The organism is Pseudonocardia sp., from assembly GCF_050250275.1.
Classification (GTDB): domain Bacteria; phylum Actinomycetota; class Actinomycetes; order Mycobacteriales; family Pseudonocardiaceae; genus Pseudonocardia.
This window is the reverse complement of record NZ_JBFWOY010000001.1, coordinates 341012-398356: the sequence shown is the minus strand read 5'-3', so window position 1 is coordinate 398356 and position 57345 is coordinate 341012. Positions and strand designations below refer to the sequence as shown.

The 57345-nt window shown below is 73.5% G+C and carries 53 protein-coding genes (2 of these 53 only partly in view); 22 read left to right on the top strand and 31 right to left on the bottom strand.

The features are described from left to right. The 4 genes from sigM to AB7F12_RS01890 form a co-directional block, all read right to left on the bottom strand. On the bottom strand, window positions 1–208 hold the 5' portion of the coding sequence (gene sigM / locus AB7F12_RS01905) for an RNA polymerase sigma factor SigM (protein WP_428501334.1). It extends 344 nt beyond the left edge of the window; only the first 208 of its 552 coding nucleotides appear in the window; the start codon lies at window positions 206–208; its stop codon lies off the left edge, out of view. A 71-nt stretch (window positions 209–279) separates the two neighbouring features. Beyond that, window positions 280–1986, bottom strand: a complete 1707-nt coding sequence (locus AB7F12_RS01900; protein ID WP_428517017.1) for a protein kinase family protein — start codon at window positions 1984–1986, stop codon at window positions 280–282. Between the two features lie 153 nt (window positions 1987–2139). Beyond that, window positions 2140–4461 (bottom strand): DUF6049 family protein, encoded by a 2322-nt coding sequence (locus tag AB7F12_RS01895; protein ID WP_428501895.1) that lies wholly within the window; start codon window positions 4459–4461, stop codon window positions 2140–2142. Further along, the gene (locus AB7F12_RS01890; RefSeq protein ID WP_428501896.1) at window positions 4458–4952 is read right to left on the bottom strand and encodes an NUDIX hydrolase; all 495 of its coding nucleotides are present in this window, start codon (window positions 4950–4952) and stop codon (window positions 4458–4460) included. The genes AB7F12_RS01895 and AB7F12_RS01890 overlap by 4 nt, the downstream gene beginning before the upstream one ends. Before the next feature lie 251 nt (window positions 4953–5203). On the opposite strand from AB7F12_RS01890, the gene AB7F12_RS01885 reads away from it, so the two are divergent. After that, the gene (locus tag AB7F12_RS01885; protein ID WP_428501907.1) at window positions 5204–6604 is read left to right on the top strand and encodes a CCA tRNA nucleotidyltransferase; all 1401 of its coding nucleotides are present in this window, start codon (window positions 5204–5206) and stop codon (window positions 6602–6604) included. 1 nt (window position 6605) lies between these two features. On the opposite strand, the gene AB7F12_RS01880 is transcribed toward AB7F12_RS01885, so the two are convergent. Beyond that, window positions 6606–7967 carry an MFS transporter gene (locus AB7F12_RS01880; RefSeq protein WP_428501897.1) on the bottom strand — a complete coding sequence of 454 codons (1362 nt, stop codon included), beginning with the start codon at window positions 7965–7967 and terminating at the stop codon, window positions 6606–6608. A gap of 79 nt (window positions 7968–8046) precedes the next feature. On the opposite strand from AB7F12_RS01880, the gene AB7F12_RS01875 reads away from it, so the two are divergent. Beyond that, entirely contained in the window at window positions 8047–8607 is a 561-nt protein-coding gene (locus AB7F12_RS01875) for a YqgE/AlgH family protein (RefSeq protein ID WP_428501898.1), read from the top strand. Here the strand turns inward: AB7F12_RS01875 and AB7F12_RS01870 are convergent. Then, a complete protein-coding gene (locus tag AB7F12_RS01870; protein WP_428501899.1) occupies window positions 8604–9035 on the bottom strand; it encodes an SdpI family protein in 432 nt (143 codons plus the stop codon). The two genes, AB7F12_RS01875 and AB7F12_RS01870, sit on opposite strands and share 4 nt — an antisense overlap. A gap of 219 nt (window positions 9036–9254) precedes the next feature. Here AB7F12_RS01870 and leuS point away from each other — a divergent pair, with 219 nt between their 5' ends. Next, a complete protein-coding gene (gene leuS / locus AB7F12_RS01865) occupies window positions 9255–12116 on the top strand; it encodes a leucine--tRNA ligase (RefSeq protein ID WP_428501900.1) in 2862 nt (953 codons plus the stop codon). 33 nt (window positions 12117–12149) lie between these two features. Here the strand turns inward: leuS and AB7F12_RS01860 are convergent, their stop codons facing one another. The 5 genes from AB7F12_RS01860 to AB7F12_RS01840 form a co-directional block, all read right to left on the bottom strand. After that, window positions 12150–12572, bottom strand: coding sequence for a HEPN domain-containing protein (locus AB7F12_RS01860; protein ID WP_428501901.1), 423 nt, complete (start codon window positions 12570–12572; stop codon window positions 12150–12152). A 34-nt stretch (window positions 12573–12606) separates the two neighbouring features. Then, window positions 12607–13353, bottom strand: coding sequence for a UPF0158 family protein (locus AB7F12_RS01855; protein ID WP_428501902.1), 747 nt, complete (start codon window positions 13351–13353; stop codon window positions 12607–12609). A 106-nt stretch (window positions 13354–13459) separates the two neighbouring features. Beyond that, on the bottom strand, window positions 13460–14023 hold the full coding sequence (locus tag AB7F12_RS01850; RefSeq protein WP_428501903.1) for a C40 family peptidase: 564 nt from the start codon (window positions 14021–14023) through the stop codon (window positions 13460–13462). A 516-nt stretch (window positions 14024–14539) separates the two neighbouring features. Beyond that, a complete protein-coding gene (locus AB7F12_RS01845; RefSeq protein WP_428501904.1) occupies window positions 14540–15619 on the bottom strand; it encodes an inositol-3-phosphate synthase in 1080 nt (359 codons plus the stop codon). A 23-nt stretch (window positions 15620–15642) separates the two neighbouring features. Beyond that, complete coding sequence (locus AB7F12_RS01840) at window positions 15643–16227, bottom strand: PadR family transcriptional regulator (protein ID WP_428501905.1); 585 nt, start codon at window positions 16225–16227, stop codon at window positions 15643–15645. A 176-nt stretch (window positions 16228–16403) separates the two neighbouring features. Between AB7F12_RS01840 and AB7F12_RS01835 the strand changes: the two genes are divergently transcribed. From AB7F12_RS01835 to AB7F12_RS01825, 3 genes are all read left to right on the top strand, one after another. Further along, a complete protein-coding gene (locus tag AB7F12_RS01835; RefSeq protein WP_428501906.1) occupies window positions 16404–16808 on the top strand; it encodes a DUF5318 domain-containing protein in 405 nt (134 codons plus the stop codon). A gap of 537 nt (window positions 16809–17345) precedes the next feature. Continuing rightward, a complete protein-coding gene (locus AB7F12_RS01830) occupies window positions 17346–19673 on the top strand; it encodes a transglycosylase domain-containing protein (protein ID WP_428500511.1) in 2328 nt (775 codons plus the stop codon). Window positions 19674–19793: 120 nt separating this feature from the next. Next, window positions 19794–21293 (top strand): glycosyltransferase family 87 protein, encoded by a 1500-nt coding sequence (locus tag AB7F12_RS01825; protein ID WP_428500535.1) that lies wholly within the window; start codon window positions 19794–19796, stop codon window positions 21291–21293. Here AB7F12_RS01825 and AB7F12_RS01820 read toward each other — a convergent pair. Next, a complete protein-coding gene (locus AB7F12_RS01820; RefSeq protein ID WP_428500512.1) occupies window positions 21229–21627 on the bottom strand; it encodes a DUF3052 domain-containing protein in 399 nt (132 codons plus the stop codon). The two genes, AB7F12_RS01825 and AB7F12_RS01820, sit on opposite strands and share 65 nt — an antisense overlap. Window positions 21628–21694: 67 nt before the next feature. On the opposite strand from AB7F12_RS01820, the gene AB7F12_RS01815 reads away from it, so the two are divergent. After that, a complete protein-coding gene (locus AB7F12_RS01815) occupies window positions 21695–22339 on the top strand; it encodes an NUDIX hydrolase (RefSeq protein ID WP_428500513.1) in 645 nt (214 codons plus the stop codon). Between the two features lie 144 nt (window positions 22340–22483). Here the strand turns inward: AB7F12_RS01815 and AB7F12_RS01810 are convergent, their stop codons facing one another. Together AB7F12_RS01810 and AB7F12_RS01805 are read right to left on the bottom strand one after the other, a co-directional pair. Beyond that, window positions 22484–24046 (bottom strand): glycosyltransferase family 87 protein, encoded by a 1563-nt coding sequence (locus AB7F12_RS01810; protein WP_428500514.1) that lies wholly within the window; start codon window positions 24044–24046, stop codon window positions 22484–22486. Next, window positions 24043–24813 (bottom strand): deoxyribonuclease IV, encoded by a 771-nt coding sequence (locus tag AB7F12_RS01805; protein ID WP_428500515.1) that lies wholly within the window; start codon window positions 24811–24813, stop codon window positions 24043–24045. Before AB7F12_RS01805 ends, AB7F12_RS01810 begins: the two co-directional genes overlap by 4 nt. A 274-nt stretch (window positions 24814–25087) precedes the next feature. Between AB7F12_RS01805 and rpsF the strand changes: the two genes are divergently transcribed. The 5 genes from rpsF (at window position 25088) to dnaB (ending at window position 29691) form a co-directional block, all read left to right on the top strand. Then, on the top strand, window positions 25088–25411 hold the full coding sequence (rpsF, locus tag AB7F12_RS01800) for a 30S ribosomal protein S6 (RefSeq protein WP_428500516.1): 324 nt from the start codon (window positions 25088–25090) through the stop codon (window positions 25409–25411). A 10-nt stretch (window positions 25412–25421) separates the two neighbouring features. After that, complete coding sequence (locus tag AB7F12_RS01795; RefSeq protein WP_428500517.1) at window positions 25422–25952, top strand: single-stranded DNA-binding protein; 531 nt, start codon at window positions 25422–25424, stop codon at window positions 25950–25952. A gap of 65 nt (window positions 25953–26017) precedes the next feature. Next, a complete protein-coding gene (gene rpsR / locus AB7F12_RS01790; RefSeq protein WP_013678623.1) occupies window positions 26018–26254 on the top strand; it encodes a 30S ribosomal protein S18 in 237 nt (78 codons plus the stop codon). A 14-nt stretch (window positions 26255–26268) separates the two neighbouring features. Next, window positions 26269–26715, top strand: coding sequence for a 50S ribosomal protein L9 (rplI, locus tag AB7F12_RS01785; RefSeq protein WP_428500518.1), 447 nt, complete (start codon window positions 26269–26271; stop codon window positions 26713–26715). Window positions 26716–27288: 573 nt separating this feature from the next. Next, window positions 27289–29691 (top strand): replicative DNA helicase, encoded by a 2403-nt coding sequence (dnaB, locus tag AB7F12_RS01780; protein WP_428500536.1) that lies wholly within the window; start codon window positions 27289–27291, stop codon window positions 29689–29691. Between the two features lie 90 nt (window positions 29692–29781). Here the strand turns inward: dnaB and AB7F12_RS01775 are convergent, their stop codons facing one another. The 5 genes from AB7F12_RS01775 to AB7F12_RS01755 all read right to left on the bottom strand — a co-directional run bounded on the left by AB7F12_RS01775 (window position 29782) and on the right by AB7F12_RS01755 (window position 34147). Continuing rightward, window positions 29782–30117, bottom strand: a complete 336-nt coding sequence (locus tag AB7F12_RS01775) for a DUF3040 domain-containing protein (protein WP_428500520.1) — start codon at window positions 30115–30117, stop codon at window positions 29782–29784. A gap of 184 nt (window positions 30118–30301) precedes the next feature. Further along, a complete protein-coding gene (pcaD, locus tag AB7F12_RS01770) occupies window positions 30302–31081 on the bottom strand; it encodes a 3-oxoadipate enol-lactonase (RefSeq protein ID WP_428500521.1) in 780 nt (259 codons plus the stop codon). Then, the gene (locus tag AB7F12_RS01765; RefSeq protein WP_428500522.1) at window positions 31078–31842 is read right to left on the bottom strand and encodes a CoA-transferase subunit beta; all 765 of its coding nucleotides are present in this window, start codon (window positions 31840–31842) and stop codon (window positions 31078–31080) included. Before AB7F12_RS01765 ends, pcaD begins: the two co-directional genes overlap by 4 nt. Continuing rightward, a complete protein-coding gene (locus AB7F12_RS01760) occupies window positions 31839–32642 on the bottom strand; it encodes a CoA-transferase (RefSeq protein WP_428500523.1) in 804 nt (267 codons plus the stop codon). Before AB7F12_RS01760 ends, AB7F12_RS01765 begins: the two co-directional genes overlap by 4 nt. Before the next feature lie 104 nt (window positions 32643–32746). Beyond that, window positions 32747–34147, bottom strand: a complete 1401-nt coding sequence (locus AB7F12_RS01755) for an AI-2E family transporter (RefSeq protein WP_428500524.1) — start codon at window positions 34145–34147, stop codon at window positions 32747–32749. An 869-nt stretch (window positions 34148–35016) separates the two neighbouring features. Here AB7F12_RS01755 and AB7F12_RS01750 point away from each other — a divergent pair. Then, complete coding sequence (locus AB7F12_RS01750) at window positions 35017–35457, top strand: hypothetical protein (protein ID WP_428517841.1); 441 nt, start codon at window positions 35017–35019, stop codon at window positions 35455–35457. 170 nt (window positions 35458–35627) lie between these two features. Here the strand turns inward: AB7F12_RS01750 and AB7F12_RS01745 are convergent, their stop codons facing one another. The 5 genes from AB7F12_RS01745 to AB7F12_RS01725 are packed head-to-tail and all read right to left on the bottom strand — an operon-like array spanning window position 35628 to window position 41203. Next, window positions 35628–36947: an amidohydrolase family protein gene (locus AB7F12_RS01745; protein ID WP_428500526.1), complete on the bottom strand. Its 1320-nt coding sequence runs from the start codon at window positions 36945–36947 to the stop codon at window positions 35628–35630. Then, window positions 36944–37567, bottom strand: coding sequence for an NYN domain-containing protein (locus tag AB7F12_RS01740; RefSeq protein ID WP_428500527.1), 624 nt, complete (start codon window positions 37565–37567; stop codon window positions 36944–36946). Before AB7F12_RS01740 ends, AB7F12_RS01745 begins: the two co-directional genes overlap by 4 nt. Beyond that, window positions 37564–38634 (bottom strand): ABC transporter ATP-binding protein, encoded by a 1071-nt coding sequence (locus AB7F12_RS01735; RefSeq protein WP_428500528.1) that lies wholly within the window; start codon window positions 38632–38634, stop codon window positions 37564–37566. The genes AB7F12_RS01740 and AB7F12_RS01735 overlap by 4 nt, the downstream gene beginning before the upstream one ends. Further along, a complete protein-coding gene (locus AB7F12_RS01730) occupies window positions 38631–40118 on the bottom strand; it encodes an ABC transporter permease (RefSeq protein ID WP_428500530.1) in 1488 nt (495 codons plus the stop codon). Before AB7F12_RS01730 ends, AB7F12_RS01735 begins: the two co-directional genes overlap by 4 nt. A gap of 38 nt (window positions 40119–40156) precedes the next feature. Then, window positions 40157–41203 carry an iron ABC transporter substrate-binding protein gene (locus AB7F12_RS01725; protein ID WP_428500537.1) on the bottom strand — a complete coding sequence of 349 codons (1047 nt, stop codon included), beginning with the start codon at window positions 41201–41203 and terminating at the stop codon, window positions 40157–40159. Between the two features lie 67 nt (window positions 41204–41270). Here AB7F12_RS01725 and AB7F12_RS01720 point away from each other — a divergent pair, with 67 nt between their 5' ends. The 3 genes from AB7F12_RS01720 to paaI are packed head-to-tail and all read left to right on the top strand — an operon-like array spanning window position 41271 to window position 43702. Further along, window positions 41271–41885 carry a response regulator transcription factor gene (locus AB7F12_RS01720; protein WP_428500531.1) on the top strand — a complete coding sequence of 205 codons (615 nt, stop codon included), beginning with the start codon at window positions 41271–41273 and terminating at the stop codon, window positions 41883–41885. A 1-nt stretch (window position 41886) separates the two neighbouring features. Beyond that, window positions 41887–43263 carry a sensor histidine kinase gene (locus tag AB7F12_RS01715; RefSeq protein ID WP_428500532.1) on the top strand — a complete coding sequence of 459 codons (1377 nt, stop codon included), beginning with the start codon at window positions 41887–41889 and terminating at the stop codon, window positions 43261–43263. A 43-nt stretch (window positions 43264–43306) separates the two neighbouring features. Further along, window positions 43307–43702: a hydroxyphenylacetyl-CoA thioesterase PaaI gene (gene paaI, locus AB7F12_RS01710; protein WP_428500538.1), complete on the top strand. Its 396-nt coding sequence runs from the start codon at window positions 43307–43309 to the stop codon at window positions 43700–43702. Window positions 43703–43705: 3 nt separating this feature from the next. Here paaI and AB7F12_RS01705 read toward each other — a convergent pair whose 3' ends face one another. Both AB7F12_RS01705 and trmB read right to left on the bottom strand, forming a co-directional pair. After that, complete coding sequence (locus AB7F12_RS01705; protein WP_428500534.1) at window positions 43706–44920, bottom strand: nitric oxide synthase oxygenase; 1215 nt, start codon at window positions 44918–44920, stop codon at window positions 43706–43708. A gap of 17 nt (window positions 44921–44937) precedes the next feature. Beyond that, window positions 44938–45759 carry a tRNA (guanosine(46)-N7)-methyltransferase TrmB gene (trmB, locus tag AB7F12_RS01700; RefSeq protein ID WP_428516737.1) on the bottom strand — a complete coding sequence of 274 codons (822 nt, stop codon included), beginning with the start codon at window positions 45757–45759 and terminating at the stop codon, window positions 44938–44940. 471 nt (window positions 45760–46230) lie between these two features. Here trmB and AB7F12_RS01695 point away from each other — a divergent pair, with 471 nt between their 5' ends. Continuing rightward, a complete protein-coding gene (locus AB7F12_RS01695; protein ID WP_428497159.1) occupies window positions 46231–48174 on the top strand; it encodes a DUF2339 domain-containing protein in 1944 nt (647 codons plus the stop codon). 82 nt (window positions 48175–48256) lie between these two features. Here the strand turns inward: AB7F12_RS01695 and AB7F12_RS01690 are convergent, their stop codons facing one another. Next, complete coding sequence (locus AB7F12_RS01690) at window positions 48257–48505, bottom strand: hypothetical protein (protein WP_428497158.1); 249 nt, start codon at window positions 48503–48505, stop codon at window positions 48257–48259. Beyond that, a complete protein-coding gene (locus tag AB7F12_RS01685) occupies window positions 48492–49244 on the bottom strand; it encodes a hypothetical protein (RefSeq protein ID WP_428497157.1) in 753 nt (250 codons plus the stop codon). Before AB7F12_RS01685 ends, AB7F12_RS01690 begins: the two co-directional genes overlap by 14 nt. A 125-nt stretch (window positions 49245–49369) precedes the next feature. Between AB7F12_RS01685 and AB7F12_RS01680 the strand changes: the two genes are divergently transcribed. The 3 genes from AB7F12_RS01680 (at window position 49370) to AB7F12_RS01670 (ending at window position 53011) form a co-directional block, all read left to right on the top strand. After that, entirely contained in the window at window positions 49370–50881 is a 1512-nt protein-coding gene (locus AB7F12_RS01680; RefSeq protein ID WP_428497156.1) for a TldD/PmbA family protein, read from the top strand. After that, a complete protein-coding gene (locus AB7F12_RS01675; RefSeq protein ID WP_428497155.1) occupies window positions 50878–52284 on the top strand; it encodes a metallopeptidase TldD-related protein in 1407 nt (468 codons plus the stop codon). Before AB7F12_RS01680 ends, AB7F12_RS01675 begins: the two co-directional genes overlap by 4 nt. Before the next feature lie 418 nt (window positions 52285–52702). Further along, window positions 52703–53011: a hypothetical protein gene (locus AB7F12_RS01670; protein WP_428497154.1), complete on the top strand. Its 309-nt coding sequence runs from the start codon at window positions 52703–52705 to the stop codon at window positions 53009–53011. Between the two features lie 7 nt (window positions 53012–53018). On the opposite strand, the gene AB7F12_RS01665 is transcribed toward AB7F12_RS01670, so the two are convergent. Both AB7F12_RS01665 and AB7F12_RS01660 read right to left on the bottom strand, forming a co-directional pair. Beyond that, entirely contained in the window at window positions 53019–53435 is a 417-nt protein-coding gene (locus tag AB7F12_RS01665) for a hypothetical protein (RefSeq protein ID WP_428497153.1), read from the bottom strand. 357 nt (window positions 53436–53792) lie between these two features. Next, window positions 53793–54329, bottom strand: coding sequence for a TetR/AcrR family transcriptional regulator (locus tag AB7F12_RS01660; RefSeq protein ID WP_428497152.1), 537 nt, complete (start codon window positions 54327–54329; stop codon window positions 53793–53795). A 128-nt stretch (window positions 54330–54457) separates the two neighbouring features. On the opposite strand from AB7F12_RS01660, the gene AB7F12_RS01655 reads away from it, so the two are divergent. After that, window positions 54458–56032: an MFS transporter gene (locus tag AB7F12_RS01655; protein ID WP_428497151.1), complete on the top strand. Its 1575-nt coding sequence runs from the start codon at window positions 54458–54460 to the stop codon at window positions 56030–56032. A 32-nt stretch (window positions 56033–56064) separates the two neighbouring features. Here AB7F12_RS01655 and AB7F12_RS01650 read toward each other — a convergent pair whose 3' ends face one another. Further along, window positions 56065–56703: a LysE/ArgO family amino acid transporter gene (locus tag AB7F12_RS01650; RefSeq protein ID WP_428497150.1), complete on the bottom strand. Its 639-nt coding sequence runs from the start codon at window positions 56701–56703 to the stop codon at window positions 56065–56067. A 71-nt stretch (window positions 56704–56774) separates the two neighbouring features. Here AB7F12_RS01650 and AB7F12_RS01645 point away from each other — a divergent pair, with 71 nt between their 5' ends. Beyond that, window positions 56775–57345, top strand: partial view of a LysR family transcriptional regulator ArgP gene (locus AB7F12_RS01645; RefSeq protein WP_428497149.1) — the 5' portion only. Its footprint extends 347 nt past the window's final position; only the first 571 of its 918 coding nucleotides appear in the window; it begins with the start codon at window positions 56775–56777; its stop codon lies off the right edge, out of view.

The following is a 57345-nucleotide window of genomic DNA, read 5'->3' as shown; positions in this document are numbered from 1 at the left end:
CGTCGCCACGATATCCGTCAAGTCGACGAAAAGCGGTGAGCAGGGCTTCCTGGACCGCGTCGCGGGCATCGTCAGCGTTGCGCAACACCTGGAGGGCCACGGCCCACAGCCGGTCGCCGTGGCGTCGGACGAGCTCCTCGAACGCCTGCGGGTCGCCCACGCGGTGAGCCGCGACGAGCGCCGCGTCGTCGAGGGCCGGTGCGGACACGCCGCCACGCTACGAAGGCGGCGGGCTCCCCCGCGGCGGTTCACGGGGAACCGTCGACACCTGTGAACGGATCAGACGCCGGCGCGCTGGAACGTGACCTCGTTGATCTCGGTCATGTTCTGCCCGTCGGCCCTGCCGAGCTTGGTGATCCAGATCAGGACGTGCTGCACGGGCTGGCTCTGGGACAGCGAGACCGGCGTGATCCCCGAGGTGAGGGTGGCGTCGGCGATCGGGACCGTGTCGGCGAAGTCGGAGTCGGCCGACGGTGCCGACCGGATCTGGACGACGGTGCCGTCGCTGGGTGAGTCGACCGTCAGGCTGGACAGCTGAACGGCCGAGGCGAACGACACCATGATCCCGACGCCGGGCTTGAGCGCCGGGAACTGCTGGCGGTAGGCGTAGGTGCGCCAGCTGGTCTGGGGGTTGCCGTCGATGACGCGGGAGATGCGGCCGGAGTTGTCGGGGTCGTCGGTGGTGTCGTAGACCTCGACGCCGGCCGCGGCGACGGCGCTGGTCGCGGCCTGCGGCTGCGGCGGCCCGCCGCCCGCGACGGCGCCACCGGTGGCGGCGGGCGCGTTGACGACGATCTTCGGTGCCCCGCCGGAGTCGCCGAACACGGAGCCGAGGACGAGACCGAGGTAGCCGAGCACGACGACCACGCCGACGGCGAGTACGCCGAGGCCGATCATCAGCTTGCGACGGCGGTCGTGGTCGGCGGGGGGCCTGCGCCGCGACGAGTCCTGCCAGACGTCGCCGGGATCGGGGGGCAGGCCGTCGTGCACGGGTGGGAACAGAGCGTTCTTGTCGTCCTCCGAGACGATCTCGGCGAGCATCCGGTGGACGGCGGCGGCGGTGCGGACCCGCTGGGTGGAGCCGCCGTCGCCGTCGCGGGCGAGGGCGCCGAGGACGACGGCGTCGAGCGCGACGGGGACGCCGGGGCGAACCTCCGACGGCGGGACGACACGACCCTCGGGGCCGCCGCTGACCCTGCGGTCGGCGGCGGGCATGCCGGCGCGTGCGGCGTCGGCGTGCGAGAGCGGCCACCGGCCGGTGAGCAGCGCGTAGAGCACGGCGCCGAGGCCGCGGACGTCGTCGTCGGGTGTGACGTCGGGGCGGGCGAGGACGAAGGTGAGCTGGGCGCGCCCGTCGGTGCTGATCCGGACCCGCTGGGGGTGGTCGCAGCCGAGGACCAGGCCGTGCCGGTGCGCGGCGGCGGCGGCCTCGGCGAGGGGCTCGACCATCCGGGCGGCGGCGAGGGGCCGGATCATGCCGTCGGCGAGGACGTCGGCGAGTCCGCGGCCGCCGCACCATTCGCTGACGGCGGCGCCGAGCACGTCGGGCGGCAGCAGGGCCCCTCCGGGGGCGAGGACGTCGAGCAGCCGGGCGGCACCGGGGTGTTCGAAGCTGCCGGTCCGCAGGGCGCGGACGATCATCTCACCGGCGCGGGCGGTGCCTTCGGGGTCGTCGGAGTCGGGGTCGGCGGCGAGCCGGCGCAGGAGGGTGACGGCGACGTCGCGGCGCAGGACGGTGTCCTCGGCGGTCCAGAACTCGGCGCCGGCCGCGGGCTCGGAGCCGAGTTTGGCGCGCAGCCGGTAGCGGCCTGCGAGGGTGCTGCCTGCGTCGGTGACCGAGTCGTCGGCAACGGGATCGGCTGCGCCATGTCCGGTCGCGTCGACCGGGGCCGATGCGACCTCGTCGGAAGGGCTGCTCGGTTGTGCGGGGACGGTCGCGGTCACGGTGCGCGTGGACGCGGGCTGCCCCTGTCTCTGCCCGCTCACCAGCGACGCCTCCCCCCACCGGCCGCGGCTTCACGCCCGGTCACATTCCCCCGGCGGCCAGCCTACGACAGGGTGGCCGCCTGCGGGGAGCAGCAGGACCGGGCGCGTCGGGTGCGATTTGCCACCGCGGCCGCGGGCTCCGGGTGGATCTCCTCATTCCGTCCTCATGGGGACGGTGGGTCCGGTTCCCGCAGGTTCGGGCGACGACGGCCACCGCTCGCCCGGCGCCGGCGGCCCGCCCGGCCCGGGGTGGGGTCCGTCGCCGGGTCCGCCGGCGGGGTCGTCCGGACGTCCCGGGTGGTCCCGGGCGCGGCGCACGATCCGGCGGATCACGAGCAGCACGAGCAGGGCTCCGGCGATCACCGTCAGCCACACCGTGACGGTGCCGTAGGCGGTGGAGCGGACCTGCAGCCGTGTCGGCGGCCCGAGGTCGTCGCCGCGCGGGGTCTGGACGATCGCGTCGACGGCGAACTGCCCGGCCCGCACGACCTGCGCGCTGACCCGGACCTGGATGCGCCCCAGCGGCGGGATCCGCTGGTCCGGGATGGGTGCGACCTGCAGGCCCGCGGTGCTGGCGATGACGATGCGCACGTCGAGGGCCACCGGCAGGCCGTTGGACACCGTCATGAGCAGCGGGGCGTCCGAGGTGCCGAGGGAGTAGGGGCCGGGCGGCTCGAGGACGCGGACCGTGCCGCGCAGCTCGTCGAGGCGGGCGGCCGCGAGGTCGGCGGACCGGGCGGCGAGTGCGGGCCGGCCGCGCCACGCGGCGGAGACGGGCCGCAGCGTCGCGCGGCGCAGCGGGACGAACACGTCGTCGGGGGTGACGTCGGCATCGGGGTCGGCGACGGCGGCGGTGGCGATGGCGTCGATCTCGCCGACGAGTGCCCGGGTCCGGGCGACGAGGGCGGTGGGGATCTCGGCGGCGCCCGCGCCGATCGGGTACAGAAGCGAGGCCGGGCGGGTCGTCGCGCCGCTGGTGGTGAGGGTGCGGGGGGTGAGCAGGCCGCGGTCGGCCATCAGCGAGACGGCCGACAGCAGCGCATCGGCGCCGGTTCCCTCGGCACCCCAGAGGTGCGGTGGGGCGAGCAGGATCGGTGTCGGCGTGCCCTGTCCCGACGACGAGGTGGCCCGGAACGCCAGGGCGCCGATGAGGTCCTGTGTCGAGAGCGGGGTGGCGACGGCCGCCGGTGAGCTGGTGACGGGGGCGCCCGGCGCGGCGGGTGCGTCGGCGGGGGCGGCGGCGGAGGTGAGCAGGTCGTCGGCGAGGACGGCGCCGGGGCCGGCCTCGAGGGTGACGACGCCGGTGCGGCCGGCCTGGGTGACGGCAGCGGAGGACAGGATCAGTCCGCCGACGTGTTCTCCTCCGGCGAGGACGGAGAGTGTCTCGTCGTCGATGACGCCGTCGGCGGGCCAGAGCGGGGAGTTCTGCAGCGGGGTGTCGAGGATGTCGCCCGCGACCTCGCGACCTGCCTCGACGGACCGGATCGCGGCGTCCTCGGCGCCCCCTCTCGTCAGTGCGACGAGATCGGCGTCGGCGAACGGCAGGGCGATGACGCACCCGCCGCGCAGCGCCGCGGTGACGCCGGCGAGCCAGGTGCGGGCGTCCTCGGCGCCCGCACCGGGGGTGACGGTGCCGTCGGCGGCGCGGACCTGGTAGCCCTCGGCCATCGCCTGCGCGGTCTGCAGCAGGTCGGGATCGACGGCGACGCACATCCCCGCGCGCAGCGTCGAGCCGACGGGGGCCCGCTGGGCCAGCGCCCCGACGAGCCCGTTGAGCCGCCCGCCCGCGGCGAACGAGCGGGCGAGGTCGTCGTCGGTCAGCGTCGTGGTCTCGCCCGGGACCCCCGGCAGCCGGTGCGGGACGTCGACGAGCGGGTAGAGCATCGTGAACGGCCGCGCGATGCCGGTGGACGTGCCGCCGACGTCCTCGGAGAGCGTGCCGTCGACCACCGCGGCGGGCAGCGACAGGACGGGCAGCAGCAGGCGGGTGGCCGCGAGCCGGGCCCGGGGCTGGCCGTCGGGCTCGCCGTTGACGTTGACGAGCAGCGGGTAGGTACCGGGGGTGTCGATGCCCAGTCCGGTGCCGCTGGTCGCCCGCAGCGGTGCGTCGAAGCGGACGGACATGCTCGCGCCCGGCTCCAGCGTGCCGGGCACGTCGACGAACGACGGCGCGACGGCGTCGGTGCCGGCACGGCCCCCGAGTGCGGCCTCGACGTCGGAGTCGGTGCGCAGCGGGTCACCGCGCTGCAGCCGGACGGCGAGCCCGGACACGGGCAGGGAACCGGTGTTGGTGACGGTTCCCGTCACTGTGACGACAGCTGGTCCGTCGGACGTCACGACCCGGGGTGTGAGCTGGTCGAGCGTGAGCCGCAACGTGGCGGCCGGGGCGTCACCGGGGGCCGCGGTCGCCGACCCGGCGAAGGGGCCGGCCAGCAGGAGCAACGCGATCGCGACCAGGGCCGCGACCGGCCTCACGCCGACTCCTCCAGCAACTGCGTGGCCCGGCGGATCAGCCGCCGCTCGTCGGCGTAGGCCAGACGCGACTCGAGCTCGTCGAGCGGCACCCACGCCACCTCGGACACCTCGACGTCCAGATCCGACAGCTCACCACCGAGTGCGCGCATGAGGAAGTGGTGCACGGTCTTGTGCACACGCCGGTCCTCGGCGACGAACCAGAAGTCGATGGTGCCCAGGGGTGCGACCACCCGCCCGATGATGCCGGTCTCCTCCTCGACCTCGCGCACCGCCGCCTGCTCGGCCGTCTCACCAGCCTCGATGTGCCCTTTCGGCAGCGACCACAGCAACCGGCCCCGGCGGTCGAGCCGCCCGATGATGGCCGCGACGTTCAGCGCGTGGTCGACGACCAGACCACCCGCGGAAGTCTCGTCGACCGTGCGCAACCGGCGCCTGCGCTCCGGGGGACGGCCCGCGCGGCGCCCTCCTGAGCGACCGCGCGAGGTGGACATGGCCCGATGGTAACGAGCGGGGGCAGGTCCGGCCCGCTTCTCGACGTCGCGCGGCGGGCCGGAACTCGAACGCGAGGCCGGAGAGGCATTGCCTAGACTGGCCCGCCGTGTCTTCCCCGTTGTTGATCCCCGGCTCGTCGACGTCCACCTCCACGGTGAGTGCCGACGCGATCTCCGGCGCCCACGCCCGGCCGGGTGACGCCTCGGACGACGTGGCCCTGCGTCGAGCCCAGGAGAATGCCCTCGTGGAAATGCTCGCCATCCCCCCGGTCGCCGACGAGCTCGGTGAGCGGTTCCGAGCGGCGGGCCACCGGCTCTACCTGGTGGGTGGCAGCGTCCGGGACGCGCTGCTCGGCCGAGGCGGCGCCGCCGACGGCGACCTCGACTTCACGACGGACGCGCGCCCCGAACAGATCCAGGCGTTGCTGGCCGGCTGGGCCGACACCGTCTGGGACACCGGGATCGAGTTCGGCACCCTCGGCGCCCGTCGGGGCGACCACGTCCTGGAGATCACGACGTTCCGCGCCGACGCCTACGACCGCGTCGGCCGCAACCCCGTCGTCCGGTTCGGGGACTCGATCGACGCCGACCTGGTCCGTCGCGACTTCACGGTCAACGCGATGGCCGTCGAGGTGCACGCCCCCACCGGGGAGCGCCGCTTCGTCGACCCGCACGGCGGCCTCGCCGCGCTGGCGGCCGGGACCCTCGACACACCCGCGACCCCGCAGGAGTCGTTCGCCGACGACCCGCTGCGGATGCTGCGCTGCGCCCGGTTCGTATCGCAGCTGGGGTTCGCCCCGGCGCCGCGCGTCGTCGAGGCGATGACGGCGATGGCGGGCGAGCTCACCCGCATCACCAAGGAGCGCGTGCAGGCCGAGTTCTCCAAGCTGGTGCTGGGCGCGCACCCGCGGCGGGCGATCGAGCTGATGGTCGACACCGGGCTGGCCGAGCACGTCGTCCCCGAGGTCCCGGCCATGCGGCTCGCGATCGACGAGCACATGCAGCACAAGGACGTCTACACGCACTCGCTCGTCGTGCTGGAGCAGGCGATCGAGCGCGAGCAGGGCGGGCCCGACCTGGTCCTGCGGCTCGCCGCGCTGCTGCACGACGTCGGCAAGCCCGACACCCGCCGCAAGGAGTCCGACGGCCGGGTCAGCTTCCACCACCACGAGGTCGTCGGCGCCAAGATGGTGCGCAAGCGGCTGCGCGAACTGCGCTACCCGAAGGTCGTCGTCGACGAGGTGGCGCAGCTGGTGTTCCTGCACCTGCGGTTCCACGGCTACGGCAACGGCGAGTGGACCGACTCGGCGGTGCGCCGCTACGTCACCGACGCCGGTCCCCTGCTGGAGCGGCTGCACAAGCTCGTCCGATCCGACAGCACCACCCGCAACCGGCGCCGGGCCGCAGCGCTGCAGCGCAGCTACGACTCCCTCGAGGACCGGATCACGGCGCTGCGCGCCCAGGAGGAGCTCGACTCGATCCGTCCCGACCTCGACGGGAACGCGATCATGGAGCTGCTCGGGCTGCCGCCGGGACCGCTCGTCGGCAAGGCGTACAAGTACCTGCTGGCGCTGCGCATGGAGCGGGGCCCGCTGGACCACGACGAGGCCGTCGCGGCGCTGCGGGCGTGGGCCGTGGAGAACGGCGTCTGACTCAGGCCCCCGGGGTGGCGCGGCGGCGCAGCAGCACCTCGTGCGCCGCGAACCCGAGGACGTAGACGACGGCCGCGGCCCCCAGCAGCGCCGGGGCGCGGCCGTCGGGCGGGCTGAGCAGCGCGGCGGCGGTGATGGCGAGGACGTAGCTGATGTTGAACAGCGCGTCGTAGAGGGCGAAGACGCGGCCGCGGACCTCGTCGCCGACCTCGCCCTGCACGGCGGCGTCGGTGCACAGCTTCACGACCTGACCCGTCGCCGCCAGCGCGAACGCCGCCGCGAGGACCGCGGGCATCGACAGGAACACGGCCAGCGCGATCTGGGCGGCCATCGACAACCCGAGCGTGATCCGGACCGTCGTCGCCCGGCCGAGCCGGTGCACCAGCCACGGCGTCAGCAACGCGGCGATGCCCAGGCCGATCGCCGCCAGCACGACCGCCTCGCCCACGCCGGTCATGCCCGCACGGAGCACTCCGGAGTCGGTGAACGCGTAGCGGAACAGCAGCAGCGACACCAGCGTGCCGACGCCGAACGCCAGCCGGTGCGCCATCAGCGCCGCGAACGACGCCGCGACCGTCGGGGTGGACGCGACGGCACGCACCCCGTCGGTCATGCCGTGCAGCACCACCCGGGTCGCCGACGACTCGGCCGCAGGCGTCGCGGGCGCCGTCCCCTCCTCGGGTGCCACGCGGTCGGGTCCGAGTGAGCCGCGGGCGAACCGCGTCGCCAGCAGGGCCGCGAGGAGCGGGCCGAACATCGCGGTCGTGGTGACGATCGCCGAGCCGGCATCGCCGGAGCCGATGACGGCGCGCAGCCCGATCGCGGTGGCCCCGCCGATCGCGGCGGTCGCCGCACCCAGGGTGGCCGCGATCGTGTTGGCCTCCACGAGGTGCCGGGGTTCGACGACGTGCGGCAGCCCGGCCGAGAGCCCCGACAGGACGAACCGGCTCGCGCCGGCGACGGCCAGCGCCGCCAGGTACAGCGGCACCCCGTCGACACCGGTGCCGACCAGAACCGCGACGACGGCGACGAGGAGAGCGCGCACCATGTTGGCGACGACGAGCACCCGCCGCCGGTCCCACCGGTCGAGCAGCGCCCCGGTGAACGGCCCGATGATCGAGTACGGCAGCAGGATCACGGCGAGACCGGCGGCCACGGCGAGGGGGTCGGCCTGCCGTTCGGGGTTGAACAGCACGGCCCCGCCGAGCGCGGCCTGGAACATGCCGTCGCCGAACTGGGCGGTGAACCGGACGCCGAGCAGCCTGCGGAATCCGGAGGTGCTCAGGAGCCGGGTGAGCCCGGCCTTCTCCCGCTTCGCCGGAGTGGTGGTGTCCCCCGTCGTGGGGGCGGGGGACGAGGACACGACCGGAAGGCTACTGCCCCGGTGGGGGTGCGACGATGGTGCCGTGAGGGACCTCCGCGACGGATCCACAGGTTCGACGGTGCCCGTCGCGCCGGGCACGCTGCTCGTCGCCTCGCCGGCTCTCTCCGACCCGAACTTCCGCAGGACCGTCGTCTACATGGTCGAGCACCGGCCCTCCGGGAGCCTCGGCGTCGTCCTGAACCGGCCCGGTGAGGTCGCCGTCCGCGACGTGCTGCCCGCCTGGGAGAACCTCGCGTCGGCGCCGCGGTCGGTGTTCGTCGGCGGTCCCGTCGACGCGCGGACGGCGCTGTGCCTGGCGGCGATGCGCACCGGTGTGTCGACCTCGGGGATGTCCGGCGTCGTGACGGTCCACAGCCCGGTCGCGCTCGTCGACCTCGACAGCGACCCGGCCACGCTGGAGCCGTCGCTGCGGGGGTTGCGGGTGTTCGCCGGCTACTCCGGCTGGGACTCGGGCCAGCTCGACGGGGAGATCGAGCGCGGTGACTGGCTCGTCGTCCCCGGCCTCCCCGACGACGTCATCACCGACCGGCACTCCGACCTGTGGGGGCGGGTGCTGCGCCGCCAGGGGACGCCGCTGGCGTTGCTGGCGACGTTCCCGGCCGAGGTGGGGTTGAACTAGGGGGTGACCCCGGCGGGCCGGCAGCCCTCGATGAGGTCGCAGCCCGCGCACGTACCTGCGCACGGCGCGGGCTCGTCGTCCTCGACGAGGCGGGCCGCACGGTCGCCCAGCGCGCCGCCGATCCCGGCCAGTACGAGGACGCCGAGCACCGTGACGACGAGCAGGATCACACCCAGCAGCACGCCGGGGCGGGCCAGCGTCGCCCCGCCGCCCGCGACCGCGACGACCGCCGCGGCCCCGGCGAGCGGTGCGGCGACCCGGTTGGCCGCGACGAACGCCTGCTCCGACGACAACGTCGCGACGGTGCGGACGCCGGCGAAGCGGTTGCGGCGCAACGTTCCCCGTGCACCGGTGACGGCGACGGCGCCGAGCGCCACCCCCACGAGCAGGAGGAGGGCGCCGAGGATCACGCTGAGGACGACAGGCACCCGTCCAGGGTAGGACAACCCGTTCGCGGGGCCTCGGCCAGCGGCGTTACGCTGGTCGTCGCAGATGGCCCGCTTCGACGCGGTCGCGTCGGGAGCGATCCGGCGCTCGCAGCCGGGCCCCCGTCCCTCCTGGGCCGGGGTCTCCGACGTCTCGCTCGTGGGCCCGGTCCCGCGGGCCTCGTTTCGTGGCCGTCTGGAACTCGAGCTGAGCGGACGGACATGAGCACGGAGACCACCACCGCGGACGTCACGGCGGAGCGCACCGACGACGCCGGGGCGCCCCCGTTCCGGTACGGCGCGGCCCTCGCCGGACGCATCGAGCGCAAGTGGCAGGACCGCTGGGAGGCCGAGGGCACGTTCCGCGCCCCGAACCCCGGCGAGCCCGGGTCCGAGCGCGCGAAGGTCTATCTGCTCGACATGTTCCCGTACCCGTCGGGCTCGGGCCTGCACGTCGGGCACCCGCTGGGCTTCATCGGCACCGACGTGCTTGGCCGTTACCTGCGGATGACCGGGCACAACGTGCTGCACGCCATGGGTTTCGACGCGTTCGGCCTGCCCGCCGAGCAGTACGCGGTGCAGACGGGCACGCACCCGCGCACCACGACCGAGGCCAACATCGCGCGCTACCGCGAGCAGCTGCGTCAGCTGGGCCTGGCCCACGACGACCGGCGTTCCGTCGCGACCACGGACGTCGAGTTCTACCGCTGGACGCAGTGGATCTTCCTGCAGATCTTCAACTCCTGGTACGACGTCGACGCCGACCGGGCCCGCCCCATCGCCGAGCTGGTGGCGCAGTTCGAGTCCGGGGCGCGGCCGACGCCGGACGGGCGTGACTGGGCCGACCTGTCCGAGGGTGAGCGACGGGCGGCCGTCGACGGCTTCCGGCTGGCCTACATCTCCGAGGCGCCGGTGAACTGGTGTCCGGGGCTGGGCACGGTGCTGGCCAACGAGGAGGTCACCGCCGACGGGCGCAGCGAGCGCGGGAACTATCCCGTCTTCCGGCGCAACCTCAAGCAGTGGATGATGCGGATCACCGCCTACTCCGACCGCCTGGTGTCCGACCTGGACCGCCTGGACTGGCCGGAGTCGGTGAAGTCCATGCAGCGCAACTGGATCGGCCGGTCCGAGGGCGCGCGCGTGCGGTTCGCCTCCGGGGCGGGCGACATCGAGGTCTTCACGACGCGCCCGGACACGCTGTTCGGCGCGACCTACATGGTCCTGGCGCCGGAGCACCCGCTGCTCTCCTCGATCGTGCCGGATGCCTGGCCCGCCGGCGTCGATCCGCGCTGGACCGCGGGTGCGGCCACCCCGGCGGAGGCCGTCGGCGCCTACCGCGACGCGGCCGCCCGCAAGACGGAGCTGGACCGCCAGGAGAACAAGGACAAGACCGGCGTCTTCACCGGTTCGTACGCCACCAACCCGGTCAACGGCGAGCAGGTTCCCGTCTTCGTCGCCGACTACGTCCTGATGGGCTACGGCACCGGCGCGATCATGGCCGTCCCGGCGCAGGACACCCGTGACTGGGACTTCGCGACGGCGTTCGGGCTGCCGATCGTGCGCACCGTCGACCCGGGTGCGGGCTGGGAGGGCGAGGCGTTCACCGGCGACGGCCCGGCGATCAACTCGGCGAACGCCGAGATCAGCCTGAACGGCCTGGGCGTGGCCGAGGCGAAGCGCGTCATCATCGACTGGCTGGTGGCCAAGGGCTTCGGCGAGGGCGTCGTCCAGTACAAGCTGCGGGACTGGCTGTTCTCGCGGCAGCGCTACTGGGGCGAGCCGTTCCCGATCGTCTGGGACGAGCTCGGTCCGATCGCGGTGCCCGACGCGCAGCTGCCCGTGGTGCTGCCCGACGTCGACGACTACTCCCCCAAGACCTACGCCGCCGACGCCGCCGACACCGAGCCGGAGCCGCCGCTGTCGCGGGCGACCGAGTGGGTCGAGGTCGAGCTGGACCTGGGCGACGGGCCGAAGGCCTACCGGCGTGAGACGAACACGATGCCGCAGTGGGCCGGCTCCTGCTGGTACTACCTGCGCTACCTCGACCCCGACAACCACGAGCGGTTCGTGTCGGAGGAGGCCGAGAAGTACTGGGTCGGCAAGGACCTGCAGCGTTCCGCAGCCGACCCGGGCGGTGTCGACCTGTACGTCGGCGGCGTCGAGCACGCCGTCCTGCACCTGCTGTACTCGCGGTTCTGGCACAAGGTCCTGTTCGACCTGGGTCACGTGACCAGCGAGGAGCCCTTCCGCAAGCTGTTCAACCAGGGCTACATCCAGGCGTTCGCCTACACCGACGCCCGCGGGCTGTACGTCCCGGCGGAGGAGGTCGTCGGCGACGAGACGACTGGTTTCACGTGGAACAACGAGCCCGTCACCCGTGAGTACGGGAAGATGGGCAAGTCGCTCAAGAACGTCGTGACCCCCGACGAGATGTGCGAACGCTACGGCGCCGACACGTTCCGGCTCTACGAGATGTACACGGGCCCGATGGAGGCCTCGCGGCCCTGGTCGACGCGTGACGTCGTCGGCCCGCAGCGGTTCCTGCAGCGGGTGTGGCGCAACCTGGTCGACGAGCAGACCGGCGAGTGCCGCGTCACCGACGCCGCGCTGGACGAGGAGACGCTGCGCGCCCTGCACAAGGCGATCGCCGGTGTCCACGAGGACGTCCCGGCGCTGCACTACAACACCGCCGCCGCCAAGCTGATCGAGCTGAACAACCACCTGACGAAGGCGTACGCGGGCGCCGGGGTGCCGCGCGCCGCGGCCGAGCCGCTGGTCCTCATGCTGGCGCCGCTGGCGCCGCACGTGGCCGAGGAGCTGTGGTCCATCCTGGGCCACGACGAGTCGCTGGCGTTCGCGCCCTTCCCGGTGGCCGATGCGCGCTACCTGGTGGCCGACACCGTCGAGTACCCGATCCAGTACAACGGCAAGGTCCGTTCGCGCATCACCGTCCCGGCCGCCGCCGACGCCGCCAGCGTCCAGGCCGCCGCGTTGGCCGACGAGAAGGTCGCCGCGCTGCTCGACGGTCGTGAACCGCGCAAGGTGATCGTGGTGCCCGGCCGACTGGTCAACATCGTCGGCTGACGCCTCCGGAGCGACGCGGCTGCGCCGCAGGGGTCAACGGCTCCTGCGGCGCGGCGGCCTCGCCGGCAACGGTGTCGCGTCGCCCCCGCGGGCGGCGCTGCGCCCGGGATCGGCGAGCCACTTCTCCACCTCGACGACGACGGTCGTCGCCGCCGCGATGGCGGCGCCGGCCTCGGCGGCCGGGACGGGTTCGTAGCCGTGGTCGGCCAGCAGCGACTGGTTGAACAGGCTGCGCAGCAGGCGGCCCGCTTCCGGGTCGAGAGCCCGTTCGCGGACCACCCGGCGTACGAACGCCGACACGACGTCGGAGAAGTCGCCACGGGTCTCGCCCAGCACGAGCAGCGCGGTCTCGGCAGCGTGGTAGGCGCCGTGGAAGGCGCGCGACAGCGCCTGCGTGGTGAACCCGTTGTCCAGCAACAGGGTTGCGGCGTCGATCTCCTGCCGCGCCCGCGCCATCCCGGAATGGTTCACCCCGTCCGGCCTCCCGCGCTCACGAGATCCGCACCGAGCCGGTCTTGGCCCGGATGAGCATCGGCTCGATCGGGCGGCCCATCGCCGACTCGGCGACGGGCAGCGCGGTGATCGCCAGGCCCGACCGCTCGGTGTGCTGCCACAGCACGGCGTCCATGCGGCGCAGTTCTTCCCAGGTGGAGTCGACGCGGTCGAGGACGACGAGCAGGTCCAGGTCGGACTCGACGCTGCCCTCGCCGCTGGCCCACGAGCCGTAGAGCAGGACGCGGTGCAGCCGGGGGCCGTAGAGGTCGGCCAGGTCGCCCGCGACGGCGGCCGGTACGTCGGCGTTGCGCGGCGACGGATCGGGATGGCGGGCCAGCGCGCGGCGGCCCGCCTCGTCGTCGACCAGGCCTTCGGCGAGCAGCCACTCGATCGCTCCGCGACGGGCGCGGGCGTCGCGGAAGCGGTACCACTCGTCGCGGACCTCGGGGAACTCGAACAGGGTGTTCTTGAACCGCCGGAACGCGCCCCGGCCGTTGATGGCCTGGTCGAGCAGCTCGGCGGCCCTGCGGTGCTGGACGGCCTCGACGAAGTCGCTCATGTCGCCGTAGCCGGCGCCGGCCTCGGTGGGTGGGATGCGCCGCCAGCCCGCGGGCTCCTCGTCGCGGTCGGAGACGAGCCGGATCGTGCCGTCGGCGGGATCGATCCACCAGCTCGCGCCGGGGGTGCGGTCGTCGCGGGCAGCGCCGAGCTCGGCGAGGTCCACGTCGTCCGGGTCGAGCATCCCAGGATGCTAGCGCCGCGCGATCGCCCGCGGTGTCCAGAAAAGAGACGCGTGCAGACCCGACCGGGCGAATGCCTGGCCGGATCGTGCGCGGGGAGGGCGGGCGTCAGACGCGGCGCGCTCCGGAGAACGGCATCGACGCCAGGTTGCTGATCTTCACCGGCTGGCCGGCGGTGCTGGCGTGCACGACCTTGCCGTTGCCGATGTACATGGCGACGTGGCTGACCGGCTTGTAGAAGAACACGAGGTCACCGGGCTGCAGGTTCGCCTTGGAGACCGGCGTGCCGAAGGTCGACTGGGCACGGCTGGTGCGCGGCAGCGTGACGCCGGCCTGCTTGAAGGCCCAGTACATGAGGCCGGAGCAGTCGAAGGCGCTCGGGCCGGCGGCACCGTAGCGGTAGGGCGATCCGATCTTGCTCATGACGATCGAGAGGACCGACGTGCTGCTGGCGGCGGGCTTGACCGCGGTCTCGACGACCGGGGCGGTCACCGCGACGGCCGGCTGTGCGGCGACGGCGCCGGGGACGGCGGCGGGGATCTCGAGGACGGCGGCCGCTCCGGGTGCCGCGGGGGTGGCGGCGGGGAGGATCGCGAACGCGGTGGCCGCGGCGGCGGTGGCCGCGACGACGGCCGTCCGGATCGTGAGGAAGCGGGGGGTGTGCGTGTGCACGGGGGTGTTCCTTAGGGGGTAGCACCGCCGGACACGCGCGAACCGCACGCCGGGTGTGCGGGGAGCGGGGAACCGGGCCGGTCACCGTCGTCCTGGGGGGTCGGACGGTCCGTGCCCGGTTCGTGGTCCGGACGATGACCCCACACTCCGCAGCTCCGGGTGAGCCTTGGTCGTGGAGGGCCGTAACCCAAATTACGAACAGATTTCGGTGAATCGCCATGACGCAAATCTCAAACAATGGAGCGTATTCGGGTGATGGTTGTCACCGAAAGGAACCCGATCAGCCGAATCTCGTCGACGTAATTCAATGCGTTTCCGAAGTCAAAACCGCGCAGTGCCGTGTTACTGGTCACAGCAGGGTGAGTTATCGTCCCGTTATTGCATCGAACGGGTGACAAAGATTGCGGTCCGGAAGGATCGGAAACATTTCCGGTACGGAAACAACGGGAACCGCGCACGACGAAGGCCCCGCCCCGCAGATGCGGGACGGGGCCTTCGGGTGGCTGGAGCCGGACGTCAGTCCTGGCGCTCGCCCCGGATGAACTGCTCGACGGCGTCACGCGCCACGTCGTCGCCGTACTGCTCGGGCGGCGACTTCATGAAGTAGCTCGACGCCGACAGGATCGGACCACCGATGCCGCGGTCCATGGCGATCTTGGCCGCCCGCACCGCGTCGATGATGATGCCCGCCGAGTTGGGCGAGTCCCACACCTCGAGCTTGTACTCGAGGTTCAGCGGCACGTCACCGAACGCACGACCCTCGAGCCGCACGTAGGCCCACTTGCGGTCGTCGAGCCACGCGACGTAGTCCGACGGGCCGATGTGCACGTTGTCCTTGCCCATGTCGCGGTCGACCTGCGACGTGACGGACTGCGTCTTGGAGACCTTCTTGCTCTCCAGGCGCTCGAGCTCCTTCATGTTGAGGAAGTCCATGTTGCCGCCGACGTTGAGCTGCATCGTGCGGTCGAGCTGGACGCCGCGGTCCTCGAACAGCTTGGCGAGCACGCGGTGCGTGATCGTCGCGCCGACCTGGGACTTGATGTCGTCACCCACGATCGGCACACCGGCCGCGCGGAACTTCTCGGCCCACGTCGGGTCCGAGGCGATGAAGACGGGCAGCGCGTTGACGAAGCCCACGCCGGCGTCGATCGCGCACTGCGCGTAGAAGCGGGCCGCCGCCTCGCTGCCCACGGGCAGGTAGCAGACCAGCACGTCGGCCTCGACGTCCCGCAGCACCTGCGCGACGTCCACCGGCTCCTCGTCGGACTCGGTGATCGTCTCGCGGTAGAAGCGGCCCAGACCGTCGAGGGTGTGCCCGCGCTGGACGGGGACGTCGAGCGGCGGGACGTCGGCGATCTTGATCGTGTTGTTCTCGCTGGCGAAGATCGCCTCCGAGAGGTCACGACCCACCTTCTTGGCATCCACGTCGAACGCGGCGACGAACGTGACGTCGCGGACGTGGTAGCCGCCGAAGTCGACGTGCATCAGACCCGGCACCCGGGTCGTCGGGTCGGCATCCGCGTAGTACTGGACACCCTGGACCAGCGACGCCGCACAGTTGCCGACGCCGACGACGGCGACACGCACCTGGCTCATGGCCGGCTCCTCCTTCATCATCATCATCTGTCTGGTCGATCCGGCTCCGTCGCCGGAGGATCCTGTCGTTGTTCCGCCTGTTCGCGGCTGATCAGCTCGTTGAGCCAGCGGACCTCACGGTCGGTGCTGTCGAGGCCGAGCTGGTGCAGCTCACGGGTGTAGCGGTCGATCTGCTCCCCGGCCCGGCCGAGGGCCGCCCGGATCCCCTCGCGCCGTTCCTCGACGGCACGCCTGCGACCCTCGAGGATGCGCATCCTCGTCTCGGCCGGGGTCCGCGAGAAGAACGCGAGGTGCATCCCGAAGGTCTCGTCGTCCCACGCCTGGGGTCCGGCGTCGGCGAGCAGGTCAGCGAAGCGTTCCTTGCCCTCGGCGGTGATCCGGTACACCTTGCGGCTGCGCCGCGACCAGGTCCCGGCCGTGGTCTCGGGAACGGGCTGGTCGACGTCCTCGACGATCAGGCCGGCACGGGTCAGTCGACGCAGCGCCGGGTAGAGCGACCCGTAGGAGAAGGCGCGGAAGCCGCCCAGGCGCAGACCGATCTGCTTGCGCAGCTCGTACCCGTGCATGGAGGCCTCGTTGAGCAACCCGAGGATCGCCAGCTCCAGCACGGCGACATCCCCTCCTCGGCCCTCGCCCGGGTCCCTCGATCGTCGGGAGACCTCTCGCTCGACTATATCGTTCCGATACATCTCCGCTCGCTCGCGAGAGCCTCGTCACTCGTCCGGGACGCGGCCCGGGGGGACGGTGGATCGGGGTCGTCGCGGTCCGCGCGTACCCTGGCCGGGTGCTGACCCAGCGACAGGTCGTCGACTTCGCGCTGCAGCGCCGGGCGCTGCTCGCCGACGTCCACTCCGGCAGGACCGGGGTCGCCGAGGTCTGCGACGCGAGCCCCTACCTGCTGCGCGCCGCCCGTTTCCACGGGCAGCCCAGCGATGTCTCCTGCCCCGTCTGCCGCAAGGAACGTCTGACCCTCGTCTCCTGGATCTTCGGCGAGGAGCTCAAGCACGCCGCCGGATCGGCCCGCAAGCCCGAGGAACTCGAACGCCTGGAGACGCTGTACAACGAGTTCACGGTGTACGTCGTCGAGGTCTGCCGGACCTGCAGCTGGAACCATCTCGTCCAGTCGTACGTCCTGGGTACGGGTGGCCGCAGCGGGCCGCCCGCCCGGCGGCGGTCGGCGGGGGAATGACAGCCCACGCCGATGAGCCGCCCAACCCCGTTGCCCCGAGTGCCGTTGTCCCGAGTCCACGGCCGCCCCACCGGCACGAGCCGGGCCCCGCGCCCGGTCCCCGCGTCGCCGGCCGCCGGTCGTGGAGCGAGCGGAGTCGAAGAACCGCATGAGACGAACTGATCGGTCCGCGCGCCACCAGCTCCCCGGGCGGCGCGCGACGGGGCCCGCCCCGACGACTGCCCGCCGTCCGCGGGACCTGCACGGACGGGGCCGGACGACGACCGACCACGGAGCCATTCGGTGACTGACCCGCGCGATCCCCGGTTCGACCCCGCCCGCCGCCCCGGCCCGCCGCGACCCGCGGGTGGTCCGCCGCCCCGACCGCCCCGCCCGATGGGCCCGCCCCCCGGCCACGGCGGCCCGCCCCCCGGAGCCGGCGGCCCGCCCCCCGGACCCGGCGGCCCGCCCCCCGGAGCCGGCGGCCCGCCCCCCGGACCCGGCGGCCCGCCACCCGGACCGGGCGGCCCGCCCCCCGGCCGCGGCGTCGTCCCGCCGGTGAACCGCGACGTCCCGCTGCTCACCCACGACGACTCCCCGCGCGCCGAACCGATCCCCCCGCGGGCCGACCCGCAGGCCCGCACGACCGTGACGCCACGCCCACAGTCCGCGCGCGCCCGGTCCGGTCCCGGCGGCCCCGGTGGTCCGCGCGACCCCGGAGGACCCGGCCGCGGGCGTGGTGGCGACGGTGGCGACGAGTCGCCCTCGACCCCCGAGGCGGCCAAGAAGCGCAGGTGGCGCCGTATCCGCCGGGTGATCTACGTGGCCGCAGGGGTGTTCATCCTCGGCCCGATCCTCGCGTTCGTCATCGGCTGGCTCGTCTTCCAGGTCCCCACCGCCGACGACGCCAAGATCACCCAGGTCGCGACGTTCACCTACGCCGACGGCGCGCCGCTGGCCACCGTCCGGCCCGACAACGTCAACCGCACCAACGTCACGCTCGACAAGGTGCCCGAGCACGTCCGGCAGGCCGTGCTCGCCGCCGAGGACCGCACGTTCTACACCAACTTCGGCTTCGACGTCACCGGCATCATGCGGGCGATCTGGAACCAGGTCACCGGCGGTGTGGGCGGCGGCTCGACGATCACCCAGCAGTACATCAAGGTGTCCACCGGCCAGGACGAGTTCTCCCTGTGGCGCAAGTACAGGGAGGTGGTCCTCGCGGCGAAGATCTCCAAGGAGCTGTCCAAGGACCAGATCCTGGAGAACTACCTCAACGTCATCTACCTGGGCCGCGGCGCCTACGGCGTGCAGGCCGCCAGCCAGGCCTACTTCGGCAAGAACGTCTCCGACCTGACGGTGGCCGAGGGCGCGATGCTCGCGGGCATGATCCAGTCGCCGTCGCGCTGGGACCCGGCCAAGACGCCCGCCAAGACGCTCGAGCGCTGGAACTTCGTCCTCGACGGCATGGTCAGCCAGGGGTGGCTGTCCCCCGCCGACCGGGCCACGGAGAAGTTCCCCGAGTGGAAGCAGCCCACGCCCGCAGGCGGCGGCATCCCCGGCGACAGCCGCGGCCACATCTACAACCTGGTCCGCGCCGAGCTCGAGGCCCGGGGCATCTCCGACACGGAGATCAACACCGAGGGCCTCACCATCACCACGACGATCGACCCCGAGAAGCAGCAGTCGGCGGTCGACGCGGCGCAGAAGGTCATGAAGGGCCAGCCTGCCAACCTGCGTGCCGCACTCGTGTCGGTCGACCCGAAGTCCGGGGCGGTACTGGCCTACTACGGCGGCGACAACGGCGTCGGGCTCGACTACGCACAGGTGCTCAAGCAGCCCGGGTCGTCGTTCAAGCCGTTCGTGCTCGCCGCGGCCCTGCAACTGCCCCAGCCGGTCGGTCTCGGCTCGACCTACGACGGCTCCTCGCCGATGACGATCGCGGGCGCCAAGGTGTCCAACTCCGAGGGCGTGAGCTGCGGCAACTGCACCGTGAAGACGGCGATGACGCAGTCGATCAACACCGTCTTCTACCAGATCGCCGTCGCCATGGGCCCGGCCAAGGTCGCCGACGCCGCCCACCAGGCCGGTATCCCGGCCGACCTCCTGCCCAACCCCACCGGCGGCATCTCGCTGGGCGACAAGGAGGTCCACCCGATCGACATGGCGGCCGCGTTCGCCACGTTCGCCGCCGACGGCGTCCGCCACGATCCGTACCTGATCAGCAAGGTCACGGCCTCCGACGGGCGCGTCCTGTTCGACGTCGGCGCCGTCCAGGGCCGGAGCGCCTTCCCCCAGCAGGTCGCCCGCAACGTCACCGAGTCCATGACCGACGTCGCCTCGTCCTCCGGGATCGCCCTGTCCGGCGGCCGCCCTGTCGCCTCCAAGACCGGCACCGTGCAGAGCTCCGTCGCCGGGCAGAACAACGACGCCTGGACCGTCGGCTACACGCCGTCGATCTCCACCGCGGTCTGGGTCGGCACCGACGACAACTCGCCGATCAAGAACTCCGCCGGCCGCCCCATCTACGGCCGCATGCTGCCGGGCTCGATCTGGCAGCAGTACATGAACGCCGCGCTCAAGGGCACGCCCGTCGAGCAGTTCTCCAAGTTCGTGCCCATCGGCCCCCCGCCGTACTCCGAGGCCCCGACCACCCAGCCCACCGCCGGCAACGACGACGAGGACTACTACGACGGCGGCGACGGCCGCGGTGGTGACGACGGACGTCGCGGTGGCGGGAACGGCAACGGCGGTGGCGGCAACGGTGGCAACGGCGGTGGCAACGATGGCGGTGGCAACGGCGGTGGCAACGGCGGTGGCAACGATGGCGGTGGCAACGGCGGTGGCGGCGGTGGCGGTGGCGGTGGTGGCGGCGCCGATGACTGACGCCGCCCGGATACCGTTCGGCGGGTGACGCGCACGACAGGCGACCGCCGAACGAGGGCCGTCCGCGGCGCGCCGGGCGACGCGCCCCCGCCGCGCGTCGTGCCCAGCTGGACAGAGCCGATGGCCGCCGCCGCGAGCAGGATCGTCGGCGGACCGCTCGGCCGGCACGCCACCGTCGGCCGCAGCCGCTTCTGGACGCCCCTGCGGGTCGTCCTGCTCTTCGCGGTCGCCGTCATGGCGCTGAGCTGGCTCGCCAAGTCGCCCTGCCTGCAGCAGTACGAGACCGGCGACGGCTCACTGGCTCTCGACTGGCGCAACGACCGCCAGTACGTCGCCATGTGCTACTCCGACACCGTCCCCCTGTACGGCCTCGAAGGCCTCGACCGCGGCGCGCTGCCCTACCGGGACGCGTGGCTCGAACAGCCCGGAACCCCGCAGGAACAGCTGCGCTACATGGAGTACCCCGTCGTCACCGGGTTCTTCCAGTGGTTCAACGCCCGGCTCACCGACGGCTGGCTCGCCCTCGCCGCGCACCTCCCGCTGCCCGTGGCGCTGCCCGTCGTCGTCTACTTCGACTTCTCGGCGGGCTGGCTCGCCCTGGCCTGGCTCGTCGTCGCCTGGGCGGTGTGCCGGCTGCGGCCGTCCCGGCCGTGGGACGCGGCGATGGTCGCGCTCTCACCACTGGCGCTCGTCCACCTCTTCACCAACTTCGACGCCCTCGCCGTCGCCTTCGCGACCGCGGGCCTCCTCGCGCTCGCCCGGCGCCGCCCCTGGCTCGCCGGGCTGCTCATCGGCATCGGTGGCGCCGCCAAGCTGTACCCACTGATGCTCCTGCTACCGATCCTGCTCGTCGCCTGGCGACGCCGCGACACCGGTGGACTCACGCTCGCCGTCCGGACGATCGTCGGCGCCGTCGTCGCGTGGGCGGCCATCAACCTGCCCGTCGCCGTGATGTGGACGCCGGGCTGGTGGGAGTTCTTCCGGCTCAACCGGACCCGCCCGGCGGACCCCGACTCCCTCTACTACGCGCTCAGCTACTTCACCGGCTGGCCCGGCTTCGACGGCGACCTCGCCTCCGGCCGGACCCCCGCGATCCTCAACACCGTCACCCTCGCCCTCTTCGCGGTCGCCTGTGTCGGCGTCGTCGTACTGGCGCTCAGAGCCCCCCGGCCGCCGCGGGTCGCCTCGCTAGCGTTCCTCGTCATCGCATCGTTCCTGCTGGTCAACAAGGTGTGGAGCCCGCAGTACTCGCTGTGGCTGGTGCCGCTCGCGGTGCTCGCCCTGCCCCGCTGGCGGCTGCTTCTCGCCTGGATGTTCGTCGACGCGGCCGTCTGGGTGCCGCGGATGTTCTACTACCTGACCCCGGAGAAGAAGGGGCTGCCACCCGACTGGTTCCTCGGTGCGGTCCTGCTGCGCGACGCGATGGTCGTGCTGCTGTGCGTCCTCGTGGTGCGCAGCGTGCTGCGGCCCGGCGACGACCCCGTGCGCATCGGCGGCCGCGACGATCCCGACTGGCCCGGCACCGGGCCGCCGCGGCCGACGGTCCGCGACGTCGTCAGCGCCGCACCCGGCGAACCAGCTTCAGGCCCGACCACGTCGCGTCGATCGCGCACACCTTGACGTCCACCCAGCCCAGCGGCAGCGCGTGGTCGCGCACACCGTTCTCGTCGAGATCCGTCGCCACGCCCGAGGCCTTCTTCGGCCACGCCACCCACACCGCGCCCCGCTCGGTGCTCAGCTCCACCGCCCGCGACCAGCGCCTGCGCAACGTCGCGACGTCCGGGCAGAACACCAGCTGCACCTCGTAGCCAGTGCCCGACGCCCGTCGGTGATGCGGTGCGTCGAGCTCGAACCCGGCCGGGGTGCCGACCAGCAACGTCCGGGTCCCGTCCCGGATCCCCAGCTTGCGGGGCAACGGGGTGCCGGAGTAACCGGCCCGTGCGGCGGGGGTCACAGCGCGCAGCGTAGGCCCGGGGCGCCCGGGTGAGGCAGTGTCGACGCAACGACGGGGGTGGTCGAGGGTGGATCCGAGGGCGGTCGTCACCGAGCGGATGGCAGCGTTCGAGCCGGTCAGGGTCGAACGGCCCGACCTGGCCCGGGCGGCCGTCACCATCACACTCGTCCCCGACCCCGATCCGGCCCCCGCCGGCAGCGCAGCCCTGGGCACCGACCCGCTCCTCGACGGGCTCGCCCTCCTGCTGACCCGCCGCGCCCCGACCCTGCGACGGCACGCCAACCAGTGGGCGCTGCCCGGCGGTCGCCTCGACCCGGGCGAGACGGAGATCGTCGCCGCCCGCCGCGAGCTCGACGAGGAGCTCGGCCTGCGCCTCGACGACGACGCCGTCCTGGGCGTCCTCGACGACTACCCGACCCGCTCCGGCTACCTGATCACACCCGTCGTCCTCTGGGGCGGCCCGGCCCGCGACCTCAGCCCCAACCCCGCCGAGGTCGGCTCCGTGCACCGCGTCGCGCTGCGCCAGATCGACGTCGACCCGTTGTTCCTGACGATCCCCGAGTCCGACGCGCCGGTCATCCAGGTGCCCATGCTCGGCCGGTTCGTCCACGCCCCCACCGGCGCGGTGCTGCACCAGTTCCGTGAGGTCGTCCTGCACGGCCGCCCGACCCGCGTGGCGCACCTGGAACAGCCGGTGTTCGCCTGGCGCTGACCCGCCGCCACCTCCCGGCTCGGGCCACCAGGTCCCGACGCCGGTGAGCGTCCCGGGTTCGGCCGGCTGCGGGGATCCGCGGCCCCGGGTGACGCCGCCGTCCCACCGACGGTGACCACCCGTCCCGGCCGGCGGGACGACAGGTCAGGGTGCCGCAGCCGCTGAGCCGGGTTGGTCGCCCACGGGTTCGCGCGCCTGCGCGGCGCCCCCCTGGCCCGGAGGCCCTGCGGCGATCGCAGCGGCCGGCCCCCCGGCGTCCCCCGTGTCTGTGTCCCCCGTGTCTGTGTCCCCCGTGTCGGCGGCCGCAGGCTCGGCGGGCACGGCCGCGTCGGCCTCTCCGCGCGGCGGCGGGCGGAGCGGGAAGGTCGGGGGCACCCGCAGGAACAGCACGAACAGCGCCACCAGCAGCGCGGCCCGCCCCCAGACGCCGACGGCGACCGCCTGCGCCGCGAGCCCCTGGGTGATCTCCAGGTCGACGCCGGCGCGCACGTCGTAGAGCCAGCGGAAGATGCCGATCCCCATCACGACGTCGGCGACCAGGTAGCCGGCCACGACCCCCCACGGCACCCGCAGCAGCACGAAGAACGGCAGCAACCACAGCGTGTACTGGGGGCTGTGCACCTTGTGCAGCAACAGGAACCCGCACAACATTGCGGCGCTCACCGCGACCCACGGGTAGGCACCGAGGCGTCGCATCCGCCACAGCCCGACCCCGGCGGCCAGCAGGAACGAGGCGACGACCAACGTCGGCGACAGCCATGACACGAGGTCCTGGAAGGCGACGTCGTCGGGCTCGGAGTAGGGCCGGAACGCCCAGAACCAGAACGAGTTCGTCGTGAAGTCGACCTTGCGCAGCTGCTGGAAGGTGAACGACGCCCGCCATCCGTCGAACCCGGCGACCGCGAAGGGGAGGTTGACGGCGACGACCGTGAGCGCGGCGGCGCCGGCGACCCGGGTGGCGCCCCACCAGTCGAGCCGCCCGCCGGGGACGCGGTCCTCGCCGCGGGTCAGCACGTACAGGGCCAGCGGCAGCACGAACGCGCCCGGGTAGAGCTTCAGCGCGAAACCGAGCCCCAGCAGCACGGCGGCCACCGTGCCGCGGCGGCGCAGCGACCACCGCGACCGCATGCCGTGCAGCACGAAGACGGCGCCGACCGCGCAGGCGACGACCGGCAGGTCCCAGTTGTGGAACGCGTACAGCACGAGCGGCGGGCCCAGCGCCCACAGCAGCGCGCGCCACCGTGACAGCCTGCCCAACAGCCAACCCGTTGCGAGCCCGAAGGGCGCCATGATCAGGGCCGACGCGAGCAGGAACCCGGCGTCGGTGTGCGCACCGAGCGCGGCCAGCCACATGATCAGCCCGGTGAGGACCGGGTACTCGACGGTCCCGCCCGTGAGCGTGCCGTCGGCGGCGATGCCGCCGTCGACGTAGGGGAAGACGTGCTCGTCGATGTCGCGGCCGATCCAGAGGTGCTGGATGTCGGAGTAGCAGACGTCGAGGTCCTTGCGGTTCTCGTAGTCGGGCGCGCTGCGACCCTGCGCGTCGAACTCCGGGCCGGTGCATCTCGCCTTGTTGACGTAGCCGAGCACGAGCGTGAGACCCGTGAGCGCGACGACGACCGCCAGCAGCAGCGCCGTGGCCCGCCGGGGCGGCGCGACGGCCTCGGACCCGGGGACCGGGACGGTGCCGACGGCCGTCCGGATCACCGCCCCAGCCGCGCGCGCAGGAACGCGATGTCGGCTGCCTGGCCCTCCGCCGGGGTCTCGACGACGACCGGTGCCCCCGCCGCCTCGGCGACGGCCGCGAGCTGCTCGGCGTCGATCGTGCCGGTGTCGATGTTGGCGTGCCGGTCGCGCGCCGAGCCGAACTCGTCGCGCGAGTTGTTGAGGTGCACCAGGTCGATCCGGCCGGTGATGGCCTTGGCGCGGTCCACGACGTCGACCAGGTCCTCGCCCGCGGCGAACGCGTGGCACGTGTCGAGGCAGAACCCGACGCCGAACTCGCCGACCGCGTCCCACAGCCGCGACAGGGCGTCGAAGCTGCGGGCCATCGCGTTGTCGCCGCCCGCGGTGTTCTCGATGAACACCGGCACCGCGAAGCCGCCCTCGTCCTGCTGGCGCTCGACGAACTTGCGCCAGTTGTCGAACCCGACCGCCGGGTCGTCCTTCTGCGTGACGTGACCGCCGTGCACGACGAGCCCGATCGCGCCGACCTGTGCGGCCTCCTGCGCGTGCTGCACGACGAGCTTGCGTGACGGGATGCGGATGCGGTTGTTCGGCGATGCGACGTTGACGACGTACGGCGAGTGGACGACGACCGTCAGCTCCCCCGAGCGAAGCTGCTCGGCCTGGGGGTGCGTGGGCGGCTTCTTCCAGCCCTGCGGGTCGGCGAGGAAGATCTGGACGACGTCGGCCCCGCGCTCGGCCGCGGCGCCGACGGGGTCGTCGTCACGGACGTGGGCCCCGATGAGCATGGCGTCAGCCTAGACGCGACCCCCGACAGCGACCCGGCGCCGCCCGGCCGTGGCCCGGTTCCGCCCCGCCGCCGCGCCGTGCGGCGGGGCGGGGCGGACGTCGGTGAGCGGATCCGCGCTGGTAGCCTCGACGGATCACCCCGACCGGTGTCCGCCTGGATGCCGCACACGGTCCCCGCCGAGGCGGGGCCCGATTTCTGTCGGGGGGTGGTGAGAACCTCCTGCCGCGGATGCACCGCGGCCGTCACGAGTCCATAGGAGGTGAGTGGTTCTCATGCGTCATTACGAGGTCATGGTCATTCTCGACCCGAGTCTCGACGAGCGCACCGTGCAGCCGTCCCTGGAGACCTTCCTCAACGTCATCCGTACCGATGGCGGTTCCGTGGAGAAGGTCGAGGTCTGGGGCAAGCGCCGGTTGGCCTACGAGATCAACAAGAACGCCGAGGCGATCTACGCGGTGGTCGAGGTGACCGCCGAGCCGGCGACCGTCAGCGAGCTCGACCGTCAGCTCGGTCTGAACGAGTCCGTGCTGCGCACCAAGGTCCTGCGCCGCGAGCCCAAGAAGCAGCGCACCCCCGCCCCGGCAGCCGCGAGCTGAGGAGGCCGTCATGGCCGGCGAGACCGTCATCACTGTGGTCGGCAACCTGACCGCCGATCCCGAGCTGCGGTTCACCCCCTCGGGTGCCGCGGTCGCCAACTTCACGGTGGCCTCGACGCCGCGCACCTTCGACCGCCAGTCCGGCGAGTGGAAGGACGGCGAGGCGCTGTTCCTGCGCTGCAACGTGTGGCGGCAGGCCGCGGAGAACGTCGCCGAGACGCTCACCCGCGGCATGCGCGTCATGGTGCAGGGCCGGCTCAAGCAGCGGTCCTTCGAGACCCGCGAGGGTGAGAAGCGCACCGTCGTCGAGCTCGAGGTCGACGAGGTCGGCCCGTCGCTCAAGTACGCGACCGCCAAGGTCAACAAGGTCAGCCGTGGCGAAGGTGGCGGCGGCTTCGGTGGCGGCGGTGGCGGCGGCGGTGGGAACCGTCCTTCGGGCGGCGGTGGCGGCGGTGGCGGCGGCGGTTACGCCGACGACCCCTGGGGCTCGGCCCCGCCCGCCGGCAGCGGCCCGGCCATGGACGACGAACCCCCGTTCTGATCGAGACCACTCCCCGACGCGCCCGGTAGGCACGCGGGGACACCAGTACATCCAGGAGCACAGGAATGGCGAAGCCCGTTCTGCGCAAGCCGAAGAAGAAGGTCTGCGCGTTCTGCAAGGACAAGGCGCAGGAGATCGACTACAAGGACACCGGTCTGCTGCGCAAGTTCATCTCCGACCGCGGCAAGATCCGCGCGCGTCGTGTGACCGGCAACTGCCGTCAGCACCAGCGCGACGTGGCCGTGGCCGTCAAGAACTCCCGTGAGGTGGCGCTCCTGCCGTACACCTCGACGGCGCGCTGAGGAAGGACGGCACCGTGAAGCTCATCCTCACCGCCGACGTCCCCAACCTCGGCGGACCGGGCGACATCGTGGAGGTCAAGGACGGCTACGGCCGTAACCTCCTGCTGCCCCGCAAGCTCGCGATCGTCGCCACCCGTGGCGCCGAGAAGCAGGTCGAGTCGATCCGCCGGGCGCAGAAGGCCCGCGAGATCCGCGACCTGGGCCACGCCAAGGAGGTCGCGGGCCAGCTCGCGGGCCTCGCGGTCACGGTCAAGGCGAAGTCCGCGGGCGACTCGGGCCGGCTGTTCGGCTCGGTCACGGCGGCCGACGTCGTCGCCGCCATCCGCACGGCGGGTGGCCCGGCGCTCGACCGCCGCGTCGTCGAGGCCGGCCAGATCAAGACCGTGGGCACGCACTCGGTCGCGGTCCGGCTGCACCCGGACGTCACGTCGAACCTCGACATCGAGGTCGTCGCGAACTGATCACGATGAGCGGCCGTCATGGCCGCTTCTGGTGACGCACTGTGACAAGGGCGGGATCCCGATCCACTCGGATCGGAATCCCGCCCTTGTGTGTGCCGGGGGTCGTGCGGCCGCTCCGTTCGTCGTCGACGAGTGGAGCCGAGGAGGTTGCGGTGGGCCGGGCGTGTCGTCGCCGAGCGCTCACCCGAACGCGCCGGGTGACAATGGCGCGTCCACATCACCGTTGGCCGACACGCCGCTTCATTGCGACACGCCAACAGTTTTGTCCACAGCTTCATCCACAGGGCTGAGCTGGCGTTTCGCTGCAGAACCGGGTTCTGTACACAGTTTGTCCACACCATGGTCCCGAAGCGCTCCTGGGGCGGAGCGGATCCTTCCCCAGGTCGTCCCCAGGGGATGTCGATCATCGCGTTGTGGCTCCCCCGGGGCGTCCGTACGCTCCCGTTCCGAAGTGGGAGGACGCCGTCGGCACGACGACGACCGTTCACCGATCCGCAGCTCGGGGGTGAGCAGCGGAATGCTGTGAATCGAACTGGTGTTCGATAGCATGTCGAGTCGGGGGTGACGCTGCGTATGGCGCTGTCGGACGATCGGCCCGCGGGCCGGCCGCGAGCCGTGCGGAGCGACGACGGAGCGGGCTCGGAGTCGCCGTCCCCGTTCGACCGCCAGCCGCCGCAGGACCTCACGGCCGAGCAGTCCGTCCTCGGCGGCATGCTGCTGAGCAAGGACGCGATCGCCGACGTCGTCGAGGTGCTCCGCCCCGACGACTTCTACCGGCCCGCGCACCAGACCGTCTACGACTGCATCCTCGACCTCTACGGCCGCGGTGAACCGGCCGACGCGGTCACGGTCTCCGCCGAGCTGCAGCGCCGCGGCGAGCTCATCCGCCTCGGCGGCGCCCCGTACCTGCACACGCTGATAGCGACGGTGCCCACCGCGGCCAACGCCGCCTACTACGCCGAGATCGTCTCCGAGAAGGCCATCCTGCGCCGGCTCGTCGAGGCCGGCACCCGCATCGTGCAGCTGGGCTATCACGGCGCCGACGGCAGCGACGTCGACGAGGTGGTCGACCGGGCCCAGGCCGCCATCTACGAGGTCACCGAGCGCACCACGAGCGAGGACTACACCCCGCTCGAGGAGCTGCTGCAGCCCACGATGGACGAGATCGACGCCATCGCCTCCCGCGGCGGTGTGGCGCTGGGGGTACCCACCGGCTTCGCCGACCTCGACGCGCTGACCAACGGTCTGCACCCCGGCCAGATGGTCGTGGTGGCGGCCCGGCCCGGCCTGGGGAAGGCGCTGGCGCTCGACACGCCGCTGCCCACGCCGTCGGGGTGGACGACGATGGGCGAGATCGCGGTCGGCGACCTCCTGATCGGCGCCGACGGCCTGCCCACCCGGGTGGTGGCCGCCACCGGGGTGATGGCCGGGCGGCCGTGTTTCGAGGTGGAGTTCTCCGACGGCACGGTGATCGTCGCCGACGCGCAGCACCAGTGGCTCACGGAGACGAGGACGGCCCGGCGGGCCCGCCGGGCCGCCGGCGCCGGCGAGGGCGCCGACGTGCGGGCGGTCGTCACCACCGAACAGATCGCGGCGACGCTGCGCTCCGACGGGCGGGCCGAGCACTCGGTGGACACCTGCGCCCCGTTGCAGCTGCCGGAGTGCCCGCTGCCGGTCGGCCCCTACACGCTCGGGGTCTGGCTCGCGGCCGCCACGAGCGCCGGCTCGGGCTTCATCGTCGACGATCCGGAGCTCGTCGGGCACATCGAGGCCGACGGCTACGTCGTGGCCCGGATGCCGAAGGGCCGCTTCGGCCTGCAGCTCCCCGACGCGGGGATCGATGTCGGCGCCCGGGAGGTCCCGACGGCCTACCTGCGGGCCTCGGAGCGGCAGCGTCGGGCACTGCTCGCGGGGCTCATGGACACCGCGGGTGCGGTGACGGGTGCCGGCCGACTGCGGTTGACCGTCACCAGCAGGCGGCTGGCCGACGGTGTCCGCGAGCTCGCGCACGGCCTCGGCTACCGCTGTGCGGTGGCGACCAGGTCCGCCCGCGGCCGGTTGGCCGACGACTCGACGAGTTTCGTCATCGACGTCGAGGCCGCCGACGAGGTCTTCCGGGTGGATCGCAAGCGCCTGGAGCACAAGGAGGCCGCGGCGGGGCACGAGCAGGAGGGCGGCCGGCGCTACGTCGTCGACGTGCGGGCGGTCGAGTCCGTGCCGGTGCGGTGCGTCGAGGTCGACAACGCGGCGCACCTGTACCTGGCGGGCCGGGCGATGGTGCCGACGCACAACTCGACGCTGGGTCTGGACTTCGCCAGGTCGTGCTCGGTGCGCCACGGGATGACCAGCGCGGTGTTCTCGCTGGAGATGAGCAAGTCCGAGATCGTCATGCGTCTGCTGTCGGCCGAGGCGCAGATCCGGCTGGCCGACATGCGCGCCGGCCGGATGAGCGACGAGGACTGGACGCGGATGGCACGGCGGATGAGCGAGATCAGCGAGGCGCCGCTGTTCGTCGACGACTCACCGAACCTGACGCTGATGGAGATCCGGGCGAAGGCGCGGCGACTCAAGCAGCGCCACGACCTGAAGCTGATCATCCTCGACTATCTGCAGCTGATGACGTCGGGCCGCAAGGTCGAGTCGCGGCAGCAGGAGGTCTCGGAGTTCTCCCGGCAGATCAAGCTGCTGGCCAAGGAGCTCGAGGTCCCGGTGGTGGCGATGAGCCAGCTGAACCGTGGTCCGGAGCAGCGCAACGACAAGCGCCCCATGCTGTCGGACCTCCGTGAGTCGGGATCCATCGAGCAGGACGCCGACATGGTGATCCTGTTGCACCGGCCGGACGCGTTCGAGCGCGACGATCCGCGCGCGGGTGAGGCGGACCTGATCCTGGCGAAGCACCGTAACGGGCCGCAGGGCACCATCACCGTCGCCCACCAGCTGCACTACAGCCGTTTCGCCGATCTCGCACACGGCTGAGGCCAGGTCACGCCGCGGATCTGCGGCGGCGCACCGAGTACCGAGCGGTCCCGCCCACAGCCCCCGACAGCCGTGCGCGGGACCGGGCGGTCAGGTGGCTGCTGTGCCGGGGCGGCGACCGCCCTGGGTGCCGACCGCGGCGAGCACGAACGCGAGCAGCGCCATCACGATGCCGGTGCCGACGACCGGGACGGCCGCGCTGACGCCACCGAGGACGATCATCAGGAGGCCGCCGACGAGCAGCAGGCACGGGGCGAGACCGGCGTCGCGCATGCTGCGCCCGTGCCGCGGGCCGGCGGCGACGGCCGCGCGGCTCCGGGGGCGGACGTAGGCGAGTTTCTGGAACAGCCGGGCGAACTGGGGGTCGCTGCCGACCAGGTTGTTCTCGATGTCGGCGAGGACGCCGCGTTCACGCTCGTTGAGCACGGGTGGACTCCGGGGGGATGACGGACGGTGTCGGGTCGATCCCGGCTCGGCGCTGATCCCGGAATCACCAGTCCCGCCAGGGTATGTGATCGTATCGTTATCTACGACTCGACCGTGTCCTACATCGCTCGTCGGCAGTCCCGACGCGCTCGGCGCGGCGCCCGGACTGCTCCGTTCGGCCGTATCAGGCGCCGATGTGTTCCAGGATCAGCTGGGAGGCGTCGTCGGCGCGTTCGATGGTCGCGAGGTGCGCGGCGGGCAGCACCTCGAGCCGGGCACCCGGGATGCCGCCGACGAGGGTGAGCGTGTGCGGGTCGACGGGAGTCGACAGGTCGTGCTCGGCGCCGATGACCAGGGTGGGTGCGGTGACCGCGCCCAGCCGGTGGCGATGGTCCCAGCCCGCGAGCGCCGCGCAGCAGCCGGCGTAGCCGACGTCGGACGTCGCGGCGATCATCGCGGCGGCCTCGGCGACGGCCTCGGGGTGGGCGGCGCCCCAGTCCGGGGTGAACCAGCGGGTCGCGATCGTGTCGGCGATCGACTCCGTCCCGGACGCGGCGACGGTCGCGCGCCGCTCCTGCCACGGAGTGCTGTCCGGGAAGTACGACGACGTGCAACACAGCGTCAGCGTCCGGATCCGGTCCGGGTGCTCGGACCCGAGGTACTGCCCGACCATCCCACCGAGCGACAGTCCGCAGAGGTGGAAGCGGTCGACGCCGAGCGTGTCGAGCGTGGCGAGGACGTCGCCGGCGAGCTCGGCCACGGTGTACCCGCCGTCGGGGGCGGGGGAGCCGCCGTGGCCGCGGTGGTCGAGCCGGACCACCCGGTGCCGACGGGCCAGCGCCGCGACGTTGGGCCGCCACATCTCCAGCGTGCTGCCGAGCGACCCGAGCAGGACGAGGATCGCCGCGTCGGCGTCGTCGACCTCGGTGGGCCCGTCGACGACGTGGTGCAGGGTGACGGTCATGGCCGCTCCTCGGTGGTCGCGGGCCGCAGTGTGCGCAGCGCCGCGAGCTCGGCGTCGGTGGGTCGGGGCGTGGTGGCGACGTCGGGTGCGACCTGCAGGTCCCAGCCGGTCTCGGCGCGGACCTGTTCGACGTCGACACCCGGGTGGACGGCGGCGAGGACGAGCTCGGCGGTCTGCGGGTCGGGTTCGAGGACGCCGAGGTCGGTGACCACGCGGACGGGTCCGCGGCCGCGGAGGCCGAGGAGCCCGCGGTCGAGTGGGCCGGTTCCGTGGCCGACGGCGGTCACGAAGTCGACCTGCTCGACGAACGCGTGCAGCCGGTGACGCACGACGACGACGGTCTCGCCGGCCCAGGCGGCGATCTCGGCGGTGACGCCGGCGCCGGGCAGCCGCTCGGTGGGTTCGTCGTAGTCGCCGACGACGCTGGATCCGACGTTCGCGTACCGGTCCAGCTGGCCGTCGACGTCCAGGAAGCCGAGGTCGACCCGGCCGGCCTGCAACCAGTCCGCGTACAGCGAGCCCAGCGGGATGTGGGTGAGCGCCCGGTCGGCGACGGTGGCATCGGTGAGCGGATCGTCGTCGCGGAGGCGGACGTCGACGGCGCCGGTCTCGTGGACGACGACGGCGGTCGGCGCGTGCAGCCGGCGCGCGAGGTGGGCCGCGGCGGCGGGGATGCCGTCGCCGACCAGGCAGACCTGCCCGTCGCGCACCGTTCGGGCGGCGGCGAGCGTCATGACCTCGTCGGGGGTGGGCACGCTCACGACGTGCCCACGAGTGCGTCGAGCCATGCGCGGAAGCGGTCGCGGTCGACGCTGAGGCCGGCCCAGGCGCGCTGGGCGGCGTCGTCGCGTTCGTAGTAGCCGTGCACGCGTGACGGTGCGGCGCCGCCGGGGGCGGCGACGACGGCGGTGACCACGGATCTCGGCAGGACGACGGCGCCGGGTGCGGGATCGAGGGTGTCGACGATCTCCTCGACGGTGACGAGGGAGGCCCGGGCGGCGTGCACGGCGTCGTGCTGCAGGCCGACGGGTCCGCGGATCTCGACGTTGCCGTCGCGGTCGGCGCGTTGGGCGTGGACGACGGTGACGTCGGGGACGAGCGCCACGACGGCGGTGACGGCGGATCCGGTGAACGGGCAGCGCACGGTGGCGATGGTCGGGGTGTGCCGGGGGAGGTCGGTGCCGGTGTCGCGCAGGACGCCGAACGGGACGCGGGCGGCACCGGCGGCGTAGCGGGCGGCCATGGCGGGGTGGGTGTGCTCCTCGATGCGCAGGGGTGCGGGCCAGTCGTGGCCGAGTGCGTCGAGCAGGCGTGGGGGTGTGCGGCCGTCGGGTCCGGCGGCGCGGGAGAACACGAGGGTGTCGACGCATCCGGCGCCGACGAGCTGGTCGGTGAGCTGGTCGGAGGAGGTGCGGGCGAGGGTGAGCCGCCTGCGGCGTTGTCGGACGATCTCGTGTGCGGCGGCGTAGGGGACGAGCTGGTCGACGCCTTCGAGTGCGACGGTGGCGCCGTCGCGGACGAGGTCGCCCACGGCCGACGCCAGATCCACGATCTTCGGCACGGCCCGAACGCTAATGCGGTGTGCGGCACCCGGCAATCGAGCGCGATCGACGGGGTAACGCGCTGACGTACGTCTCATACGTTCGTCTTATACGTACGTATGAATCACGACGACGGTGTGAACCTGGCCAGAATCCGGGACACGAACGACGGCCGGTCCGAGGTGTCCCCCACCGACGCGATCGGGTGGCCGTGCCGCGGGTTCACGGCGTTGACCAGCAACGGGGACGGCTCCACCGGCGCACGCAGCGACCGCACCGCCGCCGTGATCACGGCCAGCAGCGGAACGGCGAGCAGCGCACCGGCGATCCCGGAGATGACGACACCCGCCGCCACCGCGAGCACCACCGCGAGCGGGTGCAGCGACACCGCCCGGCCCAGCAGCAGCGGCTGCAGCACGTGCCCCTCCAGCTGCTGCACCGCGATGACGACCCCCAGCACGATCAGCGCCGGGATGATTCCGTTGGCCACCAGCGCGATCAGCACCGCGATCACACCGGTGACGACGGCGCCCACCGTCGGGATGAAGGCGCCGAGGAAGACCAGCGCCGCCAGCGGGATCACCAGCGGGACGCCGACGGCCCACAGGCCGATGCCGATGCCGACGGCGTCGACGACCGCCACCAGCACCGTGGCGCGGGTGTACCCGACCAGCGACGCGAACGCGCGGCGCCCGGCGACGTCGACACGGTCGCGACGGGCCTGCGGCGTGGCCTTGAGCATGAAGCGCCAGATCCGGGGACCGTCGTAGAGGAAGAAGATCAGCGAGAACAGGGCGAGGGCGAGGCCCGCAGCGATCTCGGTGACGGTCAGCGCGGTGCTCAGCGCCCCGGAGGTCAGGGCGTCGACGTTGTTGCGGACGGCCTGCTCGATCTGGCCGGGCAGGTTGTCGAACTGCGACGTCGGGATGCGCAGCGGCGGGCCGGCGAGCAGCTGCTGGATGGACTGGAAGCTCGCGGAGAGCTGCTGCTGCAGGTCGGGGAAGCCCGCGATGAACGTGTTGACGACGAACGAGAGCAGCCCGCCGAGCAGCGCGATGCCGCCGACGAGGACGAGGAAGGTCGCCGGGCCGCGTGGGACCTTGCGGGCGACGAGCCAGTGCACGACCGGGGCGAGCAGGGCCGCGAGCAGCACGGCGATGGCCACGGGGACGACGACGATGCGCAGCTCGATGATCAGGAAGACGAGCAGGCCGAAGGTCGCGGCGATGATCAGCGTGCGGGCGCACACCTCGGAGGTCACGCGCAGGGGCGTGGGGACGAGGTCGGTGCCGCGGGGGCCGGTCCCACGGTTCGGGGCGGGGGGTGCGGCTTCCGGCTCGGCGTACCCGGCGTCGAGGGGTGTCGTCCCGGGCGGCTCGCGGTCGGCCGTGTCCGCGGACGTCGTCCCGGGAGGCCGCTCGGTGGCAGTGTCCTCCGGAGCCCCGGCACCGCTGTCCCGCCCGCCGGTGTCCGGCTGCGGGTCCGCGCGACCGTCGGGTCCGGTTCGCGCCTCGTCGTCGGTCATGGCGCGACCGTATCGCCGGGCCGCGTGCGATGACGGGTCGAGAGCGCCGCGCCGCCGTCGTGGAGCCGGCGGCGGGGTTCGCGGGCCCGGGGGACGGGTCCGGGAACCGGCCACGGGCGCGACCCGGCACTGCGCCGGCCGGGCTTGTGACTCGCCGCTCCGGAGCAGTGATGTCCACCGGTCGGGGACTCAGAGCCGAATTACACCCGTGTAGTTGACGTCTGTTCGGGATGGCAATGGTCTATCGGTGGATATCACGGTGACTGTGCGTGAAATCCGACATCGGGCCTGTCGGCCTCGCGGAGTCGTTCCCGGTGCGCCGACACGGCGAACCGTAGGCCCGCCGGCGACCGGAACGGGGCCGCGACACGCCGCGAACGCACCGGGGGTCCGGGCATGATCGTGCGTCTGACGTGCGCAGTTGCAGTGCCCCGGGGGTCGGGTCCGGGTAGGCCGCGCCGGGACGGCGACACCCCGTCCTGCCGCTGGTCCGCGGTCTGTCGCCGAGCCGGGCGGGCAGGCCTCGTCGGAGAGCGGAACACCCCTCGCTGCGAGGCCGGGGCGGGGCCGACCGCAGCCGCGAACAGCGTTCGCCGACCTGCGGGCTGACGTGCGGTACCGAACTGGTCGCCGTCGGGAGCCACTGACTACTCGACAGGGTGTGATCATTCTGGCTGCGCCACTCTAACGAGGGAAATCGGCTCGAAACCCTGTAACGACGGCTCCGTGCCCGTTTCCACGGGCGTGTGTCCCCGTTGTGGGTGGCAGAGTGCGCCGAACGGCCCCACCCTCCGCGTCTGGTCGGACGGACGAGCCACGTGGCGCACATCGCAGGGGAAGGGACACCGGAGGTGGGCGTGACGGATCAGATGAGAGGCGTCGGGGCGGTCGTCGCACGGCGTCGGGTGATGCTCGGGGTCGAGGACAGTGGTCCGTTCCCGGGACGTCATGCCAGTCGCACCGAGATCGCGGCCGAGACGCCGATCTTCCACTCGCTCACCGCGGGAGGCTGGCGCAGCCGCCAGCAGGAGCCCGCCGCCGAGCGCCGCGTCCGGCGCAGCCGCCGCCCGCGCGAGGCCGACCCGCTCAGCGAGTTCCGCCGCGACCCGTTGACCGCGCCCATCCCGGCGCAGGCCTACACGGCGAGCACCCCGACGGCCCCGCGTCCGGGCCGGCACAGCGCCCACGCCCTGCCCGACGAGCTCGGCGAGCGGCGCCAGGAGCGTCGCGCCGAACGCCGCCGCCACAACGGCGGCCGGCACAGCCGCTACGAGGCGGCCATGCGCGCGGGGGTCGCATTGGGCTGGTGACTGTGCCCCTCCGGGAAGGCTGATCGGGTAGGGCCGGTCAGCCGCCGGAGGGGAACGGTGATCTGCTGGGGAGCGGGTCACCTGCACTACGCGGGCCGGGTGCCCGTGACGACCGGAGGGGAGACCCGGTCGTCACGGGCCTCGGCCTTCGCGCGTTGCGGGGCGCCGGGTCAGCCGGCGGTGTGCAGCCGCCGGGCGACGGCCCGGGCCCGGGCCAGCGCGGACGGGGCGTCCACCCGCGTCGGCTCCCCCGCGTCGAGGACCTGCTCGCCACCGACCCACACGTCACGCACCGCGCGGGCACCACCCGCCCACACCAGGTTGGACAGCAGCTGCGCGTCGTCGTCGGGATCGAGGAACGCCGCATCCTCCAGGTCGACGTGCACGAGATCGGCCCACGCGCCCGCCGCGAGCGTGCCGATGTCGGTGCGGCCCAACGCGGCGGCGCCGTCGCGGGTCGCGAGCAGCAGCAGGTCCGCGGCGGTGAGCGCCGCAGCGTTGCCGGTGCCGAGCCGGGCCAGCAGCCCCGCCAGCCGCGCCTGGTGCCAGAGGTCGAGATCGTCCCCGGACGCGGGGCCGTCGGTACCGAGGCCCACCCGCGCACCGGCCGCCCGCAACGCCGGGACCCGGGCGATCCCCGCCGCGAGCTTCCCGTTGGACCCGGGGCAGTGCGCGACCCCCGCGCCGTGCCGGCCCAGCAGAGCCACGTCGTCGTCGGAGAGCTGGACGGAGTGCGCCGCCAGCAACCGGCCCGCGAGCAGCCCCGACGACTCGAGCAGCGCCGGGACCGAGCCGAACGCCGCACGGACGTGCGCGTCCTCCTGCGCCGACTCGGCGACATGCATGTGTACGAGCGCATCCCGCTCCGCCGCGTGCTCGGCGATCGACGTCAACGCGGCCGCGGGCAGCGTGTACGCGGCGTGCGGGCCGTAACCCAGCTCGATCCGGTCGGCCGGGCCCGAGCGCAGACCGTGGGCGTCGATCCGCGCGGACACCTCGTCGCGCATCTGCTCCCAGCTGCCGAGCCGGTCCCAGCCCGGCGCGGCGATGATCCCGGGCGTCACGACGGCCCGCGCCCCGACGGTCAGGACCGCGTCGACGACGGCATCGGTGAAGAAGTACATCTCCGTGCTGGTGGTGCACCCGGTGCGCAGCAGCTCGATCCCGCCGGCGACCATCCCGGCGCGGACGTCGTCGGCATCCAGCAGCCCCTCCGCCGGCCACATGATGCCGACCAGCCACTCCATCAACGGCAGGTCGCCGCCCAAACCGCGCAGCACCGTCATCGGCGTGTGGCAGTGGGTGTTCACGAGCCCGGGCATCAGCAACCCCGGCAGCGCCCGGACCGGCGCGTCGGACGCCGGGGCCTGCACCCGCGGACCCACCCACGTGATGCGCCCGTCCGGCGCCACGTCGACGACGGCGTCGCGCACCACCGAGCAGTCCGCGTCGCAGGTCAGCGCGACCGGAGCGGTGAAGCGGACGGTCACCGACGCGGATCGAGCAGCGACCGCAGCGACCGGAACGGGGGCAGCCAGGCTCCGCCGTCGGGAAGCGTGTCGAGGGTCATGCGCGGCAACGGCTCGCGGAACACGCCGTCGATGTCCTCGAGGTCGACGAACTCGATCACCTCGGACTGCAGCGCGAACGTCGCGTACTCGCGGAAACCGATGACGGTGACGCCGGCGCCCTTGGCGACGAGAGCCTCGAGGGGCTCACGGAACGCGCGACCGTCGCCCGACGCGACGACGACGTGCTGCAGCACACCCTCGTCGGCGCGGAGCTGGATGTGGCGCAGCATGTCCTCGTCGACATCGGAGTCCTCGCTGGTCTTCGGCTTGGCGAAGACGGCGAAACCGACGTTGCGCAGCGCCTCGACCCACGGCCGCACGACCTCGGTGCTGCCGGGGACGACGTTGGTGAAGACGGTGGCCTCGGCGGTCGCCTCCGGGCCCGCGAGGTCGAGCAGCCACCGGCCGACCGCGTCGAACCGCGGCCGGAAGGTGGAGGTCGGACGCGCGCCGAGCAGCGAGCCGAGGCTCATGTCCATGTTCGGCGCGTCCCAGACCAGCAGCACCCGAGGTGGCGGCGACCCGCCGGACTCACTCATGCGTCGACCCTATCCGTGGTCGAGGGTGCCCCGGGCGCCCCGCCCGACCTCACCGGTGTGTCCGACGCGGCCAGGACGTGCACCGTTGCGGTGACGGCCACCGTCACCGGGTCGCCGGGCCGGGGCGGCCGGTCGCCGGCCGGGACGCGGACCGTCGCGGCGGTGCCGTCGGCCAGCAGCAGCCGCACGACCCGGGTGTGTCCGTGGAACTCCACACCGGTGACCTGCGCGGCCTCCCCGCCCTCCCCCAGCGTGACCTGCTCGGGGCGCACCACCGCGATGACGGCGCCCGTCAGCCCGGTGTCGTGGCGGACCGGGCCGAGTGCGGTGCAGGCGACCCGCCCGTCGCTGTCGCCGGGGACCAGGGTCGCGGCGCCGACGAACCTCGCGAGCCACTCCGTCGCGGGCGCGGCGTAGAGCCGTTCGGGCGCGTCGTCCTGCACGATCCGGCCCCCGTGCAGGACGGCGACGCGGTCGGACACCGACAGCGCCTCGTCCTGGTCGTGGGTGATGAGGACGGCGGCGGTCCCGGCCGCGCGCAGGGTGGCGACGACGTCGGCGCGCACGCTCGCGCGCAGGCCGGCGTCGAGGTTGGCGAAGGGCTCGTCGAGCAGGACGACGGCCGGTTCGGGAGCGAGGGCCCGGGCCAGGGCGACGCGCTGGCGCTGGCCGCCGGAGAGCTCGTGGGGCATCCGGTCGGCGAGCCCGCCCAGCGACAGCCGGTCCAGCAGCTCCGGCACCCGCGAGGCCCGCAACGACCGGCGCAGTCCGTAGCCGACGTTGCGCGCCACGGTGAGGTGCCCGAACAGCGCCCCCTCTTGCGGGACGAGCCCGATACCGCGGTGTTGCGGCGCGACCCGGGTGAGGTCGCGGCCGCGCAACGTGACGGTCCCCGCCGTGGCGGGGTGCAGCCCGGCGACGGTCCGGAGCAGCGTCGTCTTCCCGCTGCCGCTCACGCCGAGGACGCTGACGAACTCGCCGCCGTGGACGTCGAGGTCGACGTCGTGCAGGACCGGGGTGCGGTAGCCGGCCGAGAGCGCGCGCACGCGCAGGACGACGTCGTTCATCGCCGCCGCCCCCGTTCGGCCAGGAACCAGGCCGGGACGCTCGCGGCGAGGACGAGCAGCAGGGCCGCGGGCGCTGCGGCGCCGTAGGTGCCCAGCGAGGTGTGTTGCCACAGGTCCGTCGCCAGGGTGTCGACTCCGATGGGACGCAACATGAGGGTGGCCGGTAGCTCCTTCATCGTGGTGACCATGACCAGCAGCCCGCCCGCGGCGATTCCCGGCCACGCCTGGCGGCCCGTCACCGCGAACCAGGTGCCGACCGCCGAGCGGCCCAGGGTGCGCGAGACCTCCTCCACCGCGACCGGGACGCGTTCGACGGCGGCCCGGGTGGCGCCGATCGCCTTGGGCAGGAACAGGACCGCGTACGCGAACACGAGCACCACCGCCGTCTGGTAGAGCTCGGGGACCAGGCCGAGGGACAGGAACACCAGCGACAGTCCGACGACGATCCCGGGCAGCCCGTGCCCGAGGTAGGCCACCGACTCGACGACGCCGACGACCCGGCCGCGGTAGCGGGCGGCGAGCACCCCGACCGGCACTGCCAGCACGACGACCAGCGCTGCGGCCGCGGCGCCGAGCGCGAGCGTGGTGACGGTGCTGCGGGCGAGATCGGCCCAGTCCGGGGAGGTGCCGGCGCGCAGGATGCGACCCGCCAGCACACCCAGCGGGAGCAGCAGGGACAGCGCGGCCACGGCCGCGAGGCCCGTCGCCACCAGTGCGGTCGCCCAGGGACGCGCCGCCACGGGTTCGGACCGCCGGGTCGCGACGACCGCCCGCCCGACGGTGCTGCGGCGGCGGACCCGGCGTTCGGCCAGGACCAGCGCGAGGGCCAGCATCGTCAGCAGCAGGGCGAGGACGGCGGCGGTGACGCGGTCGAGGCTGCCGGTGTAGGACGAGTGGATCGCCCACGTGAACGCGGGGAAGCGCAGCAGCGCGGGGGCGCCGAAGTCGGAGAGCGTGTAGAGCGCGACGAGCAGGGACCCCGCCAGCGCGGCGGGCACGACCTGCGGGAGCGTCACCGTCGTGAAGGCGGCGACCGGGCCACGACCCAGCGTGCGGGCGACGTCCTCGGGTCCGGTGTCGGCCAGCCGCAGGGCGGCCAGCACGGGGATCGTCACGTACGGGGTGCACGCCAGCACCATGACCCCGACCAGCGGCCAGAACCCGTTGATCCCCGGCCACGCGGCCAGCCACGCGAACGCCGTGATGTAGGACGGCATCGCCAGCGGCAACGACGCCAGCACCCACCACAGCCGGGGTGCGGGCAGCCGGACCCGCACGACGAGCACCGCTGTTGCGACGCCCAGCACGAGGCAGCCCACGCACACCGCCGCGACCAGCAGCACCGTGCCGGCGGCGAGCTCCCACGTCCGCGGCCGGGTCAGGACGTCGACGACCCGGTCGCCGCCTGCCTGGCCCGCCCGCACGACGAGGTAGACCAACGGGAGCGCGGCGAGCGCGGCGACCGCCGCGCCCGCCGCGAGCAATGGCCGAGGTGCTCTCGACCGTGAGCGGGACCGAATGGTCAGACCAGCCCTTCCTGCGTGAGCATCGCGACCGTCTCCTGGACCGACGACAGCTTCGCCAGGTCGATGTCGGGGCCGCCGAGACGCTCCAGCGGCGGCACGGCCTTCGGCGCGCCGTTACCTGCGACCAGGGGGTACTCGGCGGTCTTCTCGGCGAAGTACTTCTGCGCCGGCGGTGAGACGAGGAACTTCACGAACTCCGCGGCCTCCGGCGACTGGGCCGCACCGGTGAGGATGCCCGCGCCGGTCACGTTGACCAGGGCGCTGACCGAGCCCGGGTCGCCGAACTTGAGCTGTGCGCGCAGCGTTGCCGGGTCGGTCTCCGACCGCGCCCAGTAGTAGTGGTTGATCAGGCCCACGCCGGCGGTACCGGCGTTGACGGCCTCCAGGATCGCGCCGTTGTTGCGGTGGATCTGGACGTCGTTGGCCTTGAGGCCCTTCACCCAGTTACGGGCGGCCTCCTCGCCGGCGCTCACCCGCAGCGCGGTGACGTGGGCCTGGAACGAGGCGTTGGTCGGCGCGATCGCCACCTTGCCCTTCCACTGCGGCTCGACCAGCTTCGTGATGTCGCCGGGGACCTGGTCGGCGGAGTAGGTGGCGCTGTCGTAGGCGACGACGCGCGCCCGGCCGGTCAGGCCGACCCACAACCCGTCCTTCGAGGTGTAGTTGGCCGGGACGGCGGAGGTGACGTCGGCGGGGAGCTCGGTGAGCCGGCCCGCGTCGGCGACCGCACCGAGGGCGCCCGACTCCTGGGACAGGAAGACCTGCGCCGGGGTGCGGTCGCCTTCCTCGAGCAGCTGCGCCGCGAGCTCCGTCGTCGATCCGTACCGGGTCTCGACCTTGATCCCGGACGCCTGCTCGAACTGCTGGATCAGCGGGGCGACCAGCGCCTCCTCGCGACCTGAGTAGACGACGAGCGTCCGCTCGCCGGAGGCCCCGGTCGTTGCGGGCGCGGCGGGCGTGGAGCCGCCGCCACAGGCCGAGAGGGCCAGCGCCGCGGTGAGTGCGCCGGCCAGCAGGCCGAACCGTCGCCGTGGTGAGGACATCGCAGTCACACCTGATCCTTTGCGGATGGTTGAGGAGGAAAGGCTTAGGTGAGGCTAAACTTCTGGTATGCCCGAGTCGTCCCCCCAATATTTGGGGGATCGCACGTCCGTCTTCGTGCTCGACGACCACCGCGTCTTCACCGATCTGCTGTCGCTGACCCTCGGCATGCAGCCCGACCTACGCTGCGTCGGCGTCGCCCACACCCTCGACGACGCCTTCCGGCTCGCGGCCATCACCGAGTTCGACGTCGCGATCGTCGACCGCCGCCTCCCCGACGGCGACGGCCTCACCTTCCTGCCCTGGCTGCGCACCGTGCGCCCGGACGTCCGCACTGTCGTCCTCACCGCGCACCCCCGCGCCGAGGCCGCCGAACAGGCCTTCGCCGAAGGTGCCGCCGCCTTCCTGCCCAAGGACGGCTCCCTCAGCGAGATCCTCGACGCCGTCCGCGGCGGCGCACCCGCCTGCGTCCACCCGCACCTCACCGCCCGTGAGAAACAGGTGCTCGACGCGCTGGCCCTCGGCCTCGACGCCCACCGCATCGCCGCCGAACTCGGCATCTCCCTGCACACCACCCGCGACCACATCAAGGTCCTGCTCGGCAAACTCGACGCCCACACCCAGCTCGAAGCCGTCGTCGTCGCCCACCGGCTCGGCGTCGTCGCGCTGTCCGGCCCGCGCTGACGTGCGCCGCGCCGTCCGCCGGGCGCTCGTCCGGCACGCCGTGCTCACCGCCGTCGTCACCGCCGTCGTCTCGGGCATCACCGTCGGCGGGCTGTGGCTGTTCGCCGGCGGCGAGGCCAACCGCACCGCCCGCGACGTCGCCGGCCGTGTCGCCACCGCCGTCGTCGTCTCCCTCGCCGCGCACCACTACGACCCGGTCGCCCCCACCTCCCGCGACGAGGTCCTCGCCGGCCTGTCCCCCTTCATCGACTCCGGGATGCTCGCGCGGGCCAAGATCTGGCGGGTCATCGGCGACCAGGTCCAGGTCGTCGTGTCCGACGAACCCCGGATCGAGGGCGAACGCCGCCGCTTCGACGCCGACCTCGCCCGCCGCCTCGACGCCGGCGAGATCGTCGTCCTCGAGGTCCCCGACGACCCCGGGCACCGCTACGAACGTGCCGACGACTGCACCCTGCTCGAGGCGCTCGTCGGCTTCCGCGACGCCTGGGGCGTGCCCATGCGCCTCGAGGTGTACGTGCCCGTCGACACCGCCGCGACCGTCCGCAGCGCCATGGCCGACCTCCTCCCACTGGTCATCGGCAGCCTGCTCGTCCTCGCCGCCGCCACCGTCCCGATCACGCTGTCGCTCGCCCGGCGCGTCGAACGCGACCAGCGCGAACGCCAGGCGGTCCTGCACTACGGCCTCGCCGCGTCCGAACGCGAACGCCGCCGCCTCGCCCAGGTCCTCCACGACGGTGTCGTCCAGGACCTCGCCGGTACCGGCCTGCTCCTCGACGCGCTGCTCCTCGACGAGACCGCCGACAGCCGCCGCGAGCTCCTCGCCCGGGCCCACGGCCTCGTCGAACGCGCCGTCGCACTCCTGCGGGGCCTGCTCACCGAGCTCTCCCCCGGCGGCCTCGACACCCCCGACGTCCGCACCTCGCTGCAGGAGCTGGCCGCCGAACACCAGCGCACCGCCTCCCACGTGCGCCTCGAGACGGACGTGCGGATGACCGACGAGCCCGACGCCCAGGTCGTCGCCCTCCTGCACCGCATCGGCCGCGAACTCCTGCGCAACGCCGTCCGGCACGGCGCCCCCGGCGTCGTCCGCATCGAGGTCGACGCCCCCGGACCCGGTCGTGTCCGCATGACCGTCACCGACGACGGCCGCGGGTTCGACCCCACGGTCGCCCCCGAGAGCGGCCACATCGGGCTGCGGCTCGTCGGGCTCGCCGTCGAGGAGTGCGGCGGAACCCTGACGACGCACAGCGCGCCCGGCGCCGGGACCGCCATCGCGGCGACGCTGCCCGCCAGGCTGCCCGCCGGGCTCCCTGCGACGCTGCCCACCGGGCTCCCTGCGGCGGCGGGCCCGGGGCAGACTGGCGACCGTGGCACCTGAGAACCCCGACGCCGTCCGTGTCGCCCGCGCGGCCGCGGCCGCGATGGAGTACGCCGACGTCGCCGCCCGCGAGGCCGGGGTCCGGCTCGTCGACGTCGGCCCCGGCCACGCCACCACCGCGCTCACCGTGACCGACAAGCACCTCAACGGCCACGGAATCTGCCACGGCGGGTACGTCTTCCTGCTCGCAGACGCGGCCTTCGCATACGCGTGCAACAGCTTCGGGGTGTCGACGGTCGCCGCCGGCGCCGACGTCACCTTCCTGCGGCCGGGTGCCGCCGGGGAGGAGCTCGTCGCCGAGGCGCGCCGTCTCGGTGGGGCGGGCCGCTCCGGGCTCTACGACGTCACCGTCCGCGCCGGGGACGCCGTCGTCGCCGAGTTCCGCGGTCGCAGCCGGGCCGTGCCCGGTCTCCCGGCGCCGCCCCCGCCGCCGGCCTGACCCCTACAGGTCCGCCGCCGGGGGCAGGAACGCGGGTCGCTCGTCGGGGCGGGGGTCGTCGTAGTACCGGTGGAACACGCTGGTCAGGCCACCCGACATCGGCGGCACGATCCACGTCCAGTCGGCCGCGCACGACCGGCCCGCCTTCTCCTCCTTGGCCAGGTGCGCGAGGAAACGGTCCGACTCCGTGTGGTGGTCGGCCATCGTCACCCCCGCCTCGTCGAACGAGTGCTGCACCGCCCGCGTCAGCTCCACCAGCGCACGGTCGCGCCACAACGTCCGCACCGAGCTCGTGTCCAGCCCCAGCCGCGCCGCGATCGCGGGCAGCAGGTCGTAGCGGTCGGCGTCGGCCAGGTTGCGGGCACCGATCTCGGTGTTCAGGTACCAGCCGTTGAACGGAGCCGCCGGGTACCGCACCCCGCCGACGACGAGCGGCATGTTGCTGATCGCCGGGACCGCGTGCCAGCGCAGCCGCATGTCGGCGAACCACTCGTGGTCGGGATGGGTCAGCGGCACCTCGAGCACCGCGTCGGCCGGAAGCTCGTGCAGCGAGGGGCGGCCGTCCGGGCCCGAGACCAGCAGCGGTAGGACGTCGAAGCGGCCGCGTGGCTCCGGCCGCCGCCAGCCCAGCTCCTCGACGAGATCGGTGAAGTCGGCCAGCCGGGGATCGCCGCGGACGGTGCCGTCGGGAAACCGGTGCCCCGCATAGCGGACGAGCTGCTCGTTGTGGATGCGCGGACCGGGGCGTTCCGGCACGTCCGGCGCGAACACGGTGATCGACGACCGGATCCGCCCACCCCGGGTCGCCTCGCGCAGATGGGCGATGCACTCGGCCGCCACGTCGCCCGCCGCGGTGATCTGGCGGCGGTCGCGCACGTGCAGCGTCTTCCAGTACAGCCGCCCGATGCAGCGCGCGGAGTTGCGCCACGCCACCCGGGCGCCGAACGCCAGCTCCGCCTCGGTGTGCCGGTAGGTGCCCGTCGCCGCGATCTCGTCGAGCACCGCGGCCCGCCGCTGCGCGGGCGGCTCCGCGTCGGCCCCCGCCGCATCCTCCGCCTCGACGAGCTCCAGGAACTCGACGGCCTCGTCCGGGTCGACCGGCTGCGGACCCGGGTCGGGTGCACCCCCGTCGGGCCGGCCGCGGCCGGTCATCGGGCAGCGCTGCTCGGGGAGCCCCTCCGATGTCGATGATCCGTAACCGTTGACCACTGCGGTCACGGACAGCCTCCAGAGAGTCACTCGATGGATACAGGGAGCGTTCCTGAATCTTTGTACATGGTGACTGTGAGTGTGTCAGCGTGCCCCTGGTGTAACACTCGTTCGTACATCAGGTCTGAAACCGCTCGTTTGTCCGCGACCGCCCGCTGTTCGAACTTGGACACCGGCCGCCATGCGGGGCGGGGCAGGAAACCGTCCGGCCCGACCCCCGCCGCCCGCCGCAGCAACGGTTCGGCGTCGGCCACCTCGCGCATCTGGACGGCGTAGTCGGCCCAGTCCGTCGCCATGTGCAACGTCGCCTCGGGCCGCAGCCGCGACGCCGCCAACGCCACGAAGTCCGGCTGCACCAGCCGACGCTTGTGATGGCGCCGCTTCGGCCACGGATCAGGGAAGAAGATGCGGACCCCGTCGAGCGAACCCTCCGGCACGCACGAGTCCAGCAGCGCCACCGCGTCGCCCCTCAGGAGCAGCAGGTTCCTCAGCCCGGCGTCCTCGATCCGCAGCAACAACTGCGCCAGCCCGGGCTCGAACACCTCGACCGCGAGGTGGTCCACCTCCGGCGCGGCAGCCGCCAACGCCGCCGTCGTCTCCCCCATGCCCGACCCGATCTCCAGCACCACGGGCACCTCGCGGCCGAACCACGCAGCCGGCGCGAACGGCTCCCGCCCGCCGACGAGGTCCTCGACGTCCCGGCCGAACCTGCCCCACAGCCGCTCCCACGCCGACTGCTGGCCCTCGGTCAGCCGGTTGCGCTGATGGACGAAACTCGGGATCCGGTCCGTCCGTCGCGCGCCGCCGCCGGCTTCCGCATCGGTCACGGTCTCGGGGCCCACTGTCATCGTCTCCGGAGTGTCGGTCGGGTGCGGTTGGGGTTGGCGGCCCGATTCTCCCCGACGCGCGTGCAGCCCCGACGGGGCCCGGTCCACACGTTGTAACCGATCCGTGACCTCCGCAGGGGGCAACTACGCATCCGCGTCGCGCTGGAGATCGTCATTCTCTCCGGTGTGTCCGATTCGCAGGTGACAGACGACAGGCTCGCCGCCGTCGCCGCCGAGCTCGGCAGGCTGGGACGGCGGCTCGACGACCTCGGCGGCGAACTGCTGTCGCTCAGAGGGACACCGCCGGATCCGGCGCCGGACGGGGGGTCCGGAGCCGGGTCCGGCACGTCGGGGGGATCGGCATCGGGGCCCGCCCCCGCGCCCGATCGCGAGGTCGCGGCACCACCCGCTGCCTCCGCTGCGGCCCCCGCCCCCGCTGCGCCCCCCGCCTCCGCTGCGCCCCCTGTGCCGGGGGTGCCCCCGGTTCCCGCGGTGCCCCCGGGTCCCGCGGGCCCGCCGCCGGCTCGGCCCCAGGCCCCCGGTGGGCTCATCCCGGGTGCGAAGCCGTGGCCCGGCAACCGGCCCGGCACCGCACCCGTCGGCGACAGCCGGCAGTACCCGCCCGCAGGCCACGGCGCGCCCTGGAACCGGCACCAGCCCCCCGCGCCCTACACCGCACCCCACCCACCGGCCGCACCCCGGCAGAACTGGACCGCCTCCCTGTCCGGCGCGCGGCTGCTCGCCTGGACCGGCGGCGCCGTCACCCTTCTCGGCGTCGTCATGCTGCTCGTCCTCGCCGCCTCCCGCGGCTGGTTCTCCCCCGGCGCCCGCCTCGTCGCCGGCGCCGCGCTCGGACTCGTCCTCATCGGCCTCGCCGCCTGGCTGCACCGCAAGGAGACCGCCCGCGCCGGCGCCGCCGCCGTCGCCGGCACCGGCGTCGCCGCCCTCTACCTCGTCGTCGGGTCCGCCACCGCCCAGTACGGCTTCGTGCCCCCCGCCGTCGGGCTCGGCCTCGCCGTACTCGTCGCCGCAGGCGGACTCGGCCTCGCCGACGTCTGGCGCCTCCAGGCCCTCGCCATCGGTGCCGTCGTCGGCGCCGCCGTCCTCGCCCCGATCGTCACCCAGGGCTGGGTCCCGCTCCTCGGCGGCCTCATCGTCGTCCTCGAGATCGCCGCCGGAGTCGTCGCGCTGCGCCGCACCTGGCCGTGGCTGCTCGTCGCCGGCGCCGGCTGGGCCGTCCTCTACACCGCGCTCGCGGCCGGCGTCGCCCCCTCGTCCGCGCTCTGGGCCGCCGGCGCCTCCGCCATCGCGGCCCTCGTCGTGGGCGTCGTCCTCGCCCTCTATGCACTGGTCAAGCGGGACATGACGCCCGCCCACGGCGTCCTCGCCTCGGCCGCCCTGCCCACCCTCGTCCTCGCCGGCCGCCTCGGCGGCTGGGGCGGCGCGGCCCTCGCCGCCGGTGCCGCCGTGCTGATGCTCGGCGTCGCGCTCGTCCCGTCCTTCAACCGGCCCATCCGCGTCGTCTCGCTCGCCGTCGGTGCCGTCGCACTCCTCGTCGCGACGTCACTGCCCTTCTCCGGCGAGGTCGCCGTCGCCGTCATCGTCGGCGAGGCCATCGGGTTCACCGTCGCCGCTGCCCTGCTGCGCAGCCGCATCACCCTGATGTTCGCCGCAGGCTTCGCCGTCCTCGGCGTGCTCGGTGCCGTGGCCCAACCCCTCCCGCCCACCGTCCTCGCCCTCTTCCCCATGCCCCCCTTCGTCCGGGGCGACCTGCCGCAGCAGGGCGCGCTCGTCACCGGCCTGCTCGTCGCGGTGCTGCTCGTCGGGCTCGCCGTCGCGTTGCTCGTCACCTTCGAACGCACCGGGCTCCTCGGCTCCGGCGACGGCCGGACCGCCCTCTGGGTCATCACCGGGCTGGTCGGGCTCTACGGCCTCACCGGCATCGCCGTCGCGCTCGCCGTGCTGATCTCGCCCGACCGCGGCGGGTTCGTCGCCGGACACGCCGTCGTCACGGTGTCCTGGACGGTCCTTGCCCTCGTCCTCCTGGCCCGCGGCATCCGCAACACGCCGCTGCGTGTCGCCGGGCTCGTGCTCGTCGCCGCGGCCGTCGCCAAGCTGATCCTCTTCGACCTGGTGTCCCTCGACGGCCTGGCCCGCGCCGGAGCGTTCCTCGGCGCCGGGCTGGTCCTGCTGGCAGCGGGCGTCCGGTACGCGCGGCTGGTCGCCGAGGCGGAGCAGGCCGAGCACCCGGCCCCGACCGGGGCAGCCCCCGGTCCGCCCGTCCCGGCGGGCGCGGTCGCCCCGGCCCGGCCGGCGCCGCCCACCCAGGGCCACCCGCCGGCGCAGGGACAGCCCCCCGCCCAGGGTCAGGCGTCGCCCGGCCAGGGTGGTCGTGACACCTGGGGCCCGCCCCAGGAGCCCGGCAACCGCCGCTGACCTCCGGCGCCACACCTCCACCGGGGGTGTGGCGCCGTCGTCGACGACCCGCGGACCGACCACACGCGCGCCCGGCCGCGCGTCACCAGGGCCACAGCCACGACCACCACCGGCCGCGCGGCTCCACCCCCGGCACGTCGTCGACGACCAGCACCTCGTCCGTCAGGCCGTCGCCGTCGAGGTCCATGTGCAGCGCCAGGTCGAGGTCGTCGACCACCGCGAGGGTGTCGACGACACCGTCCGCGTCCGTGTCCGCGCCCAGATCCACCGGCAGCCCAGGGGCCCCGGGCGCGTCGAGATCGTCGGCCAGCACCGGATCATGGTCGGGCACGGGCACTCCCCTCCGCCGCGAGCGCGGCCAGCTCGTCGTCGATCGCCGCCAGCCGGGCCGCGACCGCCACGTCGAGTGCCGCGACGACCCGCTGCTCCACGTGCACCAGCCTCGCGACCAGTGCCGATGTCGCTGCGGCCCGGACCACCGCCGCCACACCCGGAATCCATTGCCGCAGCCGGGTCCGCTCCGCGGCCACCCACCTCGTCGCCACGGTCACCCCCAGCAGGACCGCCCCGCACCCCACCGCCGGGCCGACAGTCCCGGTGACCGCGGGGGCCCCGACGATCGGCACCCCCAACCACGGCAGCACCGTCCGCGACCCCGACAGGACCTGCCACGGGCGGGCCGGCGGCGGCACCGACGGCAACGTGAGGTCGGTGGCTTCCGGCGGACCGGTGTCGACGACGTCCATCGGCAGCCCCCGCACCGTCGCGATCCGGCGCAGCTCCGGCAGCAGCCGGCCCTCGACCCGCTGCACCACCAGGTCGACCGCCCGGTCCGCGGCCGCCCGCGCATGCTCGGGGAAGCGGGCCCGGTCGGCCCGGCCCGCCCGGTCGAGGTACCGCGTGGACTCGGCGGTCAGCGCCCCCACGACCGTCGTGACCTGCATCGCGGCCGACGCCCGGGCCAGTCCGCAGACCGTGTGGACCTCCGCCCGGTGCCCCGCCAGCCCCGCCCGCTGCGCCGTCAGCTCGGCGCGACGCATCCGCACCGCCTCGGCGTACCGGTCGACCATGGGCGCACGTTCGCAGGCCGGCGTGCGCCGTGACGGTGGTTCGCGCACATCCTTCACGTCCGCGAACGCGCGCGGGGTCGTACCGACTGTCGATCTTTGTCGGGGGTCCTCGGTAGGTTGCAGGCGTGGCTCCTGATCCGAGGATCGACCCGGCGTTCCGGGACCTGCCGCTCGACGCGCTGGCCGATGCGGCGCTCTCGCGTGCTCGCGAGCTCGGCGCGCAGCACGCCGACGTCCGGGTGGAGCGGATCGTCTCCCAGTCCATCTCGCTGCGCGACGGTTCGGTCACCGGGGTGTCGGACTCGACGTCGGTGGGGCTGGCGGTGCGTGTGGTGGTCGACGGGGTGTGGGGTTTCGCCTCGCACGTCGAGCTGACGCCGTTGCGCGCCGCGGAGACGGCGGCGCAGGCCGTGGCGGTGGCGCGCACGTTGGCGCCGGTCGCGCGGGAGCGGGTCGAGCGGGCCGACGAGCCGGTGCACGTGGGTGAGTGGGTGTCGGCCTACGAGGTCGACCCGTTCGCCGTGCCCACGCGGGAGAAGGTCGAGCTGCTCACGGAGTGGTCGCAGCGGCTGCTGGCGGCCGACGGGGTCGACCATGTGCAGGCGTCGGTGTCGCAGGTGCGGGAGAACAAGTTCTACGCCGATCTGGCGGGTACGCGGACGGTGCAGCAGCGGGTCCGGATCGAGCCGGGGTTCACGGCCACGGCGGTCGACCGGGCGGCGGGCGGCTTCGAGACGATGAGCACCCTGGCCCCGCCGACCGGGCGTGGCTGGGAGTACGCCACGGGCACCGGGTGGGACTGGGACGGCGAGCTGGCCACGATCCCGGAGCTGCTGGCGGAGAAGACGAAGGCGCCGTCGGTGCAGGCGGGCCCGACGGACCTGGTGATCGACCCGACCAACCTGTGGCTGACGATCCACGAGTCGATCGGGCACGCCACGGAGTACGACAGGGCGATCGGCTACGAGGCCGCCTACGCGGGCACGAGCTTCGCCACACCCGACAAGCTGGGCACACTGCGCTACGGGTCGCCGATCATGCACGTCACGGGCGACCGGACGGTGGAACACGGGCTGGCGACGGTCGCGTTCGACGACGACGGGGTGGCCACCACGGAGTGGGACCTGGTGCGCGACGGCGTGCTCGTCGGCTACCAGCTCGACCGGACGTTCGCGCCGCGGCTCGGCCTGCAGCGGTCCAACGGCTGCGCCTTCGCCGACTCGCCGCACCACGTGCCGATCCAGCGGATGGCCAACGTGTCGCTGCAGCCCGACCCGGAGCACGACACGACGACCGAGGAGCTGATCGGCCGTGTCGAGCGCGGCATCTACGTCGTCGGCGACAAGTCCTGGTCGATCGACATGCAGCGCTACAACTTCCAGTTCACCGGGCAGCGGTTCTACCGGATCGAGGACGGCCGGCTGGCGGGCCAGCTGCGCGACGTCGCCTACCAGGCCACGACCACCGACTTCTGGGGCTCGATGGAGGCGGTGGGCGGCCCGTCGAGCTGGCGGCTCGGTGGGGCGATGAACTGCGGAAAGGCTCAGCCGGGGCAGATCGCCCCGGTCAGCCACGGGTGCCCGCCCGCCCTGTTCCGCGGGGTCAACGTCCTCAACACGCAGGAGGAGGCGTCATGACGGTGCTGCCGCCGCAACAGATCGTCGAGCGGGTCCTCGGTGCGGGGCGCTCGGCCGCCCCCGACGTGGCCGGTCGGGTCGTGCTCGTCTCCGAGACCAGCGAGGCGGTGCTGCGGTGGGCCAACTCGACGATGACGACGAACGGCCTCGGCACGTCGCGCCGGACGACGGTGATCTCGCTGGTCCGGGTCGAAGGCGGCACGGCGGCCGGCGTGGTCAGTTCCAGCGCGGCGGTCACCGATCCGCTGCAGCTCGACGAGCTGGTCACGGCCAGCGAGAAGGCGGCGCGCGACGCGGGCCCGTCGCGGGACGCGGCGGAGCTGCCCACCGACGTCGTCGACGACCCCGCGTGGACCGAGCCGGCGGCGGGGACGTCGATCGAGGTGTTCGGCGACCTCGCGACGGGTCTGGCCGACGTCCTGGCGGGCGACCTGCGGCACTACGGCTTCGCCAGCCACTCGCTCACCACGATCTGGCTGGGCACGTCGGCGGGTGTGCGCCGGCGGTGGGTGCAGCCGACGGGGTCGGTGGAGCTCAACGTCAAGACGCCCGATCTGGAGGGGTCGGCGTGGACGGCGGTGGGTACGGCCGACTTCACCGACGTCGACGTGGTCGCGCTGGCGGCCGACGCGTCGCGGCGCCTGGAGTGGGGCGCCCGCCGCACGGCGCTGCCCGCGGGCCGGTACGAGACGGTGCTGCCGCCGTCGGCGGTGGCTGACCTGATGGTCTATCTGGCGTGGTCGATGGAGGGCCGGGCTGCGCAGGAGGGCCACAGTGCGCTGTCGGGTCCCGACGGTCCGCGCGTCGGCGAACGCCTCACCGAGCTGCCGCTGACGCTGACGAGCGACCCGACGGCCCCCGGGTTGGAGTACGAGCCGTTCCTGGTCACCACGAGCTCGGGTGGCGGGACGAGCGTGTTCGACAACGGCGCCCCGACGCGGCGGGTCGACTGGGTGCGCGAGGGCGTCGTCAACGAGCTCGTGTACTCCCGGGCGGAGGCCGCCGAGTTCGGCACGTCGTTCACCCCCGCCGGCGACAACCTGGCGCTGACGGGTGGGCCGTCGGGGTCGGCGGCGTCGATCGACGAGATGGTCGCGGGCACCGAGCGTGGGCTGTTGCTGACGTGCCTCTGGTACATCCGTGAGGTCGACCCGACGAGTCTGCTGCTCACGGGCCTGACCCGCGACGGGGTGTACCTGGTGGAGAAGGGGGAGGTCGTCGCCGAGGTGGAGCACAACTTCCGGTTCAACTACTCCCCGCTCGACGTGCTGCGCCGCGCGACGGAGGTCGGTGCGACGGTGCCGACGGTGCCGCGGGAGTGGAAGGACTGGTTCACCCGCGCGGCGATGCCCCCGCTGCGGGTGCCGGACTTCAACATGTCGTCGGTATCGCTGGGCCGCTGACCGCGGGCCGCTGTCGCCCGGGACCCTCCACTCCCGGATCACCGCGCCCGGTGGCCCCGGGTCGCTGCGCCGGAGGGCCGCGCCCGGTGGCCGCCGAGGTCGGCACGCACGTGATCCGGTGCGCCCGCGAGTCGGCGGGTGTCGGACCGGCGACGCGAACTGCCGAACGGGTGAGGCTGGTGAGGCGCCGGGGCCGGGGATCCGGGCGCCGAGCGGTTGGGGCCCCGGTGGGCGTCCAGCCCGGTGACGGATCGGCGCAGGTCCGTGCCGATTCGGCGGCACGCGCGGCGTGCCGCGGCCGTGCCGGGCCCGCGATGCCTCACCCTGGACGCCTGCACCCGCACCAACGCACGAACAGAGCAAGCCGTCCTGGTACCCGCCGATGCCGTCGCGGTCCGCTAGTAGAGGGAGTCCGTCCGTGTCGTCGTACGACGTGGTCAGTGCCTACACGCTGGTGATCGGTGACGACACCGGTGAGCCGACGGTGAGTGTGCACGGCTGCGCGTCGGCGGCGTGGCGTGAGCTCGACCGCGAGGTCCGGGCGCGGTCGCGCATGCGTCCGCGGCCGCGTCGGGTGGTCGACGAGGAGTCGGCGACCCGCCTGGCGTCGGCGTGGCGGGCGGCGGACCCGGAGTCGCGGTTCTGGAACGTCACCGCTCACCGCCTGCCCATCCTGCTGCCGGTGATCGCGCGCAGCGCCGGCCCGGTGACGGCCCGGACCGGTTGAAGAGGGCTCAGTTGGGCGGCGGCGGAACGGGTTCGCCGCCTGCGGGACGGCTCTTCTGCTCGGCGATCCGTACCTGGACGTTCTCCGCGGTGATGGCGGCGCGGCGGCGTTCGCGGACGCGGAAGAGTACGAGCATCGACACGCCGTAGGCAATGCCGACGATGACGAGTACGACGCCGAACTTGGTCACCATCGTCTGCAGGACGCCTTCGACGGGCACGTCGATCGTGGAGATGATCGCGAGCACGCCGAGCGTGAGCAGGTGGAACAGCACGGTGAGCAGGAGGTTCAGCGAGCGGGCCGTCTCCTTGCTCTGGAAGACCTCTTCGAGGAACGGTTCGCCGGAGAGGAACAGCACCCGGCCGACGGCCACGGTGAGGGCGAGCGCGACGACGAGGAACACCAGGTACTGACCGGTGGTCACGTGGGGCCTCCTGCGTTCGGTGTCGTGTCGTCGGCGCTGTCAGGAACCTGTACCCGGTGGGTGCGTCCATCATGCGCCGGGGCGTGCCGGATTCCGATCCCTTTCGTCACATCCGGTGCTGTCGTGGTCACGATGCGTCGGTCGTGTCGCTGTGCGCGGTGGTCTGCTCGACGAGCCCGGCGGGCGAGCCGGGACGCGCCGGTGCCGGGGGTGGGCCCGACGAGTGGGACGCCGTTCTCGCGGCGGGCCATGACGTGGTCGAGGGCGTCGATGCAGCGGTCGGCGCCGGCGGTAACGGTGCGGGTACCCGACGTCGAGGTCCGCGCGTTCCTGTCGGGCGTCCCCCCGCGGACCGCGTCAGCGTGTGAGCAGGCCGCGCAGGACGCCGACGAGGTCCTCCACGTCGCCGACGCCGGTGAGTGGCGCGCCGGTGAGGGTGCGCAGGTAGAGGCCGTCGCCGACGAGCTGGACGAGCCAGGCGAGCAGCGGGTCGGGGACCTCGGCGCGCAGGGCGGCGAGGCCGTCGGCGTCCACGGCGGCCAGCGCGTCGCGGGCGGTGATTCCGGTGGGGCTGGAGTCGGCGATCCGGAGGGCGGCGAGGTAGGTGCGGGTGAGTCCGGCGGGTGAGGCGCGACCGGGGACCGAGGTCCGCAGGTAGTAGGCGACGGCGCCGTCGGGGTCGGCCTTCATGGCGTCGGCGTCGGCGGCGCTGCGGTCGCGGAGCCGGTCGAGCAGGCCGGCGGCGAGGGCGTCCTTGGAGGCGAAGTGGTAGAGCAGGCCGCCCTTGGAGACGTCGGCGGCCGCGGCGACGGCGTCGAGGGTCGTGCTGCCGGGGCCGGCTTCGATCAGCAGCGTCTCGTAGGCGTCGAGGACGCGATCACGGGCGCTCGGCACGCGGGAAGTCTAGGCGCCTCGGGGTGGCACGTCGCACATCTGGCTCATGGCGGGAACGACCAGCGATTCTGTACCGTCTGGACGGTACAGAACTCCCCTTGTTCGTTCACGCCCCGAGGACCTTCGCCATGACCGTCGCGATCCCGCGCGTCCCCACGCGCCCGACCCCGGCTCCACGCGCCGGCCACCGCCGGTGGCTCGCGCTCGCCGTGCTGTTCCTGCCGACGCTGCTCGTCGCCGTCGACAACACGATCCTGAGCTTCGCGCTGCCCGCGATCACCACCGCGCTGTCGCCCGGCGCGGCCACGCTGCTGTGGATGGTGGACGCCTACCCGCTCGTGCTCGCCGGGCTGCTCGTCACCATGGGCACGATCGGGGACCGCGTCGGGTCGCGGCGCATGCTCGTCATCGGCGTCACCGGGTTCGGCGTCGTGTCGCTGGCCGCCACGTTCGCCACCGACGCCGGCCACCTCGTCGCCGCCCGCGCACTCCTCGGGTTCTTCGGCGCGATGCTGATGCCGAGCACGCTCGCGCTCGTCCGGACCCTGTTCGTCGACCGCGACGAGCGCCGGCTCGCTCTCGCGATCTGGGCGACGGGCTTCGCCGCGGGCGCCGCCCTCGGCCCGCTCGTCGGCGGGGCCCTGCTCGCGCACTTCTGGTGGGGCTCGGTCTTCCTGGTCAACGTGCCCGTCACCGCGCTGGTGGTGGTCCTCGCGCTGTTCCTGCTGCCCGAGTCCGCGCGGGTCCGCCGCGGCCGCCTCGACCTCGGCGGCGTCGTCCTGTCGATGGCCGCGGTCGTGCCGGTCGTCCTCGCGATCAAGCTCGTCGCGTCCGGTGGCTCGGCCGCGGTGGTCGCGGCGGCACTCGTCGTCGGGGTCCTCGCCGGCGCGGCGTTCGTCCGGCGTGCCCGCAGGCTCGCCGCCGCCGGCCGCGAACCCGTCCTCGACCTGCGGCTGCTCGCGTCGCCGGTGCTGCGCATCGCGATGCTCGCCAACCTGACCACGATGCTCGCCCTCACCGGGCTGCTCTTCTTCGCGGCGCAGTACCTGCAGCTCGTCCTCGGGCTCGGCCCGATGCGATCGGGCGTGCTGCTGCTGCCCGGGTTCGCGGCGACGGTCGTCGCCGGGCTGGTCGCGGCGTGGTTGGCGCGCCGGTTCCCGATCCGGGTCCTCGTGCCCACGGGCCTCGCCACTGCCGCCGTCGGCTACGCGTCGTGCGTGCTGCTCGGCGCGTCCACGGGCGCAATGGTGCTGCTGGTGGCGGGCGTGTTCGTCGGCGCCGGGATCGGGCTCACCGAGACCCTGACCAACGACGTCGTCCTCACCGCCGCCCCCGTCGAGCGTGCCGGGTCGGCATCGGCGATGTCGGAGACCGCCTACGAGCTCGGCGCCGTCCTCGGCACCGCGGCGCTCGGCGGTGTCCTGACCGCGGTCTACCGCGGCGCCGTCGACGCGCCCGCCGGTCCGGCGCGGGAGACCCTCGGCGGCGCGGTCGACTCCGCCGACCCGGCCGTGATCGAGTCGGCGCGGGCGGCATTCGCCCTGGGTGTCGACGTCACCGCCGTCCTCGGTGCGGCAGTCCTCGCGGCGATGGCCATCGCGGCGTGGCTGGTGCTGCGCCGCCACACCCGGCCCGCCGCCGCCCCGGCCCCGGCGGACCGGCCGCAACCCGAGTGCTGCGGATCGGGTGCGACGCAGCCGTGACGTGGCGCCCACCGGCCGAGAAGGTCCGTGGGTCAGCCCACCAGGAGCCCGACGCCGAGCACCAGCATCGTGACGGCGACGCCGCCGTCGAGCACCTGCCACGCCCGCGGTGAGCGCAGCCACCGGCCGGCGAGCCGGGAGCCGAAGGCGAGCGTCGCGAACCAGACGACGCTGGCGGCGACGCACCCCGCCGCGAACCACCACCGGTTCGCGCCGTGGGTGCTGCCGATGGTCCCGAGCAGGAGTACGTCCAGGTAGACGTGCGGGTTGAGCCAGGTCAGCGCCAGGCAGGTGGCGAGCACGGGTGCGAGCGGGCGGATGCGGACCGCCGTCGCCGTCGCGCCCTGCGGCACCGTTGCGGGCCCGGTGCCGGCGTCGAGGGCCGCCCCCGACGGCCGCCACGCCCGGCGCGCCGCCAGCAGCCCGTAGCCGACGAGGAACGCCGCGCCCGCCCAGCGCACGACGGTGACGAGCCACGGCGCGGCGGCCAGGACCGCGCCGACGCCCGCGACCGACAAGGTGATCAGGACGGCGTCGCTGAGCATGCAGGCCAGCGCCACGGCGGCCACGTGCTCGCGGCGCACCCCCTGGCGCAGCACGAAGGCGTTCTGCGCGCCGATGGCGACGATGAGCGACAGGCCGAGTCCGAGGCCGGAGAGCAGAGCGGGCACGTCCGTCGACGCTAGGAGCGCTGTCCCCGGCAATCCAGCTCAGGATTCTTCAGCACCATTAGCCTGGCTTCATGAGGCTGCCCCACGACCTGGTGGAGACGGTCGCGACGATCGTCGACGAGGGCACGTTCGAGGCCGCGGCGGCGCGGCTGCACCTGACGCCGTCGGCGGTCAGCCAGCGGGTCCGCCGGCTCGAGGACCGGCTCGGCCGCATCCTGCTGGTGCGGTCGAAACCGGTACGTCCCACCGAGGCGGGCGCGGCGGTCGTGCGGCTGGCCCGGCAGACCGCACTGCTCGAACACGAGGCGCTCTCCGGGCTCGGCGCCGGGGAGACCGAGCGGACCGCGCTCGCGCTCGCCGTCAACGCCGACTCCCTCGGCACCTGGTTCCTCGCCCCGCTCGCCCGGGTCGCGCGCAGGTACCCGGTCGTGTTCGAACTGCACCGCGACGACCAGGACTTCACCGCGGGCCTGCTCGCCGACGGCACCGTGACCGCGGCGGTGACCGCGCAGGGCACACCCGTCGCAGGCTGCGCCGTGACCCCGTTGGGCGTCATGCGCTACGACGCCGTGGCGGCGCCGGAGTTCGCGGCGCGCTGGTTCCCCGGCGGTGTGACGCCCGAGGCGCTGGCGCGGGCACCGC

Bases quoted from the DNA above. Each gene is read 5' to 3' on its own strand.
- rpsR (WP_013678623.1), top strand. From the start codon at position 26,018: ATGGCGAAGCCCGTTCTGCGCAAGCCGAAGAAGAAGGTCTGCGCGTTC.
- AB7F12_RS01655 (WP_428497151.1), top strand. From the start codon at position 54,458: ATGACCGTCGCGATCCCGCGCGTCCCCACGCGCCCGACCCCGGCTCCA.
- leuS (WP_428501900.1), top strand. From the start codon at position 9,255: ATGAGCACGGAGACCACCACCGCGGACGTCACGGCGGAGCGCACCGAC.
- AB7F12_RS01755 (WP_428500524.1), bottom strand. From the start codon at position 34,147: ATGACCGACGACGAGGCGCGAACCGGACCCGACGGTCGCGCGGACCCG.
- AB7F12_RS01885 (WP_428501907.1), top strand. From the start codon at position 5,204: ATGCTCGCCATCCCCCCGGTCGCCGACGAGCTCGGTGAGCGGTTCCGA.
- AB7F12_RS01795 (WP_428500517.1), top strand. From the start codon at position 25,422: ATGGCCGGCGAGACCGTCATCACTGTGGTCGGCAACCTGACCGCCGAT.
- AB7F12_RS01675 (WP_428497155.1), top strand. From the start codon at position 50,878: ATGACGGTGCTGCCGCCGCAACAGATCGTCGAGCGGGTCCTCGGTGCG.
- AB7F12_RS01750 (WP_428517841.1), top strand. From the start codon at position 35,017: ATGAGAGGCGTCGGGGCGGTCGTCGCACGGCGTCGGGTGATGCTCGGG.
- AB7F12_RS01825 (WP_428500535.1), top strand. From the start codon at position 19,794: ATGGCCGCCGCCGCGAGCAGGATCGTCGGCGGACCGCTCGGCCGGCAC.
- pcaD (WP_428500521.1), bottom strand. From the start codon at position 31,081: ATGACCGTCACCCTGCACCACGTCGTCGACGGGCCCACCGAGGTCGAC.
- AB7F12_RS01890 (WP_428501896.1), bottom strand. From the start codon at position 4,952: ATGTCCACCTCGCGCGGTCGCTCAGGAGGGCGCCGCGCGGGCCGTCCC.
- AB7F12_RS01845 (WP_428501904.1), bottom strand. From the start codon at position 15,619: ATGAGCCAGGTGCGTGTCGCCGTCGTCGGCGTCGGCAACTGTGCGGCG.
- AB7F12_RS01725 (WP_428500537.1), bottom strand. From the start codon at position 41,203: ATGTCCTCACCACGGCGACGGTTCGGCCTGCTGGCCGGCGCACTCACC.
- AB7F12_RS01740 (WP_428500527.1), bottom strand. From the start codon at position 37,567: ATGAGTGAGTCCGGCGGGTCGCCGCCACCTCGGGTGCTGCTGGTCTGG.
- AB7F12_RS01805 (WP_428500515.1), bottom strand. From the start codon at position 24,813: ATGCTCATCGGGGCCCACGTCCGTGACGACGACCCCGTCGGCGCCGCG.
- dnaB (WP_428500536.1), top strand. From the start codon at position 27,289: ATGGCGCTGTCGGACGATCGGCCCGCGGGCCGGCCGCGAGCCGTGCGG.
- AB7F12_RS01720 (WP_428500531.1), top strand. From the start codon at position 41,271: ATGCCCGAGTCGTCCCCCCAATATTTGGGGGATCGCACGTCCGTCTTC.
- rpsF (WP_428500516.1), top strand. From the start codon at position 25,088: ATGCGTCATTACGAGGTCATGGTCATTCTCGACCCGAGTCTCGACGAG.
- trmB (WP_428516737.1), bottom strand. From the start codon at position 45,759: ATGACAGTGGGCCCCGAGACCGTGACCGATGCGGAAGCCGGCGGCGGC.
- AB7F12_RS01735 (WP_428500528.1), bottom strand. From the start codon at position 38,634: ATGAACGACGTCGTCCTGCGCGTGCGCGCGCTCTCGGCCGGCTACCGC.
- paaI (WP_428500538.1), top strand. From the start codon at position 43,307: ATGGAGTACGCCGACGTCGCCGCCCGCGAGGCCGGGGTCCGGCTCGTC.
- AB7F12_RS01685 (WP_428497157.1), bottom strand. From the start codon at position 49,244: ATGGTCGACCGGTACGCCGAGGCGGTGCGGATGCGTCGCGCCGAGCTG.
- AB7F12_RS01860 (WP_428501901.1), bottom strand. From the start codon at position 12,572: ATGGCGCGGGCGCGGCAGGAGATCGACGCCGCAACCCTGTTGCTGGAC.
- AB7F12_RS01855 (WP_428501902.1), bottom strand. From the start codon at position 13,353: ATGCTCGACCCGGACGACGTGGACCTCGCCGAGCTCGGCGCTGCCCGC.